This window comes from Rhizobium mesoamericanum STM3625, from assembly GCF_000312665.1.
Taxonomy (GTDB): domain Bacteria; phylum Pseudomonadota; class Alphaproteobacteria; order Rhizobiales; family Rhizobiaceae; genus Rhizobium; species Rhizobium mesoamericanum.
Genome location: NZ_HF536778.1, coordinates 414,063 through 470,912 on the forward strand (window position 1 = coordinate 414,063; position 56,850 = coordinate 470,912).

At 59.1% G+C, this 56,850-nt stretch carries 54 protein-coding genes and 5 pseudogenes; 17 read left to right on the forward strand and 42 right to left on the reverse strand.

The genetic code is table 11. From position 1 onward, the window contains the following. Nucleotides 1-392 precede the first annotated feature (392 nt). The 3 genes from BN77_RS35775 to BN77_RS33955 all read left to right on the forward strand — a co-directional run bounded on the left by BN77_RS35775 (nt 393) and on the right by BN77_RS33955 (nt 2,137). Entirely contained in the window at nt 393-620 is a 228-nt protein-coding gene (locus BN77_RS35775) for a thermonuclease family protein (protein ID WP_328285770.1), read from the forward strand. Between the two features lie 735 nt (nt 621-1,355). Beyond that, complete coding sequence (locus BN77_RS30590) at nt 1,356-1,613, forward strand: WGR domain-containing protein (RefSeq protein ID WP_037075330.1); 258 nt, start codon at nt 1,356-1,358, stop codon at nt 1,611-1,613. 206 nt (nt 1,614-1,819) lie between these two features. After that, nucleotides 1,820-2,137 carry a hypothetical protein gene (locus BN77_RS33955; RefSeq protein ID WP_007539635.1) on the forward strand — a complete coding sequence of 106 codons (318 nt, stop codon included), beginning with the start codon at nt 1,820-1,822 and terminating at the stop codon, nt 2,135-2,137. A gap of 297 nt (nt 2,138-2,434) precedes the next feature. Here BN77_RS33955 and BN77_RS30600 read toward each other — a convergent pair whose 3' ends face one another. After that, nucleotides 2,435-2,746: a DUF736 domain-containing protein gene (locus tag BN77_RS30600; RefSeq protein ID WP_007539638.1), complete on the reverse strand. Its 312-nt coding sequence runs from the start codon at nt 2,744-2,746 to the stop codon at nt 2,435-2,437. A 441-nt stretch (nt 2,747-3,187) separates the two neighbouring features. Between BN77_RS30600 and BN77_RS34565 the strand changes: the two genes are divergently transcribed. Next, nucleotides 3,188-3,364 (forward strand): hypothetical protein, encoded by a 177-nt coding sequence (locus tag BN77_RS34565; RefSeq protein WP_202902590.1) that lies wholly within the window; start codon nt 3,188-3,190, stop codon nt 3,362-3,364. A 7-nt stretch (nt 3,365-3,371) separates the two neighbouring features. On the opposite strand, the gene BN77_RS30605 is transcribed toward BN77_RS34565, so the two are convergent. The 6 genes from BN77_RS30605 to BN77_RS34355 form a co-directional block, all read right to left on the reverse strand. Continuing rightward, a complete protein-coding gene (locus BN77_RS30605) occupies nt 3,372-4,295 on the reverse strand; it encodes an ArdC family protein (protein WP_007539640.1) in 924 nt (307 codons plus the stop codon). A 302-nt stretch (nt 4,296-4,597) separates the two neighbouring features. After that, nucleotides 4,598-5,185 carry a hypothetical protein gene (locus BN77_RS30610; RefSeq protein ID WP_007539642.1) on the reverse strand — a complete coding sequence of 196 codons (588 nt, stop codon included), beginning with the start codon at nt 5,183-5,185 and terminating at the stop codon, nt 4,598-4,600. Nucleotides 5,186-5,740: 555 nt separating this feature from the next. After that, nucleotides 5,741-5,959: a hypothetical protein gene (locus tag BN77_RS35450; RefSeq protein WP_007539644.1), complete on the reverse strand. Its 219-nt coding sequence runs from the start codon at nt 5,957-5,959 to the stop codon at nt 5,741-5,743. Between the two features lie 53 nt (nt 5,960-6,012). After that, the gene (locus BN77_RS30620) at nt 6,013-6,249 is read right to left on the reverse strand and encodes a hypothetical protein (protein WP_051177341.1); all 237 of its coding nucleotides are present in this window, start codon (nt 6,247-6,249) and stop codon (nt 6,013-6,015) included. A gap of 62 nt (nt 6,250-6,311) precedes the next feature. Beyond that, nucleotides 6,312-7,493, reverse strand: a complete 1,182-nt coding sequence (locus BN77_RS30625) for a DUF3991 and toprim domain-containing protein (RefSeq protein WP_007539646.1) — start codon at nt 7,491-7,493, stop codon at nt 6,312-6,314. Nucleotides 7,494-7,630: 137 nt separating this feature from the next. Continuing rightward, nucleotides 7,631-7,801, reverse strand: coding sequence for a hypothetical protein (locus tag BN77_RS34355; protein WP_007539647.1), 171 nt, complete (start codon nt 7,799-7,801; stop codon nt 7,631-7,633). Between the two features lie 351 nt (nt 7,802-8,152). Here BN77_RS34355 and BN77_RS30640 point away from each other — a divergent pair, with 351 nt between their 5' ends. Both BN77_RS30640 and BN77_RS30645 read left to right on the forward strand, forming a co-directional pair. Then, nucleotides 8,153-8,452: a hypothetical protein gene (locus BN77_RS30640; RefSeq protein ID WP_007539648.1), complete on the forward strand. Its 300-nt coding sequence runs from the start codon at nt 8,153-8,155 to the stop codon at nt 8,450-8,452. 690 nt (nt 8,453-9,142) lie between these two features. Next, the gene (locus BN77_RS30645) at nt 9,143-9,346 is read left to right on the forward strand and encodes a cold-shock protein (RefSeq protein ID WP_007539649.1); all 204 of its coding nucleotides are present in this window, start codon (nt 9,143-9,145) and stop codon (nt 9,344-9,346) included. 264 nt (nt 9,347-9,610) lie between these two features. Here BN77_RS30645 and pmtA read toward each other — a convergent pair whose 3' ends face one another. The 8 genes from pmtA to BN77_RS30685 all read right to left on the reverse strand — a co-directional run bounded on the left by pmtA (nt 9,611) and on the right by BN77_RS30685 (nt 17,391). Next, nucleotides 9,611-10,201 carry a phospholipid N-methyltransferase PmtA gene (pmtA, locus tag BN77_RS30650; RefSeq protein ID WP_007539650.1) on the reverse strand — a complete coding sequence of 197 codons (591 nt, stop codon included), beginning with the start codon at nt 10,199-10,201 and terminating at the stop codon, nt 9,611-9,613. A gap of 231 nt (nt 10,202-10,432) precedes the next feature. Continuing rightward, nucleotides 10,433-11,128: an HAD family hydrolase gene (locus BN77_RS30655; protein ID WP_007539651.1), complete on the reverse strand. Its 696-nt coding sequence runs from the start codon at nt 11,126-11,128 to the stop codon at nt 10,433-10,435. After that, complete coding sequence (locus BN77_RS30660) at nt 11,125-11,934, reverse strand: phosphodiesterase (RefSeq protein WP_007539652.1); 810 nt, start codon at nt 11,932-11,934, stop codon at nt 11,125-11,127. Before BN77_RS30660 ends, BN77_RS30655 begins: the two co-directional genes overlap by 4 nt. Nucleotides 11,935-11,991: 57 nt before the next feature. Beyond that, nucleotides 11,992-13,248: an ABC transporter substrate-binding protein gene (locus tag BN77_RS30665; RefSeq protein WP_007539653.1), complete on the reverse strand. Its 1,257-nt coding sequence runs from the start codon at nt 13,246-13,248 to the stop codon at nt 11,992-11,994. A gap of 45 nt (nt 13,249-13,293) precedes the next feature. Next, nucleotides 13,294-14,127 carry a carbohydrate ABC transporter permease gene (locus BN77_RS30670; protein ID WP_007539654.1) on the reverse strand — a complete coding sequence of 278 codons (834 nt, stop codon included), beginning with the start codon at nt 14,125-14,127 and terminating at the stop codon, nt 13,294-13,296. Next, nucleotides 14,124-15,074 (reverse strand): carbohydrate ABC transporter permease, encoded by a 951-nt coding sequence (locus tag BN77_RS30675; protein ID WP_007539655.1) that lies wholly within the window; start codon nt 15,072-15,074, stop codon nt 14,124-14,126. The genes BN77_RS30670 and BN77_RS30675 overlap by 4 nt, the downstream gene beginning before the upstream one ends. Then, nucleotides 15,075-16,223: an ABC transporter ATP-binding protein gene (locus tag BN77_RS30680; protein ID WP_007539657.1), complete on the reverse strand. Its 1,149-nt coding sequence runs from the start codon at nt 16,221-16,223 to the stop codon at nt 15,075-15,077. Between the two features lie 346 nt (nt 16,224-16,569). Beyond that, nucleotides 16,570-17,391 carry a MurR/RpiR family transcriptional regulator gene (locus tag BN77_RS30685; RefSeq protein ID WP_007539659.1) on the reverse strand — a complete coding sequence of 274 codons (822 nt, stop codon included), beginning with the start codon at nt 17,389-17,391 and terminating at the stop codon, nt 16,570-16,572. 290 nt (nt 17,392-17,681) lie between these two features. Between BN77_RS30685 and BN77_RS33140 the strand changes: the two are divergent. After that, a pseudogene (locus BN77_RS33140) lies at nt 17,682-17,913 on the forward strand (IS110 family transposase); the annotation flags it as partial. A 247-nt stretch (nt 17,914-18,160) separates the two neighbouring features. Next, nucleotides 18,161-18,634: pseudogene (locus tag BN77_RS30690) on the forward strand (transposase); the annotation flags it as partial. A 117-nt stretch (nt 18,635-18,751) separates the two neighbouring features. On the opposite strand, the gene BN77_RS35455 reads toward BN77_RS30690, so the two are convergent. The 5 genes from BN77_RS35455 to glmS all read right to left on the reverse strand — a co-directional run bounded on the left by BN77_RS35455 (nt 18,752) and on the right by glmS (nt 25,891). Further along, entirely contained in the window at nt 18,752-18,997 is a 246-nt protein-coding gene (locus BN77_RS35455; RefSeq protein WP_081593648.1) for a type II toxin-antitoxin system RelE/ParE family toxin, read from the reverse strand. Next, nucleotides 18,946-22,116: an efflux RND transporter permease subunit gene (locus tag BN77_RS30700; protein ID WP_007539667.1), complete on the reverse strand. Its 3,171-nt coding sequence runs from the start codon at nt 22,114-22,116 to the stop codon at nt 18,946-18,948. The genes BN77_RS35455 and BN77_RS30700 overlap by 52 nt, the downstream gene beginning before the upstream one ends. Next, nucleotides 22,116-23,189 carry an efflux RND transporter periplasmic adaptor subunit gene (locus tag BN77_RS30705; RefSeq protein ID WP_007539669.1) on the reverse strand — a complete coding sequence of 358 codons (1,074 nt, stop codon included), beginning with the start codon at nt 23,187-23,189 and terminating at the stop codon, nt 22,116-22,118. Before BN77_RS30705 ends, BN77_RS30700 begins: the two co-directional genes overlap by 1 nt. A 273-nt stretch (nt 23,190-23,462) precedes the next feature. Continuing rightward, nucleotides 23,463-23,993, reverse strand: a complete 531-nt coding sequence (gene msuE, locus BN77_RS30710) for an FMN reductase (RefSeq protein ID WP_007539672.1) — start codon at nt 23,991-23,993, stop codon at nt 23,463-23,465. Between the two features lie 71 nt (nt 23,994-24,064). After that, the gene (gene glmS / locus BN77_RS30715; RefSeq protein ID WP_007539674.1) at nt 24,065-25,891 is read right to left on the reverse strand and encodes a glutamine--fructose-6-phosphate transaminase (isomerizing); all 1,827 of its coding nucleotides are present in this window, start codon (nt 25,889-25,891) and stop codon (nt 24,065-24,067) included. Nucleotides 25,892-26,336: 445 nt separating this feature from the next. Here glmS and BN77_RS30720 point away from each other — a divergent pair, with 445 nt between their 5' ends. The 4 genes and pseudogenes from BN77_RS30720 (at nt 26,337) to BN77_RS30725 (ending at nt 29,106) form a co-directional block, all read left to right on the forward strand. Next, nucleotides 26,337-27,056, forward strand: a complete 720-nt coding sequence (locus BN77_RS30720; RefSeq protein ID WP_007539676.1) for a hypothetical protein — start codon at nt 26,337-26,339, stop codon at nt 27,054-27,056. 291 nt (nt 27,057-27,347) lie between these two features. Next, nucleotides 27,348-27,613, forward strand: a pseudogene (locus tag BN77_RS33160) (transposase); the annotation flags it as partial. A gap of 684 nt (nt 27,614-28,297) precedes the next feature. Further along, nucleotides 28,298-28,438, forward strand: a complete 141-nt coding sequence (locus BN77_RS35785) for a hypothetical protein (RefSeq protein ID WP_328285769.1) — start codon at nt 28,298-28,300, stop codon at nt 28,436-28,438. Then, complete coding sequence (locus tag BN77_RS30725; RefSeq protein ID WP_007539680.1) at nt 28,435-29,106, forward strand: calcium-binding protein; 672 nt, start codon at nt 28,435-28,437, stop codon at nt 29,104-29,106. Before BN77_RS35785 ends, BN77_RS30725 begins: the two co-directional genes overlap by 4 nt. 536 nt (nt 29,107-29,642) lie before the next feature. Here BN77_RS30725 and BN77_RS30730 read toward each other — a convergent pair. The 20 genes from BN77_RS30730 to BN77_RS30820 all read right to left on the reverse strand — a co-directional run bounded on the left by BN77_RS30730 (nt 29,643) and on the right by BN77_RS30820 (nt 48,623). After that, entirely contained in the window at nt 29,643-29,846 is a 204-nt protein-coding gene (locus BN77_RS30730; protein ID WP_007539682.1) for a hypothetical protein, read from the reverse strand. A 407-nt stretch (nt 29,847-30,253) separates the two neighbouring features. After that, nucleotides 30,254-30,682: an MFS transporter gene (locus BN77_RS33170; RefSeq protein ID WP_341872177.1), complete on the reverse strand. Its 429-nt coding sequence runs from the start codon at nt 30,680-30,682 to the stop codon at nt 30,254-30,256. Next, nucleotides 30,612-31,676, reverse strand: coding sequence for an ABC transporter ATP-binding protein (locus BN77_RS30735; protein ID WP_007539684.1), 1,065 nt, complete (start codon nt 31,674-31,676; stop codon nt 30,612-30,614). Before BN77_RS30735 ends, BN77_RS33170 begins: the two co-directional genes overlap by 71 nt. A 3-nt stretch (nt 31,677-31,679) precedes the next feature. Beyond that, entirely contained in the window at nt 31,680-32,528 is an 849-nt protein-coding gene (locus BN77_RS30740) for a carbohydrate ABC transporter permease (RefSeq protein ID WP_007539685.1), read from the reverse strand. Beyond that, the gene (locus tag BN77_RS30745) at nt 32,525-33,427 is read right to left on the reverse strand and encodes a carbohydrate ABC transporter permease (RefSeq protein WP_007539688.1); all 903 of its coding nucleotides are present in this window, start codon (nt 33,425-33,427) and stop codon (nt 32,525-32,527) included. The genes BN77_RS30740 and BN77_RS30745 overlap by 4 nt, the downstream gene beginning before the upstream one ends. Nucleotides 33,428-33,447: 20 nt before the next feature. Beyond that, on the reverse strand, nt 33,448-34,737 hold the full coding sequence (locus BN77_RS30750) for an ABC transporter substrate-binding protein (RefSeq protein WP_007539690.1): 1,290 nt from the start codon (nt 34,735-34,737) through the stop codon (nt 33,448-33,450). A gap of 769 nt (nt 34,738-35,506) precedes the next feature. After that, nucleotides 35,507-36,298, reverse strand: coding sequence for an SDR family oxidoreductase (locus BN77_RS30755; RefSeq protein WP_244426298.1), 792 nt, complete (start codon nt 36,296-36,298; stop codon nt 35,507-35,509). Between the two features lie 94 nt (nt 36,299-36,392). Continuing rightward, nucleotides 36,393-37,196, reverse strand: coding sequence for a BtpA/SgcQ family protein (locus tag BN77_RS30760; protein WP_007539694.1), 804 nt, complete (start codon nt 37,194-37,196; stop codon nt 36,393-36,395). Between the two features lie 96 nt (nt 37,197-37,292). Beyond that, nucleotides 37,293-38,162, reverse strand: a complete 870-nt coding sequence (locus BN77_RS30765; protein WP_157224565.1) for an alpha/beta fold hydrolase — start codon at nt 38,160-38,162, stop codon at nt 37,293-37,295. A gap of 19 nt (nt 38,163-38,181) precedes the next feature. After that, complete coding sequence (locus BN77_RS30770; protein ID WP_007539698.1) at nt 38,182-39,291, reverse strand: Gfo/Idh/MocA family protein; 1,110 nt, start codon at nt 39,289-39,291, stop codon at nt 38,182-38,184. Continuing rightward, on the reverse strand, nt 39,284-40,105 hold the full coding sequence (locus tag BN77_RS30775; RefSeq protein ID WP_007539700.1) for a PIG-L deacetylase family protein: 822 nt from the start codon (nt 40,103-40,105) through the stop codon (nt 39,284-39,286). The genes BN77_RS30770 and BN77_RS30775 overlap by 8 nt, the downstream gene beginning before the upstream one ends. Continuing rightward, complete coding sequence (locus BN77_RS30780) at nt 40,105-40,947, reverse strand: sugar phosphate isomerase/epimerase family protein (protein WP_100248116.1); 843 nt, start codon at nt 40,945-40,947, stop codon at nt 40,105-40,107. The genes BN77_RS30775 and BN77_RS30780 overlap by 1 nt, the downstream gene beginning before the upstream one ends. Before the next feature lie 212 nt (nt 40,948-41,159). Next, nucleotides 41,160-42,152 (reverse strand): carbohydrate kinase family protein, encoded by a 993-nt coding sequence (locus tag BN77_RS30785; protein ID WP_007539704.1) that lies wholly within the window; start codon nt 42,150-42,152, stop codon nt 41,160-41,162. Next, nucleotides 42,149-43,204, reverse strand: coding sequence for a Gfo/Idh/MocA family protein (locus tag BN77_RS30790; RefSeq protein WP_007539707.1), 1,056 nt, complete (start codon nt 43,202-43,204; stop codon nt 42,149-42,151). The genes BN77_RS30785 and BN77_RS30790 overlap by 4 nt, the downstream gene beginning before the upstream one ends. A 263-nt stretch (nt 43,205-43,467) precedes the next feature. Beyond that, complete coding sequence (locus tag BN77_RS30795) at nt 43,468-44,232, reverse strand: DeoR/GlpR family DNA-binding transcription regulator (RefSeq protein ID WP_007539709.1); 765 nt, start codon at nt 44,230-44,232, stop codon at nt 43,468-43,470. A 270-nt stretch (nt 44,233-44,502) separates the two neighbouring features. After that, complete coding sequence (locus tag BN77_RS30800; RefSeq protein ID WP_007539712.1) at nt 44,503-45,168, reverse strand: DUF433 domain-containing protein; 666 nt, start codon at nt 45,166-45,168, stop codon at nt 44,503-44,505. Between the two features lie 152 nt (nt 45,169-45,320). Continuing rightward, on the reverse strand, nt 45,321-45,914 hold the full coding sequence (gene hxsA / locus BN77_RS30805; RefSeq protein WP_007539714.1) for a His-Xaa-Ser repeat protein HxsA: 594 nt from the start codon (nt 45,912-45,914) through the stop codon (nt 45,321-45,323). Next, the gene (gene hxsC / locus BN77_RS30810) at nt 45,911-46,996 is read right to left on the reverse strand and encodes a His-Xaa-Ser system radical SAM maturase HxsC (RefSeq protein ID WP_007539715.1); all 1,086 of its coding nucleotides are present in this window, start codon (nt 46,994-46,996) and stop codon (nt 45,911-45,913) included. Before hxsC ends, hxsA begins: the two co-directional genes overlap by 4 nt. Further along, nucleotides 46,993-48,399 carry a His-Xaa-Ser system radical SAM maturase HxsB gene (hxsB, locus tag BN77_RS30815; RefSeq protein ID WP_007539717.1) on the reverse strand — a complete coding sequence of 469 codons (1,407 nt, stop codon included), beginning with the start codon at nt 48,397-48,399 and terminating at the stop codon, nt 46,993-46,995. The genes hxsC and hxsB overlap by 4 nt, the downstream gene beginning before the upstream one ends. Further along, nucleotides 48,396-48,623 carry a hypothetical protein gene (locus BN77_RS30820; RefSeq protein WP_028747003.1) on the reverse strand — a complete coding sequence of 76 codons (228 nt, stop codon included), beginning with the start codon at nt 48,621-48,623 and terminating at the stop codon, nt 48,396-48,398. The genes hxsB and BN77_RS30820 overlap by 4 nt, the downstream gene beginning before the upstream one ends. A 201-nt stretch (nt 48,624-48,824) precedes the next feature. Here BN77_RS30820 and BN77_RS30825 point away from each other — a divergent pair, with 201 nt between their 5' ends. The 4 genes from BN77_RS30825 to BN77_RS30840 all read left to right on the forward strand — a co-directional run bounded on the left by BN77_RS30825 (nt 48,825) and on the right by BN77_RS30840 (nt 54,652). After that, on the forward strand, nt 48,825-49,367 hold the full coding sequence (locus BN77_RS30825; RefSeq protein WP_007539721.1) for a peptidoglycan-binding domain-containing protein: 543 nt from the start codon (nt 48,825-48,827) through the stop codon (nt 49,365-49,367). Nucleotides 49,368-49,478: 111 nt separating this feature from the next. After that, a complete protein-coding gene (locus tag BN77_RS30830; protein WP_007539723.1) occupies nt 49,479-50,747 on the forward strand; it encodes a metallophosphoesterase family protein in 1,269 nt (422 codons plus the stop codon). Beyond that, on the forward strand, nt 50,747-54,244 hold the full coding sequence (locus BN77_RS30835; protein ID WP_007539724.1) for an ATP-binding protein: 3,498 nt from the start codon (nt 50,747-50,749) through the stop codon (nt 54,242-54,244). The genes BN77_RS30830 and BN77_RS30835 overlap by 1 nt, the downstream gene beginning before the upstream one ends. Before the next feature lie 195 nt (nt 54,245-54,439). Further along, nucleotides 54,440-54,652, forward strand: coding sequence for a type IV toxin-antitoxin system AbiEi family antitoxin domain-containing protein (locus tag BN77_RS30840; RefSeq protein ID WP_028747001.1), 213 nt, complete (start codon nt 54,440-54,442; stop codon nt 54,650-54,652). A gap of 134 nt (nt 54,653-54,786) precedes the next feature. On the opposite strand, the gene BN77_RS33960 is transcribed toward BN77_RS30840, so the two are convergent. Together BN77_RS33960 and BN77_RS30845 are read right to left on the reverse strand one after the other, a co-directional pair. Further along, a complete protein-coding gene (locus tag BN77_RS33960; RefSeq protein WP_155951254.1) occupies nt 54,787-54,945 on the reverse strand; it encodes a hypothetical protein in 159 nt (52 codons plus the stop codon). Nucleotides 54,946-55,256: 311 nt separating this feature from the next. Continuing rightward, a pseudogene (locus tag BN77_RS30845) lies at nt 55,257-55,445 on the reverse strand (ISNCY family transposase); the annotation flags it as partial. Between the two features lie 791 nt (nt 55,446-56,236). Between BN77_RS30845 and BN77_RS35460 the strand changes: the two are divergent. Further along, a pseudogene (locus tag BN77_RS35460) lies at nt 56,237-56,542 on the forward strand (M16 family metallopeptidase); the annotation flags it as partial. Nucleotides 56,543-56,850 lie beyond the last annotated feature (308 nt).

Sequence of the window (56,850 nt, forward strand, 5' to 3'; positions counted from 1 at the left end):
GAGGCCGACCTGTTCATAAAGACAGATGAAACCGGGCTCGACGTAGATTGATGCAAACAGCAGAGGACGGGCACGTGGCGAAATCGAATGTGGTTCCGATGAGACCACGGCGCAAAAACAGCAGCGGGAACGATCGATATCGGCCGGAGCGAAAATTCCGAACGGGACAGAACGGCCCGCGCAAGTCGCTGATGGGTCATCTCAGCCATCATCATTGGAGCGGGTGGTTGGCTTACCTCCGGCGGCGCTGGTGATCTCTCCGGCGTGCTGGCTCTTGCCAAGATACCGACAACGGATACGTCGCAGGCCGTTTTTCGTTGTGCGGCGAGAGCGTGCGAATGAACTGCGTCGTCGACGGCGACACTTTCTGGTTTGGGGGGAGAAAAAACCGCATGGCGGATATCGACACGCCGGAACTCAGCCCTCCTCGCTGCGAGGGGGAGCGGATCAAGGGCGAGGCGGCGAAGGCACGCCTGCTCACGCTTTTGAACGCGGGCAAGTTCTCGCTGTCATCAGGTTTGCGGGACGAGAACGAGCATGGCCGAAAACTCCGGAACGTCACGCGGGAGGGACGATCGCTCGGCGACCACCTCATCGATGAAGGTCTTGCCCGGCGCTAGGACTGCGCAAGACTTTTATGGTGCGAGTAAGGAGCTGCGAGAGGATCGTCACCTGGATGGGCGGAGACCGTTTTCGGCCACCGTGAGCATCGCGAATAGGGCCGTACGCCGCAGGCGTCTCGCCCAAAGACTTTCGGCTTTGCACGTTCGATCGACCGAGGCCCGACATATATCGATGGATTGTCACATCAGCGCGTGTTCGTGACCCGCGATAATAGAAGCGCTCGACCAGCGCAGCACCCAGGACCGGCAGCAGCGCCAAAACCGCAAGATGGAAGATCCTATGGAGGCCGAAAAAAATGGACACGGCGATAGCAAAGATGGCGCCCAACAACGCGCCGATGACATAGGCAGATAGCCTTTCATGTGACATCCTCATGCTGTTTTCGAGATCCATAATCTTCTCGGAGGTGAAATCCGGGCGAAGAGAAAAACCTGCGCCAGCGCACGCCTGAAACAGTCGAAGCTCCCGGAAATAGACCTCTCTCATTGGATGTTCGAGATTCGGCGGCAGTCGCAGACGCTCATTGTGCCAAGCCCAGTCTTGAAGGGAAACCCCGCGCAGATCCTTTAAGTTCCTTATTGATGGTCGCCCGCCGCACGGACCGGCATCCAGGTAAATTCGCGCAAGCCCGTCGTGTCCGATGGCATGCCATCAGCGATATGAATCAATCCCTGCCGACCGATTCATAAGTCTCGTTGGACGCGATTCCGCTGATCGGCGATTCTGATCTCATGATCGCGCAACCCTACCATCTCTATGTCGAACGCGTTGACTCCGCCAGAAACATGGCGCGCTACTACGCCATGTCGATCGAGCCCAACCTGTTCGGGGATGTCTGCCTGCTCAGGAAGTGGGGCCGCATCGGGACAAAGGGTCAGATGATGGTCCACCATTTTGGGCGGGAAGAGGAAGCAGTTGAACTGTTTCTCGATCTGCTTCGACGGAAACGAAAACGCGGCTATCGTCCGCGCACCTCCGTGCCAACATGAGAATGGCCCGCCGAAACGGGCCATTATGCCTTATCGGCACCTGTTCCAGAGGAGCCGCGGAATGCGGCGGGGAAAATTCTGGCGGCGCCAGGTTACAGCCGAACGCGCGGGCTGCAATATCCCCGATGAGAGATGACAGCTCGTTGACAAGGAGAGTTGCAATTGATTGTGATCTCTTTCGTTGCTAACGGAGATCGGCCACTCTGTTGCAAAGAGGGGTCAAGGACCGCAACCGTGTCCGTCTGCCGGCGGGAGTGTCGAGGGATGAAATCCCTGACAGCCGGGAAGCCCGATCCGGCGCACCGGCTCCCCGTCCAGCTGCAAAAGAGCCGCCTCAAAAGGGGCGGCTCGGCATTGATCGCACCGTCCTGTTCGGCAAGCGTCACGACCAGATCAGCCTGGGCAAGTTCAAGCTCGCCCCCGATCTGGCGGCGCTCGGCGGCATCGCAGGCGTTCTTCAATTCGAGGCGAAGTTTTTCGATGTGCTGTCCGATCGTCATCATCTCATCTCCTTGAGTTCGTGAAAGACGAGACCGCTGGGCGGGAGGAGATGACGGGGTCAGGGAGCGCGGCAGCCACCGGCGGAGCAAGCGCATGGGGGAGCCGATTTTGTTGGAGCTGAGGTTCGAAGCGGAGGCAAAATTGGGGGAACCGCGCGTCCTCTGACGCCGGCATTTCTGCCCGGCACAATCGCTCCATCTGAGCAGACAATATTCCGGTTCCGTATCGCACCGAGAAAGCCGGCGGCAGGCTCGATGCCCGCCGCCGGCTTGTCTCTATTCAGTTCAGCCCCGCCTTGGCGGCGGGGCCCTGTCCGGGTCTCAGTCGCGGTGGGGGCGGGACCAGATCAACTGGTAGCCGTCCTCGCCCTCGACCTCGGTCAGCGTCGCGTAGATCGGAGCGGGGAAGCTCGGGTCATCGAGCTTGACCGAGAGATAGTCCCGATCCGTCTCGGCGGAGCGCTTCTGCCAGGCCGCACCCAGCTCGACGTTGCCTGCGTAGATGCGGAAGTGCGGGCCCTTGTCGGAGTGATTGTCGATGCGAGCGATGCGGGCCTTGACGTTGAGGGCAAGGGTGCGGATCGAGCCGTTGAAGCCGGTTTCGGAAGTGGTGAAGGTGCCGATGGTTGCCATTGTCGTATTCCTTTGCTGTTTCGGGCCGCGCCCATCGCGGCCTCGATGGCTGTCGCAAGATCGGGGACGATCGGACCGCACCTGAAAGGCCAAAATGAAATGGAGGGCGGCCACGAGAAATTTTGTTGTTCCGCGAGGAATGGGCGCGCAGCGCTCAGGGGAATAAAGTTTCGGAGGGCCGTTGCGGTAAGACGATCGAGGCAAAGCCGGTCTTCGATCAGACATGCCTCATCGAGCCCGCGACGGTCGTGGCCTGGCGCAGTGGTCGAAGGAATATGGCAATGGCGGTTCGTCCCTCGACTGCTCCCGAACGCTGCAACGATCGCTCCGCGGTCCTGTCCACGTGCGAAACCGAAACCTCGCAGAACCAACGAGCAGGGGGCGTTGCATTGCCCGCTCCGCGCTGTCGTCGCGCCTCGCAAGCCGTCGCCTGGAGGATCCATGCATCAGCAGACAAAGCCCTTTATCGTCGAAATCAAGCCGTCCCGGAAGCTCAAGCCGATAGACCGGGAAAACTCGATCTGCGGCAAACTGCACCTTGCGACGGATCGTGACACGCCCACCGCGACCGACGGCCGAGAGTTGTCGGCCGCCGGCGAGGCCGACGACCGGCGCTGACAAGTCGTTACGCAGCGAGCCGCTTGTCGGCCGCGTCCGGCTGCAGCGAATGCAGGAAAGTCACGGCCCGCTGCGCATGCGCCGCCGCCTGGAAGATCGCCCGTCTGTCATCGGCCAGGACCTTGAGCCAGGAATCGAGGTAGGACGCGTGATCGGGGCGGGGCTCGAGCTCGGGAACAATCCCGAGATCGGCGCACAGGAAGCAGCTGCCGAGCTCGGCGATCAGTTCCTCGCGGGCTCGTTCAGATTTGTCCTTGGCATAGCGGCTGAGGTCGCGACCGAGGCGATGGGCCGGCGCCGTCCAATGCGTGACCTCATGACTCAAGGTCGCGTAGTAGCTTGCCGCATCCTTGAAGCTCTCAAATGGTGGCATCTGGACGACATCGGCGGCTGGCGCAAAGAAGGCCTGGTTGCCGCCATGACGAATTGAAGCACCGGTGTTGCGGAAGAACCGATCCGCGTGCCCGATGCGCTCGACAGGATCCGGAACGGACACCGGCCGGTGATGATACTGATCGGGGAGTCCCTCGATCTGTTCGACGTTGAAGACGCTGTATGCCTTTAAGAAGGGGATTTCCCGCTCGACCTCGCCGCCGTTCCCGTCGGTTTCGGACTTAGTGAAACGGCTGGCGAAGACGACGGTCGTGCCCGTCTCGCCTTTGCGGACCGCGGCGCCCAATTCGAGGGACTGCTTGAACGTCATCCACGTGGATGACGCGTAACCTCGCGCGACACCCTCCGACCACAAAAGCAGCACGTTGACGCCAGAATAGGGTTGCCCATTGTAACGCAGCGGCCGGGTAATGCGACCTGCCGCGTTCGCTGAATTCCATGGTTTCATCCAAGGCCGCACGCCCTTTGCCAGGTCTTCGATGATCTTGTCGGTGATCCGGCTGTAGAGATCGACCCGCTGATTTTCTGTGTTGCTCATATTCAAACTTCCCCGTTTCAAGGCCGCGCCCCTCGCGGCCCGCTACGAAGGGCGAAAGCAGGAGCAGGTTAGCCGGCGGATGCACCGGAACGGCCGCAACGCAGTGGAGGACGGCGAAGGCGTTGCGTCCGTCGGCGGCTCCTGCAGACCCTACGAAGGAACGGGCCACGACGGGCGTGCCATCGACTTCATTTCCTTTTTCTTGCTGGCGGGGTCAGCGACACGAAACAGGCCGGTCCCGCCACGGAAGCGGCCGGCTCGAGTTGATGGAAAGGCGGGGCCGAAGCCCCCGCCGAAAGTGGTCAGTCGAAGGCGGAGATCTGCGTTTCGGTAGCCTTGCGGTAGAGCGCGTGGCCGGGCTGTTCGACGGGACGGTCGAACGGTTTCCAGGTCTCGCCGATCACCTGGACATAGGCGGCGACGGCGCCTTCGGCCGCCATTCTGAGCGCATGGACCTGTATGCCCATGTCGGCGGCGAATTCGCGCTTGCGCTGAGCGGCGCTGTCAAAGCCGACGGGGCCGTCCAGGTCCTCGTCGCGGGCATCGTTGGCGGCTTTGGCCGTGGCATCGCGCCCCTCGGTGACCGCGCGGCTGTAGAACTGGCCGGCGCCGTGGGCCGAGCCGACGTAGGCACCGACGATCCGCTGCAGGTGGATCTGCATGGCCTTGTCGCCAAGGCCGTCGCCGAGCGCATCGGCTGTCTCCGTGACCAGCCGCTCGTGCAAGTCGCGGATGCCGTCGCTGTCGATGACGGCGGTTCCGAAACTCTCGGTGATCTTAAGTGCCTGGCTGACGTCGGGGCAGGTGAGCCGGACCATTTCGATGGTTGCGCCCTTGCGCAGTTGCACGACGCGTGTGGATTGGCGGGAGGAGGGTGTAGGCTTGGCCATGTCGTTTCCTTTCGAAGTCGTCCGGAGCGGCTCCGGCCCATGCCGGCTTGCCCTTCGGTGCGGTCACCTCGAACCGGCGGAAAGACGGGCGCTTCAGGGTCCGGCCCCACCTGGACGAGCGGAGCCGGTTTGCTTGCGACGAGGGCAAGCTGCCCTCGACGGAGCACGCGAGCCTGCTCCGAGAACGACGGCGGGGTCCGGCCGCGCCGCGGCGCGACAGCGGCCTTGAAGCGCACGGACGCCGGTTCAGACCTCAGCAAAACCGAAGGGCGATCCGGCGTGGGGAGGAAGATGACGTCCTCGAATGAACGAACAGGCGTTTCCGGGGAACCCTGGCTTCCCCACGCGCTGCACATGAACGCTCGGCCTATCGCTTGGTCAGCTTAGGCAAGCGATAGGATTGCAGCCAGCCGGACCGTGCGAGTTGCGAAGGCCGCGCAGCAGACCGCTGCCGTCATGAGGCGGGCCCGCCCCAACCAGGCGTTGTTGAGGATTGATTTCCAGCGTCGACGATGCCTGCGGCGTAGGCCGGAAGCGCCGCTTGCTGCTCCGCCGTCAGGGCGGGCAATGCTTCACGGCGACAACCGGCAACACGCGTATTTGGCCGCCATCCGGCTCCGCTTCCCTGGCCGCAATCAGGCGCCTGAGCTCAGCCGGGCCGGCGCTCAGAAAGGCTTGGCCTTCGAAATGGTGAAATTGCCGCCAGAACGCGGTTCGCTCGGCCGGCGATCCTCCGATGCCGGCTCTCCGCTCCAGGTCGCCGATGGTGCTCATGGCAACGCCCTCCACGCAGTTGCGACGACGCGGCCATCCAATTCGGCTCGCGCTCAAAGTGCGGCGATTGTCGCGTCCTGCCGAGCAAGATTCCGCGTAAGCGCATCGACTTCCGGCTGTCGCTCGGCCGTCAGACTGCCAGATTGGTGCGGTAGCGTTCGAGGAAGGCGCCGTCCAAGCAGGGGAATGAGCGCGGTTAGCCGGTCGATGAGATCGAGCTGGTGCTGCGTCTTTCGCCGTGCCGCTTCCATTCTGGCAAGCTCGCCGAGCTGTCGTTCGGAATTGGCCATTACGCCGCCCTCCCGCGCCAACCGGCGAAGCTGGAGGGGCCGTCTAGGCGGCATGCTTCGTCTCATTGATGACGAAACCGACGGAATATTCTTGGCTCGGCACAAGGAAGCGGCGCGTCTACGTGGTCGCCGCGCTTGCCGCCGACCGCCGCGATCACCTGGGTCATGCCGCCGACATCGCGGCCGGCGGGGTCCAGGGCCGGCTCACGGGCAAAGCCTCCGTTGACGCGGCCGGAGCGCATGCGGCACGCCTCCTCTTCTTTCCTCCCACCCTCGCTTTTCCTGTTCTCATTCCTTCGCTTCGCGCGAGCCTTCAGGGCCTCGTTCCAGTCTTCTTGCGGTGGGCGGAGCCGCATCCAATCGCAGCCGGCCCCATGGGCAAGCGCGCGCAATCGCTCGGCAAACAGATCGCCTTGGGGATTGGCGTCGGTGGCGGCGACAAGCTGAACGGTGGGGCGTGAAGCCAGCGCGCCAAGGGCTGCGGCCGTGATCGGAGACCAGCCGCCGCCGGTGCTGAGATAAAGTGTACCATCACGTAACCCCTCGATTGCCGCCAGGCTCATGGCGTCGATCGCAGCTTCCGTCACGGCCAAGCGCATTGCAGCGTCAGGGCCGAGGCGGAACAGAACCTTCGCTCCCCCGCTGGCAAAGCCACGATATTGCGGACCGCGCGCCTCCCAGCCTGTGATGTCGCCCGCATGGTTCGTATGAGCGGCCCATAGGCTGCCCTGCGGCCCTTCCCGGAGGAGTTCGCGTTTGATCGCCGTGCGGAGCAGGGATGTTGGAAGGCAGCGCTCGTCGTGCAGGTAGCGCCATGTCAATGAGCCAGGCCACGGGCGGCGGCGTGCTCGCCAACGATCGGTAAGGGAAAGGTCGGATTTGTCTGCAGCGCTTAGAGATTTCCATTCGGGCGCGGAAATTTCGAACCCCACCAGAGCCGCGACCTTTTCGATGGCCTCGTGAAAGCTGGCGCGATCCAGGTGCTCGACGAGCCCGAAGACATCACCCTTCGCCTCGCTGAGCGGGTCGAACCATCCGCGCCCTTGATGTGTGACGATGACGATCTCACTGCTGCGTCGAAATTTTACCGCCCGGCGGGTGCTTTCCTTGACATCAATGGCAAATCCGGCCTGTTCCAGCACAGCTGCGCAGCTTACGGCATCGCGTAGCGCCTCTATCTCTCTTCTCTCCATCCTTCCTCCGATCGCGAAAGCGATCGCCTCCTGCTCGTCGGTTCTATTCATCGGCCACTTCACCGGGCGTGAAGAGCAAAGGCCGCAAGGGCGCGGCTTGCAATTTGGTGAATCATGCAAGGTCGGCCGCGGCGGAGCCTCCCTTGCGGCCTGCCGCACGCAAGCGGCACGCCTAAGGTGCCGCCGGCTCAATGCCACGGCGTGTATTCATGGACGATCTCAAGATCGTCGTCGGCGTCGTTTTCGTCAGACGGCGGGATGCCGTATTTGCCGTCGACCGAGAAGAGGGTGATCGGAACCACAAGGTCGCGGGAGAGCTGGAATGCGTGGAACTGGGCGAGTGAGAGGTCGTGCGACATGTGAGAGGCCCCTTCGGAGCGGGCCAATTCCCGCTCGATGGCTCCTCAGAAGGCCCGGGGGGCGCGATCACCGCGACGCGAAGCAGAAGCGGCCGAAGCTTGCGCACGGACTCCTTGCGGGTTGATCGTGGAAGATCCGGAACCGGGCCAGGACGCCATCAAATGAGAGCGGGATTGGACTGCGCCGATGGATTGCGCCAAATGCATCCTGATCTTGCGATCTCGATAGCTCCAGCCGGCAAGGTCCTGAAAACAGATCGCGGGCGGCCGGCGTGACATTAGCCGATTTCAACTGGCGAAGAATCTTGGTATCTCACCGGGTAGGTGGCAGGGCGGCATAGGGAAGTGACAATGGATTCACGCAGGGACATAGCCGAACGGGTCATCGCGCGTTGGAAGGCGCGAGGGATCCGGATCGATGAAGACCCCGGTTTCATGGAACTGGTCGCACTTTGGACGGCAGGGACGATCGAGTCCGATGAAATGCGCCGCCGGTATGCCGCGCTCCTGCGCGAGCGGTCCCTGTCCAGATCAAGCCCACTTGACCTGCACCCCTCCGGCGAAGAGCCGGATGTCGATCATCAATCCATTGCCATTCCAGACGACGAACCGGATGAGCGGGAAGGCTTCGTTCAGCCGGCGCAATGGTGACTTTAACAGGGCACAGAGCGAGTCCTTCGCCCGCCTGTCAACCGGCGCTTCCTCGCGCGGGAATGCCGAGAATAAAGAGAGATGCCAGGTGCAGGCCTGAAGTCGCAACCCCGCACCGTCATCAACCGGCGAAAGGTCGCGGCAGCGCGCCTCGCGCGGCGAAGGGCTGCCTGGTGTTTACCCTCGCGTATTTTCCCACCGGCTGCCGACACCAGGATCAGCCATTGAGCAACGCACGAATTGCGCTGCCGCGTTCCGCCGCCTGCCAAAGGCCTTCCCAGCCTCGTGCGCCTCCCAGTAATACCGTGATTGAAGAGATCTTGGCCTCAGGCGAAACTGTCGGAGTTCGGCGGCGCCATCTCTGCGGGGACTGGGGACCCACGTGACAGCTGTGCCCCCGGGATCACGCACGGGGTGCGGCTGCCGACCCGGCAGATAGACCGGGAAATCTCTATGCGGTAACAGACGAGGACGTTTCAAAACGGGAGCCATAGAACAGCAGCACGGCAATGATCATCGACTGCCAAGAGATTTGAATCCATCGCGAGGTTCTTCCCGAATCCTTGGGACGAACCAATTTTGCCGCGACAGTGACGAATAAGATGAGGGCAACCGATTGCGAAGAAAACTCCGTCGCCTTAAAGATTCCGGAAGCGGCAATCAGCCGTGAAAGCGTCGAGGATTTTGTTCATGGCCACTGGTATGGTTAAATTTTTCAATGGAGACAAAGGATTTGGCTTCATCACCCCGGATAATGGGGGGGCTGACGTATTTGTGCACGTGTCTGCCTTGCAGGCTGGAAGCTCTCTCAGCGAGGGACAGAAGGTGAGCTACGAGGTGGGCCAGGATCGCAAAACCGGCAAGTCGAAAGCTGAAAACGTACGGCTTATTTGATTTCCGCGATCATGGGATCGGCCGCCTCGGCCGCAGCAAAGCCTCCGTTGCTGCGGCCGCTCGCAAGCGGAACGCCGTAGCCATGGCCGCCGGCTCAATGCAGAAGCGTGTATTCACGGACGATCTCAAGATCGTCGACGTCGATTTCGTCGGAAGGTAACGCCGAGAGCTTCCCGAAAGCAACTTGACGGTCAGCGGTAAGTCAACAGCGCCACGTCGCTCCATCGACGAAGCACCTATGTCGTTCTTGACCGATGAGAGAGCTCATCGCCTTTTTCTGTACGTCCAGAGCTGCGCCGGTGGAATGTTGCGCATCATGAAAGCCAGGTGGCGGACTTCGTAACCGGCGGGAAGCGCGACGACCGGAGACAGCAACCCATAGGTGATCTGAACAACGGGCCTTCCGTTCGGCACACGTTCCAGGAGGTCGAGGATCAGTGACAGGCGCTTGTCTGGAGGCAAGTGCAGGAGAGGTACAGCGGAAATGACGCAGTCGAACTTTGCGCCCCGCTCAGGACCCAGAACAAGATCGAGCGCGAAGGCGTCTCCGCATCGAACGTCGACTTCGGGAAACTCCTGCCTGAGATGCCGGCAAAACTCCGGCGAGTATTCAACGGAAACCAGATCCTTCGGCCGAACGCCCAGCGCCAGGATCTGTTTTGTGATGACGCCGGTTCCCGGGCCAAGTTCAAGCACCGGAAGCCCCGAGGATGAATCAATGACGCTCGCCATCTTCCGGGCGGTCACGACGGAGGTCGGCGTTATGGCGCCGACGGCTGTTCGGTCGCGCTTCCAGCCTTTCAGGAATTCTATCTCATCCTTGAACTTCGATCCCACCCGCTGTCGCACGCCCATTCTTCGCCTCCGCTTCGATGCCCACGATGATTGCCGCCACAAACATCGCTTAAACGCGACAAAGGCAAGCCCCCAAGCGCCATTTTCCGTCCGCCTATTGTATTTTGCGCATAAAAAGATGCCTTTGAGAACCTGGGGGGCCCGGGAGGCGCTGCCATGCGGTTGGTTTTCGGCGTGAGGAATCAGAGCGACTTTTTTTGCTCTATTCGCGCGAAGTTGGGGATTGACAATCTAGCCGGCGCCTCGAAGCCGGACCTGATCTGTGCACAGCAAAGCTTTGAGCTGCGCGGCAGAACGCGTAACTACCGAGGCCCCGACGGAAAGGAGCCGCTCATCGTGATCGTTGAGGCAATGGCCGCCGGCTGTGAAGCCGATAACCGTCATCCCGGCCGCGACACCGGCCTGGACGCCGGCGATGCTGTCTTCCACGACAACCGTACGGGCAGGATCGGCCCCCATCCGGTCGGCCGCGAACAGAAAAAGATCAGGTGCGGGTTTGCCCTTCGATACCATGACGGTGCTGAAGACATGCGGTTCGAGCAACGGCCAAAGGCCGGTCCTCTCAAGACCGAGACGCAGTTTTTCAGGCGCGCTGCTGGAGGCGACACAACGCGGCACTGCAATTTGGCCAAGAAGCTCGGCGATGCCGTCGATCGCCTCCAACTCGGTCAGATACTTCTCCTTGATCTTTGCGGCGACCACTTCTTCGAAATCGGGAGGCAGAGGCCTTCCCCACTCCTCCTCGACCATGCGTCGCATCGTGGCGGCAGACAGCCCGGTATATCGGCGGACAACGTCTTCGTAAGAGGTCGGAAAACCAATGCGCGCCAGTTCATCGGCGTCGATCTGGGTAGCGAGCTTTTCGCTGTCGATGAGGACACCGTCACAGTCGAAGATGACAAGGTCGAATGGTTTGGTCAGGCTCATTGGAAACCCTCCGGCATGAATTCCTCGGGGCTGATTGCGACCACGACCCTGCTGCTGACCTCGAACTGATTGATCAGGACGCTGTCGTCGCGAACTAAGGCGACATTAAAGGCCGGCGCATCGTTGACGAAGCGCGCATCGCGCCGCTCGAGATGCGGAATGATCTGGTGCGCAACGCCCCGGCTCGCGCTAAACGGTACGCCTTGCCAGGTGCCGCCAACGTCGACATGGACATGGCCGCAGAAGATGTGGCGGACCGAACCTGTCTTGACGAGCGGCCCCACGGCGTTTCTTGGAACCAGGGTGATGTGCGGCGCAAAATGCGGCAGCCCGATCGATTGCAGCGGGTGATGGCAAAACAAATAGCTTGGCCGAATTGGCTCTTCAGCAAGGCGCTCTAGAAGCCATTCGAACCGGCCGCAGCCGAGCGAGCCATGACCGTGGTCGGTCACCAGCGTGTCGAGGAAAATCAAGCGGCCAGCCGGCAGATCCAGGACCGATTGGACGAAGCCTGTTGCGTCGATTGCGGCGTCGGGGAAAACCCGACGGAAATTAGCCCGATGATCGTGGTTCCCGAGCAAGAGGCGATGCGGCACCCGGAGGTCCTGCAGGATGTCGCGCAGAAGCTGGTAGGCGGCGGCGTCGCCTTCATCGGTCAGATCGCCGGTGATGACGCAGAGATCAGCATCCGCATGCTCGTTGTTAATGGTCGCGATCACAGTGCGGAGACGGGCGGCGGGATCGAAACCGTAAAGGGTCTTGCCCGGAGCCACCAGATGCAGGTCGGTGAGGTGGATGAGTTTCATTGATTGATCCATGAAAGCGAACGCCGAAGCGGGTCCGGCGCTCTTGATAGGAGTGGGTTAGTTGGTCTTCGGGAGAAGCGCGCGAACACTCGCTGCCATATCGGCTAGAGCTGCATCCGGCTCCATGCTGCCAAGCGCGATTGCGGACATGTCGTCGCGAATGACCTGCGAGATCTCGACACCGTTTTCGCCGGGCCAGGAGAACCACGGACGGGCGCGCGGCGTCTGCAGGACGCTTGTGTACCAGTTCGGGTGCTGCTTGTAGAAGTCGGCAAGGTGATCCTTGTCGAGCGCACCGGTATTCGTCGGCATATAACCGGTGTTCGGAACGACGATGCTCTGGCCGTCCGCGCTGGTGGCAAACTTCACATATTCCCAGGCTGCGGCACGCTTGGCTTCGTCCTTGGACAGGATGACCGCGACCATGCCGCCCGTCGGCATCGTTGCGGCCTCGGAGCCCAGCGGCTGTTTTGCCGTCGTCAGCTTGAAGCGCGTGCCGATTTCTTTTTCGAGGCCGCTGACGCTGCCAGCCGATGCGAAGAAGAAGCCGAGCTTGCCTGAGGTGAAGAGCTGACGGGCTGCACGGCTGTCTATCGCCGGCTGCGTGCCTTCCGTATGGAAGCGCTTGAAGAGCTTGGCGGCAGACTGACCGGCCGGACCGTCGAAAGCGATGTCGGTTTCCTTGTCGTTCATCATCTGGCCACCGAAATTGCGCACCAGGTTCTGTGTCGTCCAGTCGTCCGAACCGAGATCGTAGAACATGCCCGATGTCCCGTCGCCGAGCGCTCCGATCTTGCCGGCTAGCGCCACGAAACCGTCCCAGTCAGTCGGAATCTTTTCAGGATCGCCGCCGGCCCGCTTGATAAGGTCGGCATTGAAATAGACGACCGGCGTCGACATAGCGAACGGCAGGCCGTAGAGCTTGCCATCTATCTTGGCGAGCGACAGAACCTGATCGGTATAGCCCTTGTCGGTCAGGTGATCCTTGGCAACCAGATCGTCAATCGGCTCGATCAGGCCGCGGGCGACGAGCGGGCGCAGCACGTTGAAGCCGACATAATGGACATCAGGCAACTGGCCGGCCATGCTTTGGCGGATGAGCGCCTGGACGGCTTCGTCGTAGCTCGGGGCCGCTGCCCTGAACCCGATCTTGATATCGGGATACTTCGCTTCGAAGCTCTTGGCGACGGCTGCGTGAATAGGCTCGTGCTCGGCCCAGGCGTAATAGACGTCGAGCTTGGTTTCCGCGTGGGCGGGGGCGGTCAGGCCTGCCATGGCAAGGCCAGCCGCGATCATCATGGCAATCGTTTTCACGATGCTCTCCTGTCGTTCGTGGTTGGGTTGGGTTGTTGAGGATGCCTAGTGTCGGCCGACCACCAGACCCCTGATGAAATGCCTCTGCATTGAGAGGAAGAGGGCGGCCAGGGGCGCTGTGACGATCACGCCCCCGGCCATCAGCGCACCGACCTGACCGCCGCCGTCGCCTGCTTGCCGGAAATAGGCAATGCCAAGCGAGGGCATCATCATGTCGGGATTGGTTGTCACCACCAGCGGCCAGTAGAGGTCGTTCCAATGGGCCACGATGGAGAAAATAGAGAAAGCGGCGACTGCTGGCCATGCGGCGGGCACCATGATGCGCCAGGCGATCGAGAGCTCGCTGAAACCGTCAAGCCGGGCCGCATCAAGCACTTCGTCAGGGAAGGTGACGAAAAACTGTCGAAACAGGAAGATCGCGAAGACCGAGATGATCCAGGGCAGAATGAGCGCTGGGTAGGTGTCGAGCAGCCCCGATTTCGCGAGCGCAACGTAGATCGGAATTGTCGGGATCTGCACTGGCACGAGAAGCCCGAGCAGCACTGCGCCGAGCAGGAGCGGCCTGCCTGGAAAGGACAGCTTGGCGAGCGCATAGCCGCACGGGATCGCCACGGCAATTTGCAGGGTCAGGATCGCGAGACAGACCACAAATCCATTGGCCATGAAGCGCAAGAGCGGGATTGCGGTGAGTGCTGCGCCGTAATTCTGCGCGGTGCCGGCCAGTGTCGGCACAGGCAGAAGACCGCCATTGAAGATTTCGCTCTCCGGTGTACCTGAGGCCAGCACCATCCAGATGAATGGGAAAACCATGATGATTGCGCCCGAGAGCAGAACGGCGTGTGAGGCAATGCGCGATACGGGAGATTTCGCAAGGATCATGGCGTTCCCCTCAAGTTCTTCGTACCGGACGCCCTAGGGTCCGACAGGCGCATCTGGATCAGAGACAGCATCGTCACGAACACGAAGAAAGACACGGCGATCGCCGATGCATAGCCGACGCGGAAGAACCGGAAGCCCTCTTCGTAGAATGTATAAAGGACGACCATTGTCGACTTCATCGGTCCGCCCTGGGTGAGCACAGCAACTGTCTCAAACACCGAGAACGCGCGGATGACTGTCATGACGGTGACGAACAGCGTCACCGGAGCAAGCATCGGCCAGGTTACGAGCCGGAAGCGCTTGAAACCACCGTCTGCACCGTCGATCGCAGCCGCCTCGTAGAGCTCTTCTGGAATTGTGGAAAGTCCGGCCAGGAAGAGGATCATGTTGAAGCCGACCAGCTGCCAAATGCCGATGCAGGCAAGGGCATAGACCGCCATGGACGGGTCGGAGAGAAACCGTATAGGCGAGGCGCCGAGCAGGTGAAGGAACGCGTTGGCGGCGCCAAGACTAGGATGGAGGATCGCCTCCCAGGCGGTCGCGAGCGCCACAAGGGTTGCGGCGACCGGGAGGAAATAGGCCGTTCTGTAAAAAGCGGAAAAGGTGCACCGTGAAATCAGCAAGGCAACAAGCAGACCCCACCCGATCGATATTGGGACCACCACAAGGACATAGAGCGCCGTATTGCGGAGGCTGTTCGAGAAACCTGGGTCGGTCAGCATTCGACCATAATTGCCAAGACCGACAAAGCGGATACCGACCAGGCCCAAAGATGCGTCGGTAAACGAAAGGAACAGAACCAGGATCGCTGGGCCGATCAAAAGGGCAAGCAGGAGCAGCGAGGCTGGCAACGCAAGAACCAGCCCGGCACGGGCTTGCGCGCGGTCCGACTTGTAGATTGACCGCTCAGGGGCTGCTGCGAGAGAAACATCGTCGAGCACAGCCATCTAAGCAGCCTCGCGTTCGACACGTTCTCGCCGAGACCGACTTTCGGGGAAGAACCAGGCATTCTCCGCGTCTATCGTCAGAGCGAGGTGCTCACCAGGATGGACCGAGCGCGCTTGATCCGCCGACACTCGAACGACGAATTCGGCGCCCGCCTCAGCCTCGACAAAAAGGTTTGCGTCCGTTCCGGAATGTTCGATACGCGAAAGGCAGACGCGGAGGGTACCGGGCACATCATGCGCAGCAATGCTTGCGTGCTCGGGGCGAAACGCCAAGGTGCCGGGGCCGGTGGAGCCGATCGCGTCACGGAGTGCTATTTTGCCACCCCCGATGGCGACCATCCCGCCCACTGTGGCGGAAACACGGACCTCATTCAGGAAAGGCTGCGCGAGAAAACGGGCGACCTCAAGATCGACCGGATCACGATAGAGATCGGCTGGCTTGGCGATCTGACGAACGTGCCCCCGGAACATCACCGCGACCCGGTCAGATATTGCTGCTGCCTCAGCCTGATCGTGAGTGACGAACACCGTCGTCGCTCCCATTTTCTTGTGGAGTCGGGCGATTTCACCTCGTGTGTGAATTCGCAGCGCCGCATCCAGGTTTGCCAAGGGCTCATCCATGAGGAATATCCTCGGTGCACGGACCATCGCCCGTCCTAGTGCCACACGCTGACGCTGGCCGCCCGAAAGCGCCGGTGGACGCCTGTCGAGAAGGGCATCGAGTTTTAGAATCGCCGAGGTTTCACGAACCCGCTCGTCGATCGAGCGATAGCGTCCGGCGGCACCTGGCAGGGCAGCACCAAGGATCGGCAACCGCTCCAAGCTGCTTAGTTCGCGCATTACCAATGGCGCGGCGATATTGTCGTACACGCTAAGGTGCGGATAGAGCGCATAGCTTTGAAAAACAAATGCCAAGTCTCGGTCCTTTGCCGCGACGTCGTCGAGCTTTTTTTCGCCCGCGAACACATGGCCCTGGTCCGCTCGCTCGAGCCCGGCAATTATACGTAGAAGCGTAGATTTACCGCAGCCTGAAGGCCCAAGAAGGGTCACAAATTCGCCGGCGGCAACGCTGATCGACACGTCGCGCAGAACATTTACTTCGCCGAATTTCTTGCTGATTTTGTCTATGTGAAGTTCCAAAGCTGCCATTCCCTATCCACATGGTTAGCAGTTTTCTTAATGGTGCTTTATTTCACATTGATGACATCATGGAGTTTTATTTCATTTTTTGCAACTGGTTATTTGGAAGAGTTTTGGGGGAAGAGCGTCCGCCCTCCGGAAAAGCTCGTGGTGGTTCCACATGGATAATGTTGTAGGTGTTCGACTGCGGTGCAGCATGCTGAACGCCAGCGTAAGTGCACGTTCTCGAAAGAAAGCGTGCGGCTTACGGGCCACGCCAAGGGGCTTCTTACGGTCGCCATTCTGCCATCCTCGAGAAGAAGCGGACGCCATCGTTCTATTGGCGCTTTATTTCACCAATGTGACATATGGAGTTTTATTTCATTGGCCGGTTCAGGTGCTTGTCGAGCGCAAGCATCAGACATTCGATGACGAAAATCTTGCCAGCCACTGGCGTCAGCGTTCCGCCGAAAGGATTGTCATGCAGGCCTGAGGCTTGAAGGCTATAATGCGCGGCCTTGCTCAGAGGGCTTTGCGTTCGGTTGGTAACCGCGACGGTCGTTGCGCCAGTGGCGCGCGCACCTTTGAGGAACTGGACGGTTTCGACGGTCAAGCCCGAGACTGAGAATGCCACCGCAACGCAACCTTCGCCAAGCCCATTAGCAACTTCATGCGCCATATGCGAGTTCCGGAAGGCGAGCGCAGTCAAGCCCACGCGAAGCAGACGATATGCCAGCATCTCCGCGACAAAACCGGACATTCCCGCACCATAGATGTCGATGCGGCGGGCGGTCGCAAGCGCTTCGGCGATCCTGTCCAAGCTCGTAAGATCGACATGGCTGTGGGCGACCTCCAGGTTCTCGATCAGTGTTCGCTGCAGTTTGTCGATTGCGGGATCAGCACCTGAAGAACTGACAACGGCGAGTTGGGGTCGGCCGACTTCCGCTGCAAGCGCAAGCTTGAAGTCGCGAAACCCGGTAAACCCGATCTGACGGCAAAGCCGCAGGATACTAGCTTCGCCACTGCCCGCAAATTCGCCAAGTTCTGCCACGGACTGGCGCAGCACTTTCTCCGGGTTTTCCAGGATGTACTTCGCGATCCGAGCGAGTGCGTTTGGAAGCTGATCGATCTCCTCGTGCAACCGCGATAGGATCGTCTGCCGATCCCTGTTGCGCTTCTCGTCCCCAATGCTTACCAACCCGCGGCTCCATCTAGTTCGTGTCTTCGGGCGACGACAAACCGGCCCCGAACTTAGCCTTAGAACGCTACCGGATTCAAGATGCGGGCGATGTCACGTCGTTTCGCGAACGCGCTGACTAGGGCCTTGCCGGTGAACTCAGGCAACTGCGCCGGATCACGGCTTTCCACTGGGCCATGGCGCGGAGCCGATGAATGTAGGTGGAAAGCGGTGGTTCTTGTAGCTGATGGACGATGCGTTCATCTCAACCGAATTATCCGCCAACCGTTAAGGTGCCGACAACGTGACGTCGCCGCGGCGACCGTCATTTACGTGGGCTTCTCTACGTAGCTGCGTCAGTCATTCTGACACGTATCTCAAAGGAGAGTTACCTGCGGACATAGGGGCTTCAGCTCCGGGAACGCAGGCTTCAAAAGAGCCGCCGTGGCTGTGGCGCGCAAACTTGCGGTGATCATGCACACAATGCTGAAGACTGGTGAGTTTTTGATCCGAATGCGGGAGCCGCAACCTAAATCCGCATAGCGTTCAACGTCTGAAAATCCGAATCGTCCCTGCCGGGACGTGAGCCAAGCCATTCCATTGATGGGATTGCCTCGCTGTCTCAGCTGAATGAGTCGGAAGGCTCGTTCCGCGAAGCTCCATCATGCGGCGGCTAATGTCGACCGCGAAACACCATCACCCGGCAGCGTCTAATGATAAAACGAGGTCATGTCTTTCAACGGCCTCAAACATCAACGGGAGAAGCGCAGCATGAAACATATTGTGCACTGAATGTATCGGTCTTGAAGCCGGACCATCGTTGCAATGGCTTCAGAGGACTTGCCAAGGCAAGATTGCCGGTGATCCGGATCCAGGCCAAAGTATTTTTGAAAGCCAACCGAATAAGACGGACCGCAGGAAAAAGCCATCCCATCGCGAATGACATTCGCGGATTGTTGCGCAACTTCAGTCTGAAAGTCGGATTGGTCGGCAAGATCAAATTCGAGGAGCGGATCAATGAGCTGGTCGAACACAGGCCTGATCTACACGAAATCATGCAGCCATTGTTGGCTGCACGCAAAATGCTGCGCGACGAATTTACCAAGTTGCACAAGAAGGTTTTGGATTTGGTCGCGAGGATGAAGTTTGTCGCCGATTGACGACGATCCATGGTGTCGGCCCCGTGGTCGCTCTCAACTATACGGCAACCATCGATATTCCTGGTCGGTTTACACATTCAAAGGCGGTCGGTTCTGTGCTCGGGCGCCACCAGCGGCGGGGTAGGGGAGGGGCAGGCATTGAGGAAATGATGTCGCCCGCGATCTATGGATGAGGTTTTGATTTGCACTGAGAAGCTGGTTCTCGGCGGAAATTCGGGGTTTCATTTCTCGCCGGCCCAGTCTTCATGTCCATGGCGTATTAGGATCACGAAAATTGCTCCGTCCTCCTCGACACGGTAGACGATAAGATGGGCCTTGAACGGATGAATTCTGAACACATGCCATTCGCGGGTTGGCGGCAATGTGGGATTGATCGACAAAGAAAAGCATACGTCAAAAACGCCTGCAGTCCCGATCAAGGTGTGGGTTCGATGACCTTGTGCTGAGATGAAGCCATTTCTAGGGATTTCCCCGCATCGCCGCCGAGATCGCCTGGCAAATTACTGAACTCCGTCTCTCGCCCGCAGGTCGCGTGGCGTCGAAGCGCTCGGCGACTGAACGATTTGAGCAAATTTTGCAGGTCATCGACGAAGGTGAAGATGACCGGGATAATGATGAGGCTGAGCAGCGTTGATATCATCACGCCGCCGATCACCACGATCGCCATCGGCTGCCGGAAACTCGAATCTCCGCCCATCAGGCTGAGCGCAGCCGGCAGCATGCCCGCGGCCATGGCAAGGGTGGTCATGACGATCGGTCGCGCGCGCTTATGGCAGGCATCGAGGAGCGCCTCGAACCGGGACATGCCTCGGCGACGTGACATGATCGCGTATTCGATGAGAAGGATGGAGTTCTTCGTTACCACGCCCATCAGCATGAGAAGGCCTATGACGGCAGGCATCGAGAAGCTGGTCCCCGTCACCACCAGCGGCACCAGCGCGCCGCCGAGCGAGAGCGGCAGGGCCATCAGAAGCGTGAGCGGCTGCAGGAAATCTTGGAACAGCAGGACGAGCACCGCATAGATGCAGAACACACCGATTGCCATCGCAAGCGCGAAGCTCTGGAACAGCTCGGAGCTGCGCTGAAGCTCGCCGTGTTCCACCAGCGTAACGCCCGGCGGCAGATGCTGGAGAGCCGGCAGCGCCTTCGCCTCGCGGTTGACGTCGCCCAGAATGCGGCCGTTGAGTTCGACGGAAACGGTGACATTGCGCATGCGGTCGATACGGTCGATTTCCGAAGGACTGCCGCCGATGCGGATATCGGCAATCGATCCGAGATCGACATTGCCGTTGGTGCCGGCCACGCGCATGTTCTTAATGTCGTCGAGATTGGTGCGCGCCTCTGGCGAGAAGCGAACGACGATCGGTATCTGCCGCTGCGGCAGGTTGAGCTTCGGCAAGTCGGAAGAATATTCTCCGTTCGTCGCCACACGCACGGCGCTGGCGATCGCATTCGACGTCACGCCAAGCGCTGCTGCGCGGGCAAAATCGGGCGTGATCTGGATTTCCGGCGCTTGCCTCGCCGCCGTCGATGTCACGGCGCCGATGCCCTGTAGCGTCCGAAGCTGCTCCTCGAGCGCCGTGCTGGCGCAATCGAGCGCATTGGCATCGTCGCTGGCCAGAGTGAACTCGAGCTTGGTACCGTAGCCGATACCGACCGCCACACGCACTCCGGGGAGGACGGAAAGCGCCTGCCGAATATCGTTTTCGATCTCCGACTGCTTGCGGTCGCGCCCATCAATCGGCGTCAGCGTGGCGACGATCGCGGCAGACCCGACACTGCTCCTTGCGACCGTCGCACCACCGCCTGAGGATGCCGAGCCGACAGCAGCAAACACATGCGTCACGTCGGGAAACTCACTGAGAATATCTGCGGCCTTCCTGGTTACGGCGTCGGTTTGCTCGACAGTGGCGCCGGGCTGCAGGGTGAGCGTGATCTGCGTCCGCGAGTCGTCAGCGGCCGGCAGGTATCCCGTTCTTAAGAGAGGGATAACGGAAAGCGAAAGCGCAACGACGACGGCAGTCACGGCCACTGTTGTCTTCCTGTGATTGAGGGCAGCCTTGGCCATCGCCATATAGGCGCGCATAAATCGGCCATCCTTCTGCTCCGACGGATGAGCCTTCATGAAATAGGCGGCCATCATGGGGGTGAGCAGACGGGCAACGACAAGCGAGGCAACGACGGCAACAGCGGCGGTGATGCCGAACTGACGAAATAGGAGGCCTGGTATGCCGCTCATGAACGCCGTCGGTAGGAAGACCGCGACCAGCGTGAAGGTGGTGGCGATGACGGCGAGCCCGAGTTCGTTGGCGGCTTCCATTGCAGCATCGAGGGGCCGCTTGCCCATCTGCAGGTGGCGGGCGATGTTCTCGATCTCGACGATCGCGTCGTCGACGAGAATTCCGACCACCAGCGACAGCGCCAGCAAGGTGACGACGTTCAGGCTAAAGCCGGCGAGATACATGAACAGGAAGGTCGGGATGACCGACAAGGGCAGTGCCACAGCAGACAGGATCGTCGCGCGCCAGTCCCGAAGGAAGAGCCAGACGACCACAATCGCCAGGATGGCCCCCTCATACAACATGTGCATCGAGCCGTCATAATTGCCGAGAATTGATCCGATCAGGCTGTAGACTGCATGGATCTGCACATTCGAATGCGCCGCTGCAAAATTTTTCATTGCCGTGTCAACGTCAGCCGAAACACTGCTATCGGAAAACCCGTTCGAACGCTTGATTTCGACGGCGATCACCGGCTTACCGTCGAGATAGGCCATCGAGGAGCGCTCGGCGAAGCTGTCCTCGACCGAGGCGATGTCGTCGAGCCGGGCCTGCTGCCCGTTAGCGAGCGGTATAGTGAGCTCCCTCAGGGCCTCGACCGACTCTACGGCGCCGAGCGTGCGCAATGTCTGACGCGTGCCGCCGATCTCGCCGAGCCCGCCGGACTTGTCGCCTTGCACGGCCTTCAACTGCGCTGATACGGTCGCGGCGGTGACGCCGAACGACGACATCGTCGAAGGATCGAGATCGACGTGGATCTCGCGATCGATCCCGCCGATGCGGTTGACCTGGCCGACGCCCGGGACCGATAGCAGCGCCTTGGTCAGATCGTTATCGACAAACCAGGACAGTTCGGTCTCGTTGAGAGCGGTCGAGCGGACGGCATAGGTGACAACTGCGGAGCTTTGGACGGTGGCCTTCGTAACGATCGGCGTCGCCATCTGTGCCGGGAGATCGGCCTTGACGCTATCAACGGCATTGCGGACCTCATTGAGGGCCGTTTCGCTGTCTTTCTGCAGCTTGAAGGATACCTTGGTCGAGACGGTGCCATCGGTAATCGTTGTGAGAATATGATCGAGATGGCTCAAGGAGGTGAGGCTATTCTCGATGGTGCGGGCAACCTCCGTCTCGAGCTGCGTCGGCGCAGCCCCATCGAGCGTGGCGGTAACGCTGATGGTCGGAAGGTCCATGTCCGGAAAGTACTGAACCGCCAGCTGTTTGAATGCCCAAAGCCCGCCAAATCCAAACATCACAAACAGCAATATCGCTGGTATGGGATTGCGGATCGAGAAGGCGGAGAAATTCATCAGTTTTTCTCCGCAATTTTCACGAGGTCATTGTCCGACAGAAATGCACCGCCCGACGTGACGACCTTTGCCGACCGGTCGATGCCGGAGATGATTTCGACCTCGCCATCGTTGCGGCGGCCGGTTTCCACGCGGACCCGTCGCACCCGCTTGTCCTCGCCGGCGGTGAAGACGTAGCTGATGCCATCCCGGAACACGATCGCCGTCTCGGGGACGGTGAGCGCCGGTGTGGTCTGCAGCTCGATATTGCCAGTGACATAAAGGCCGGTGCGCGGACGAACCTCGGACGGAAGCGCAACATAGACGATCGCACGGCTGGTGTCGGTGCTGACCGAGGGGCCGACCAGCCGCACCTTGCCGGAAATGGCGTGACCGTCCGGTCCGTTGATCGCAACGCTCAAACCCTCCGAAATCCGCGGCAGATAACGCGCCGATACTTCCGCCTGCCATTCGACACGCTGCTGGCGCACCATGCGGAAGAGCTCGGTGCCGGTGGAGACTACTTCGCCGAGATCGCCCGAACGCGAGGTTATGAGGCCATCGTCGGCGGCGGTGATGGTCGTCTGCGCAAACTTGATCTTTTCGCTGTCGAGCGCGGCCTCCTCGGATGCCAGGTTTGCCGTCGCCGTCTGCTCGTCGGCGAAATATTCGGTGATCTTCTCGTCGGAAAGAGCGCCGGATGAACGAAGCTGGCGTGCACGATCCGCATTTGCCTTGGCCTTTGTCAGCTTTGCCTTGGCGATGACGACAGCCGCCTCCTGTTTGCGAAGGTCTGCCAGCACGCTGTCCTGCGAAAGCCGGGCCAGCGTCTGCCCTTTCGTGACCACCGAGCCGACATCGACCAGGACGTCGGTGATGCGCAGGCCGCTCGTTTCGGACGCAATGATTGCTTCCTGCCACGGTTTCAGCCAGCCGCTCGCGGGAACGGTTTCCAGCCAGTCCCGTATTGCCGGCGCCGTCAGAGAAACGGTCAGAGCAGGCGCGGCCGCCTGTTCAGCCATGCTATTAGCGGAGGGAAACTGGAGTGCTGCACAGACAAGAACGGCAGCGAATAGAATACACGGTTTTCTCAAATGGCAATTCCTCGCAGTTCACGGGTGTCCGCGCTCAACCGTGGCGTCAAAAATGTCGGCTGTTGTGGTGCAAAGTTGAAATGCCTGACGGTCTCGAAGGTGACAAAACTCAACTATTCAAAACATCTTAGCGGGACACCAGTGATGTCGGGCTATTGCGCCATCCAAGGCAGCAGTTTTTCGTCGGCTGCGAGGCGGTGAATACGGCTAAATCGCATCGTAAGGTTCGCGTGGGACAATAGTGCCTGTTGCGCCGCCGTTTGCTGAGTCTGCTCATCCTATTGCGTATGCTGCTTCCTCGACAGCCCGGCCTACACGCATGCGGATGGTCTCGGAAATCACCTCTCCGTGGGCGAAGTCATTACGCGTGGCATAGATTGCGGTCGGCATCGCAAGCGCTTCAAAGAACCCGAACAGAGGACGCAACTGATGCTCGACGACAAGCGAATGACGCTCGCCCCCGCCCGTCGCAGCGATGATGATAGGCTTGCCCCTCAGCGATGTTGGATCGAGCAAATCGAAATAGTGCTTGAATAGGCCGGTGTAACTGCCCTTGTAGGTGGGTGAGCCTACGACCAGGACGTCTGCCTCTAGCATCTGGTCTACGACCCCGCGCGCTTTAGCGCTGAGGTCGTCTATCCGTTTGGCTTTCAACAGTGAAGGTCCAAGGTCATCGACATCGAAGGACTGCGCCACCGCTTGCGTTTTGATTGCCAATTGCCCGACGATATGGTCGACGAATGTGCGCGTCGTGGACGGTCGTGTTATGTTGCCCGAGAAGCCAATTATCTTCGTTTGCGGCATGTCGATCTCCAAATGCTCAGCAGATATAAGTCATCTACACTCTGTCATTCGTCCCTTACGGAAACCACGGCCTATTCGACGGTGACTGATTTCGCCAGGTTGCGCGGCTGATCGACGTCAGTGCCCGCAAACACGGCGGTATGATAGGCGAGCAATTGGATCGGCAGCGAGAAGATCATCGGCGCTATGATCTCGTCCACATTTGGAAGAACGATTGTTTGCATCGTGTCGAGCTTCAAGGCGCTAGCGCCCTTCTCATCGGTGATCAAGATGATCCGTCCGCCGCGGGCCGCAACCTCCTGCATGTTGGAAACGGTCTTATCGAAAAAGCGGTCGTGCGGTGCGATCACGACAACCGGCATGTTCTCGTCGATGAGAGCAATCGGACCGTGTTTCAGTTCGCCGGCAGCATAACCTTGCGCGTGAATATAGGAAATCTCCTTTAATTTCAGGGCGCCTTCCATGGCCAAAGGGAAGCTCGTGCCGCGGCCAAGATAGAGTACGGCGCGGCACTTTGCCAATTCACGCGACAGAAGCTCGATCCTTGGTCGGATGCTGTTGAGCACCTGCCCCATGACGCGCGGCACCTCGGCAAGCCGGCCGACCAGTGTCTGTTCCTCCTTCTCCGTAAGGGTGCCACGCGCCCTGCCAGCAGCAACCGCGAGCGCAGCCAAAACGGCGAGCTGGCATGTAAAGGCCTTCGTAGACGCAACGCCAATCTCAGGACCGGCGAAGATCGGGAACACAGTGTCGGACTCCCGTGCTATCGTCGATTCGGGCGCGTTGACGACTGCACCGGTCTTCAAGCCGTGCTCCTTGCAATAGCGTAGGCAAGCAAGTGTATCGGCCGTCTCGCCCGATTGTGAGATGAAGAGAGCTGCCACCTGTGGCGAGAACGGGATTTCGCGGTACCGAAATTCTGACGCGACATCGATTTCGACCGGCAGACGTGCGTAGTGCTCGAACCAGTATTTGCCGATCAGCCCGGCAAAGTACGCAGTGCCGCAGGCGGAGATCGCCAAGCTTTGCACGTTGGCGAAGACCGTGTCGCGCCAAACCGCGACTACCTTATTGTCGCTGAAGTTGATGTAATGGCTGAGGGTATCGGAGATGGCCTCCGGCTGGTCGTAAATTTCCTTCTCCATGAAATGGCGATAGTTGCCCTTGTCGATCATAGGGGCCGTCACCAGCGAGATCTGCCGCGGTCGGGTGGTGACCTCGCCGTCGATATCGAAGATACGGACGCCAGTCTTGTCGATGACCGCCCAATCTCCGTCGATCAGGTAGGTGATCTCGTTGGTTAAGGGCGCCAGCGCAATCGCGTCCGACCCGAGGAACATTTCGCCGCTTCCGTGACCGATCGCGAGCGGCGGGCCATTACGGGCAGCCATGATAGTCGAAGGGTCTTCCTCGAAAAGCAGAGCCAGCGAGTAAGCGCCTCGGACGCGCTTCAGCATCGCATGCATAGCTTCGCGCCGGCCCATGCCGTCCCGGCGAAGTCTTGCCACGAGATGCGCGATGACCTCCGTGTCGGTGTCGGTTTGGAACTCGGCGCCGGCCGCGGTCAGCTCATCCTTCAATTCGGTGAAATTCTCGATTATCCCATTGTGGACGACCGCGATGCCGTCGCTAAAATGGGGGTGGGCATTGCGTTCCGTCGGCGCGCCATGGGTTGCCCAGCGCGTATGGGCAATGCCGATTGTGCCCGCCAGAGGCTGTTCTTTCAGCTTTGCCTCAAGATTGAAGAGCTTGCCCTCACAGCGCCGGCGATGGAGCGCTCCACCGTCGATCGTCGCGACGCCCGCCGAATCGTAGCCACGATATTCAAGGCGTTTCAATGCGTCTATCAGCCGGTCCGAAACCGGATGATGGCCGACAATACCCACAATCCCGCACATACACTCTCCGCGTTTTCGCATATCGGCCACAACGCGCTCACCTAGTCCCGTCAGTCTGGAGTGAGCGAAGCTACAATCAGTCTTTGATCGCCATGACAGCTAAAATTCCGTCGGAACTTCGTGGCAAAACCGTCATGTTGTCGCGCTAAGTAAAATTCAACGCGTTCTAACGGCACTCGACTTATTGGAAAAATCGATTCTTTGGATCGCACCCATTTACGTCATGGATTGTCATGGCACCAGTGATGGCTGCTGAGGCATTATGACGGACGTTACTCCTGCCTTTGGAAACCGGCCGGTTTATGTCCGAGGCGGCCCCCATCATCCTAGCGTCCGCTCACACCGCGTTCTAGGAGTCCCCTTCGAGCGGGGCTTGTGGGAAAGCCTCCCTGGCAATAAAAATCGTCTCAACGCTCATCAAACTCGCCACAAAGGATGACTTTTCGTGTCAATTTACTGTTGGAAGTTTATACGGGTTATCGCATTTGCACCTGCTGCTGCGATCATGCTGGCCGCGCATAGCATATCGGCGCAGGATTCGTTCACCACGGTGCAATGGCCTAACACGCCAACGGCACGGATTGAGGCACTTGCGATTCTGCAGACCTTGAATGCAAATCTCCTGAGTAATGCTAGCGCCACTTTGACGCTCGATCGCTGGTGTGCCGGACACAAGCTCGCACCGCTAGGTTCTAAGATCGTTGCACAGCGGGTTCGCGGCCGAGACAAGCCCGTCGATAGCCGCATCCGAGAACTTCTGGCGGTCGGCCCCGACGAGCCCATCGCCTACCGACATGTCCGCCTCGTTTGCGGCAATCGCGTCCTTTCTGAGGCCGACAATTGGTATGTTCCGGCAAGGCTGACAATGGACATGAATAAAGCGTTGAATACGAGCGACGTCGCCTTTGGCAGAGCCGTCCAATCTCTTAATTTCACCCGCACAAATCTATCTTCCAATTTGCTGTGGTCCCCTCTTCCAGAAGGATGGGACGTAGAAAAGGAGCTACCGACACCCGCAACGGGATCATCTCTTGTACTACCGCCCTTTCTTCTCGAACATCATGCAGTGCTGAAGCTTCAGGACGGCACTCCGTTCAGTGCGCTGGTCGAAAGCTATACGAGCAATGTACTGGACTTCCCTGCTCCACCTCTGCTTGCCCACTAGCTGCCCATTAGCGCTACGACCAAAAGCGCAGCGCCCGGGACGGTATTTTCGATCGACCGTAAGACAGCGTCGCCGTTGCCGAAGCTCGTCGGGGGCGTTTGTACCCGGCGAGCTTGCAGGGGTCGGTCCTATTCGGTGTTGTCGATGGGCGCTTGACGTTGGTTCGCTCCTTCTCGGTCTTCGTAAAAGGACCGTTCTTGAACCTTGCGGCGACCTCACTCTCATCAACCTGGCGACCCAAAGCCAGCCGCCGTTCGACGCGTCCATAATAGCGCCGAGACTGAACGAGTTGGTGAAAGCAAACGGGGCGGGCGGGTATCTTGTTGCGGTGACGCGATGATGCGATCCCTGCTGTACGAAGCAGCGCAAGTCCTGCTTGTAACCATTAAGAAATTGTCGTGGCTAAAAAGCGTGGGCGATGAATATCGCCAAACGCCGCGGTAGGCAAAAGGCGGTTGTAGCCTTGGCCCGACGGCTTGCGGTGATCATGCATTGCATTGTGGAGTGACGGAACCGAATTCTGCTGGACACAGGAGAGGCTGCCTGTTGCTGCGTAGTTAGCAATCAGGGTAACGAGAAAAAGGAGACAAGAAGATTTCGCCGCCGGTGGAAAGATGTCCTTCGCAGGACGACGGATGGTGAGTTCGCGTGGTTGTTTAGTACGGTCGTTTTTTGCGATCAGGTCGCCGATTAAATTGTTCCGCCTCATTCTTCTGGTCCCATAGTGTGAGGGCCGCACAGTGGATCCCGGAGAGAAGCGCGATACTGCGAAGACATCAATAACCGTAGCTACGGACAGTCAGAAGGTGTTTGACCTCACCACGCCGAACAGAGAAGACAACCCCATCAATACAGTCCCCGATGTCCCAGTGACGGACGGTGATTTGCCGTAACCTTGTCAGTCGACCAGTGGGTGCCCGGCCGCACACTTAACGGCCTCGGAAAGACAGTAACCGGGCGTGGAGCAAAAGACGCTTAACAATCATTCGCATTCAAAGAGCCAATTCACGACCTGACCACAAATCGTGCCAACGTGACAAACCCGATTTGAGAACCAGCCGTAGAATCGGATCGAGCTTTTTAATCGGCACCACGGGAGGCCAACGTTGTTCTTGATGTGCGCTTAATCATCCGTTCCGTCGATGCTTTGTATTCAAACAGAGAATTTCACAGAGTGGGTGGTCGCGGTTATAGGGAGTCCCGTAATAACCAAACCTAGTAACATTAGGAGCTTTAGAAGCATGTATTTGGGAACAGAATCCAATGATATCATCGAGGGCAGCAATGGTAACGATATGATCGTTGGCAAAGGTGGCGATGACAAGATCTACGCTCGTGCGGGCGCCGACCGCGTGTTCAGTGGAGGGGGGACGACCATGTGATCGGTGGTCCGGGCGGCGATCAAATCCATGGCGATGACGGTAACGACATTCTCTCCGGCGACAATGGGCACGACCAGCCGCGCATCATTAGTCACGACGACGACTATATCGATGGTGGAAGAGGCAATGACACACTCTTCGTGGGGGACGGTAGGGATTCGTTGGCAGGAGGCGAAGGCTCCGACACGTTCGTTTTCCAGTTCCACAATCCGACGCCGGGCACTCCAGAGCCGGGGCTTTATTTTGGGCCAATCCCGGAACCGGTATCGACGATCCTGGATTTTAACCCGGCTCAAGATACTTTCGCTTTCGATGTGAAGGGATTGGGCAACGATAATAGTGGTGCGAACTTTATCAATCACGCCGACCTTCAGGCGGGTTCCACCGTTGATACCTTCTATGAGGGCAAGGCCTCGGGTGCGAGCGGTGAACACGTCGTGGTAATCACAGACCAGAGTTTCGCCAGCGGGTCTGACGCAACGAGCGCTATATCCGGAGAGAGCGCCGGCGACATCATCGTCTACCACAACGCCGATACCAGGACCGTCGATTTAGCGTATGTTACTTCGCCTAATCACGTGGATGTCTTCGCCCACTTGTCGGAAGTAGGTAGCGTCTCAGACCTGGCTAACATGCACCTTACCCCCTCCGACTTCACCTTTGTCTGATCGCAGGATGCTTGGGCGGGTTCGCGCGCCAAGCCTCCAGTTGCTGCGTCGCTTCCGCTTGTTCAGGTTCCCGCGTCGGGAAACCGCGGTTAGGCCGCGAAAATCCTTTGCATGATCCGGTGTTCGACGGTCGGCCTATCGCCTTGTGCCGGGTTGACGCTGCGCCTCCAGCTCGTATCCGCTTCAGCAGCCGACGCACCTGTCGCAGCGTCAATGACTGCGACAGGGTACGGGCTTCCTTGCGGCACATGGCACCATTGAGGTTCTCGTAATCGTCCAGCGGCCGGTGCATAGGCGATGTCACGTTGCCGTGGGGAGGCGGTCGCGTTTGATCAAAGCGGGGCGGGCCAGTAGCCATGCGTCATCGCCGGGGCTGCCAGCAAGTGGCTCCGGCCGCAACTGAGAATCCCAGGCGGTCACGGCAATACTGTGAGTTGCCTCGAACGAACGTTTGATTAGCCTCCGAACGTTGGCAGGTTCAAGCCTCTTGCAGGTGATGCAGGAGCCTTAGCAGGTTAGGAGCTGCATCATTATGCTTACTCCGATTGAGCGTGTTCGATCTTGAGAATGGCTTCCTCGATCGACGCCACGCCGAGCAGCACCAATGCATCGGCCAAACAACGCTCTATGTCACCGATACTTCGGCCCTCGATTATGGCAACCTCTTCAAGCGTGCGGCCCTGTTTCAGCCACCGAAGCGAGTTCATTTGCAGGGGGCAAAGGGGCAATGTGTTCGCCATCATCCTCTCCAAGCAATTTATAAGAATTCATGGAGGTCTCGCGCCGCTACCACGTGGCCTCGCTCTCGACCGCGGCTGCGCATGTTCATGACTTTCGCTATGGCGCGCGAAGCGTTGGGATGAAGAATGGCCACTAGAGATTTACCCCGTGGCCGGCGAGGAGGATGGGCGCTAAGCCGAGCTGCGGCACGACCGGTATAGAAAGCCGAGAGGGAAACGGCCGTCGTCGAGCAGGGATCGACAACAGCCGAGTGAACCTAATGGCAGGCGTTGATGCCCCTCCCAGGCCAGGAGCCACGTTGGACTTTCGGCTATTCTCCGGGGTCCGAATGGCGGTGAGATTTCGTTTCCGGCTGGTTCCATTATAGAACCGTTGATGCTGCTCGATAGCTGGCATCATCGCAAGATCACCTCACGAACGCGAAAGGCGCGTTAGCTCCGATCCGTCGGGCGCCTGTCATGCCCACAATCACACGATTGATTTCCGGAGGCTTGTCACTGATATGCAAAGCGGAGATAAGCTGGATGACCTCCTGATCGGACGGTGAGCGACGATGATGCAGACGCAGGAAATCCATCGACGTTGGCGTGCGGAACGTTTCCGTCCAACGGGAAGCCTTTCGAAGATCTCGCCGGGGTGGCCAGTCGTGCGTGCGGCACGATCCGATGCGGCAACCGGTTGCCTGCGTATACATAGGGCAGAACCGGTGGCCTCCTGTTAACGAGGAAACGCAGACACCACCGCCATCTATAACTAACGGACCTTCAAAGTCGAACACCTGTTTCCTTGTCGAATACATGCACATGCGGCGCCTGAATATCGATTTTGACTGCATCACCTGTTTTAGCCTGGAGGAAGCCCGGCACGCTTGCAGTGAACTTGCCAGCCGCTGTATCGATGTTTACATGGGTCGCCGGCCCGACCGGCTGAAGCATATGCACCCGGCCTTCAAGTCCGGTTTCACCGAGGCGAACGTGCTCCGGCCGAACGCCGAACTCCACTGGTCTGCCGACCTTGAAATTGCGTGGAGCAACGTTCACCGGAAGCGTCTGCTCGCCGGCACGAATGAACATAGATCCGTTTGCTTCGGCTAAAACCCCATCGAGGAGCTCGATCTGCGGGCTCCCGATAAACGAAGCGACGTAACGGGTGGCCGGTCGTGCATAGATTTCCTCGGGGGTGCCAAACTGCTCAACGCGCCCGCGATACATGACGGCGATCCTGTCCGATATCGACATCGCCTCTTCCTGGTCATGGGTCACGAAAATCGAAGTCACGTTCTGCTGCACATGTAGTTGCTTGACTTCCGTGCGCATCTTTACTCGGAGCGAAGCATCAAGGTTCGAGAATGGCTCATCGAACAAGAAGATACGCGGCTCTCGAATGAGGGCGCGGCCGATCGCTACTCTTTGTTGCTGCCCCCCGGAGAGCTGCGCTGGAAATCTCTCAAGTACATGGTCGAGTTCCAGAGAGGCTGCAAGTTTCTGGACCTTCTCCCGGATCACTGATGCGGCGACGCCGCGCATCTTCAGCGTAAACCCGATATTCTGCGCAACTGTCATATGCGGATAGAGCGCATAGTTCTGGAACACCATCGCCACGTCGCGCTCGACCGGCGACAAGTCATTGACACGTCTTCCGCCAATCAGAATGTCACCGGAGGTGCTGTCTTCAAGGCCCGCGACCATGTTGAGGGTGGTGGTTTTGCCGCAACCGGACGAGCCCAGAAGCGTGATGAATTCGCCTGCCTTTATATCAAGATCGATATTGTGGCAGACTTGGAAGCTACCGAAGCGTTTGGAAACCTCTTTCAACCTTACGTCAGTCACTGTCTATCCTTTCATCATGCCGTCGGCGAAACCGCGGATGATCTGGTCCCGGAAGATTGTTGCGATCACGATGACGGGCGCGACGCTGATCACGGCAGCCGCCATCATCTGCCCGAACACTGTTTGATATTGTCCCGCAAACTGGGCGATCGCGAGCGGCACTGTTTGCGCGCTCTGTCGTGTCAGTATCAAAGCGAAGAAGAATTCGTTCCACGCCTCAATGAACGCGAACACGGCGGCTGCTCCCATAGGGGGGATCGAAATCGGCAAGATGATGTACCAGAACGTTCGCAGTACACCCGCGCCGTCGACGGCTGCTGCCTTTTCGATCCCGACGGGAATGCTGAGGAAAAATCCGCGCAAAATCCAGATGACGATCGGGAGGTTGAACGACAGATAAACGACGCCCAAGGTCAGCACGCTGTCGATCAGGCCCAAATAGCTGATGATCAGAAACAGCGGTATTGCAATCGCGATCCCCGGCAGCATCTGTGTTGCAAGAATGATAAACCCGAGCGCATTCGAAAAGGGAACGGACAGGCGAGCGAGCGCGTAGGCTGCCGGTGCTCCCAAAGCCAGGGCGAGTGCCGTGGAGAACAGCGAGACGATGAGCGAGTTTACCACGCCACGCCCGAGCGCAGCTGCAGATGCCGCCACGGTGACGAAGTTGTCGACCGTAAAGTTGGATGGCGAAAGATCCGGTGGCTGGGCGATCAACGCACTTTGTTCCAGCAGGCTCGACACAATAAGCCATACGATCGGTGCAATTGACCAGACAACAAACACCGTCAACCCGAAATAGACAGCGACCCTTTTGACTGGCCCGCCGTTGCGATAGGCCTGAAAGCTCATTTTGCACCTGCCGTGGGCTTGGGTTTGAGGAGCCACAGATAGCCAATGGCAAGCATGAACGTCAGGATGAAGATGACGTTCGCGATTGCCGCGCCGTAGCCGATATCAAGGAAATTGAACGTGACCCGGTAGGCCAGGAAATTCAGAAGCACTGTTCCGTCAGCGGGGCCCCCACGCGTGAGAACGAAAATGATGTCAAATACCCGTAGCGACCAGATCGTCTGGAGGATCACTGCAATCCCGATAGCGTCCTTGATGGCTGGCAGTGTGATATAGCGAAAGCTTTGGAAGCTGTTTGCGCCATCCATGTACGCTGCCTTGTGCAGGGCGACAGGCACCCGCTGGAGACCCGCCAGCATCAGGAGTGTGACAAAAGGTATAGACTTCCATACGTCGACGAGAAGCAGGAAATTCAATGCACTGAACGGCGTCCCCAGCCAGACCTGGTAGCCATCAATCAGCCCAAGTGTCTTTAGCAGGGCATTCAAAACCCCGTAGTTGGAGTTGAGAATCCACTTCCACAGCACGGCGTTGGCCACCGGGGCGATTGCCCAAGGGACAACAAGCAATATCTTTAGAAACCCACTTCTGCCCTGTGGCTGGTTCAAAAGCAGCGCAACGCCCAAACCGATCCCGACAACGAGGATGACCTCCATTGCGGAAAAGTAAAGCGTGTTTAATGCGGCGTGCTGCAGACCTTGGTCAGAAAACATCTGCCTAAAGTTCGCCAGTCCAACCCAGACCTGATCGAGTTTGCCGGCTCTGAGCTTGACGTCATGGAGCGCGAGCAATGCCGACCTTACGATCGGATAACCAAGGATCCCGGCTATGACGATTAGTGCAGGCGCGATAAGAACAACGCCGACCATCTGTCGGCGTTTCTCGAATGTTGTGGCCATCTATATCACCTCTGGGGACATCATCCGCGACGTTTGACGATCGCCGTCACCAGATCGTGCGCTTCAGCAATGGCCTCCATAGCCGTCTTCTGTCCTTGCAGCGCCTTCTGAACTTCAGTGCCAATCGCCTGCGTTACCTCGGTAAAGTCTGGCGTGACAAAACTCTCATAGGGGTGTTGCGCCTGCTCAAGCACCACCTTTGCGATCGGCAGTGCCGCCTGGACCTCCGGATCACCCAGGACAGACAGTCGAGACGGCAACCACCCGGTATCGAGTGCCTGACGCTTCTGAATTTCTTTTGACATAAAGAACTCAACCAGCTTTCGGGCCTTGTCAGGATGTTGGCTGGCATTGCTAATCGTCCAGGCGTCCGTGCCGTCGATCGAGGCGGAACCTGCAGGGCCCGCAGGAAGTATCGTAGCGCCCATCTTTCCGACGATGTTCGACTGTTTGGGATCCTGCGCCGTCGCCCACATAAATGGCCAGTTCATCATCATCGACGCGCGACCGGATGAGAAGACGTTGGTGGCGTCATTGATCCCGGCGTAGGAGATCGAACCCGGCTCGGTTCCGGCCGCCTTCAGATCGAGCATCATCTGGAGAGCATCGACGCCGGCATCACCTTTAAAGACCGGCATGCCGTCTTCGCCGTACATCGTACCGCCAGCCTGCTGCAGAAATGCCATCCAGTAGCTCGCGGCCCCGCCGATGCCGGCCGCCTCCGCATAGTTCGAGACGTAGCCAAAACGTCCGTCGCGGGTCAACTCTTTCGTAAATCGCTTGAAGTCGTCCCAATTTTTTGGGGGCTCCTTGATACCCGCCTGTTCAAGATGCTCTTTGTTATAGAAGAGATTGAGCAGCGAGAGCGTGAAGACGGTTCCATAGCGCTTGCCCTTCCACGTGACCGTCTTAAAACTGGACTCCGGAAGGTCGGCGATCAATTCGGCCGGGAGATCGTCGACGAAAGGATAGAGGAAGCTTTCGAACTCGGGGACCCACGCGCACATGTACATGATATCCCAAGGTGCGGATCCCGATGCGAAGGCAGTTGCCATGCGGTCATGAAGTTGCGGCCACGCCAGCATCTCATAGTTTACGGACGTCGCATTTGCCGCTTTCCACGCTTCGAATGCCGCCTCAGCAAACTTCGCCGCTCCGGGAGGAGCGGGATCTGGCGGTAGCGGGCCGAACACAGACAGTTCGGCGTCTTGCGCCTGCGCGTAGCGGCCGAAAAGACTACTGGCCGTCGCCGCAGCAACAGCGGCTCCGGTAGTCTTCAGAAGGTGACGACGAGAAATGATCGATTGCATTGGTTGAACCCCTTTTCTTGTTGAATTTCGGGCCGGGAAGAGAATCTTTTGGTGAAGAGAATCTTTTGGTATTGAGCGCGCCCTAAGGCTGACTGAACACCTTACGCGCAGGCAGTGACAGCCCACAGACTCTCCTGGACAGTTTCATGCTCCGCTCCACCATCACTGGCCTCCCCAGTTGCCAACATATGATATGCACGTTCGCGTGCAGTCAAGTCTAAAAATGCGCGATATCGTGCGATGCAACTTTATAGGATCTTATCTACGCGCGCACTCGCACAAATGGATTGATGGATGTAGGACCTTCATGCTTGGCGTTACTGCGAGCGCGTGGACCTAGATCAGACTAGGGACATTTAGCCGAAATGCCGTAGGTCGCGTAACGTCCGATATACTTTGATAAGCTCCGCTCGCGGGAAGCAAACACCGGGTCAACGATTCTCGTATGCCGGCTGGCCATCGCCGTGAGTTTGGCCCCTCGAACGCCTCTCGTCGGGGAATAGTTATGCCAGCGGCGAACAAGATTGCCAGGCGATCCAAAAGAGGATGATGTGCCGATCTGCTGCAGGTTGTCATAACTGTTGCACGAGATCGTGCAGCCGGTCTCAACATGCACCATACTCGAAAGACAAGGTATTCGTTTCCGCGCCCTGAGCGCACGCGGTGCGTGATCCGCCCCCCAACTGCCCCCCGAGGAAGACGTCTTGTCGTTTGCGGTGATTAGCTGGAGGGCTAATATTCGTACAGCACACATTCGACGTGGCGAATGTCAGATCGGCTGGTTGCTCGGGAGCAGCACCATGTCGCGAATGGTGACGTGTCGAGGGCGCGACAACATGAACGTAATCGCGTCAGCGACGTCTTCTGCTCGCACGCCTTCACCCAGTCGGACCTTTTCTGCTATTTGTTCTTCGTCCGTGTAGCCCGTAAGTTTTGTCAAAACGATACCTGGAGCAACAGCCCCCACACGAATGTTTTGCTGCCCAACTTGCCGGCGCAGGCCGTGTATGAAAGCCTGAATGGCGTGCTTCGACGCACTGTAAACTGGCTCGTGGTGGATCGCCGTATGTCCTGAAACGGAGCTAAGTGCGACAATATCACCGGCCTGTTGTGCCACCATGCTTGGGAGCACGCGGCGGATTGTCCGAAAGACGCTGTTGACGTTCAGTCCGATAAGTCTGTCCCATATTTCGGGATCATCGTCCGGTACATAGCCCTGATGGAACATCCCGGCGCTGGCCACTAAAACATCAATTCGGCCAAAAGTCCTAAGGTGATCGTCGACCACCTTTTCGACCATTCCGTCTTCACACAGGTCGGCGGCCACGATCGAGGCCCGGCCCGAAAACTCTTCAACGAGCTTCGAATACTCAGTGTCCAGGCGAGCGGTCAGGGCAAGCTGAGCGCCCTGCGCAGCCAATGCACGCGCTGTCGCCAGTCCGATGCCGGAGCTTGCTCCAGTGATCAGAGCGACTTTGTCTTTCAAGGGGTAAACCATCTCAATCCTCCAGAATGATGGAACTTGTGGTCGGCAACATGCAAAAGAGCGAGCCCCCTGCATGTCACCGCTAAGCGTCGACCCAGGTTCGCTCACCCGATCAAGGGGAGAGCGTAGGGACCCAAGCCCGGGGTGCATTCAAACCGGGGACCGGGGCCTAATGTCGAATTGACTTCACCTTATCCATGAACGCCTTCACACGGGCCGGATCGACGGCGTTTTCGAACACACCATCAATCTTGAACGTGGATCCTACAACCGCGCCATCGGAGACCGATAGCTGGCGCTCCACGTTCTCGAGCCTGCAACCGGTGTTGCACAGCACGACGGTACCGGGAACTGCGGCTTTGACGCTCGACAAGATCTGCGTATCGGTTTCGGCGCCAGCGGTCAGACCTGAGACACAAAGCGCGTCCGGACGATTGTTGAACACCGTGGACTTTGCAATATCGACGATGTTTCGGTTGCCGAGATAGGAGGCGGCCTCGGGAACAATGTTGTAAAGCAACTTCAAGTCCGGGGCGAGACGCATCTTGTGGCGTATGGTATCGCCGACATTGGTATTCCAAAGGCCGAAATCACTCGCATAGACGCCGCTGATGATTTCGCGGATGAACAGTGCACCGGTCGCGGCGGCCAGATCGATCGAGGCGATGGGGTCCCAAAGGACGTTGACGCCAAACGGGATCGTGATCGATGGCATCACCTCGCCAATCACACGCGCCATGGCGGCAGTGGTCTCCGGGCGCACTTTCGTCAGATAGGGAAGGCTGAATTCGTTTGAGAACATGACCGCATCGACGCCACCGTCCTGAAGGTGCGTAAGGTCGGCAAGAGCTTTGTCGATAACCATTTTCATGCCCCCGGCCGTATCGTAGGCCGGATCGCCAGGCAGTGCCTGGAGGTGGCACATGGCGATGATTGGTTTATCAACGTGGAAGATTTCTTTGAGCCATTGCATCGGATTTTCCTCTTTGTGTTGCTGATTGATGGTCTTCAGTAAAATGACGAGTCGTGTCTGCCGAACGGGCCGCCCCCGCAGGAATTCAGTTCAACGCTAATTTCTCGTCAGGGCCGCGGTGCTGTCGCGCCTGTCTGGCGTTGGCTCTTCGATCTCGCCAAGAAACCCTAGGATGAGCTCGGCTGTCCGCTCGGCGTAGCTGGGTTTGGCGTGAACGTCGTCTTTCCGCGGCGCCTTTTCAAACCGGGAGCCAGGGATCAACCGATGGAGTTTCTCGGCGAGCGTGAAGGGATGGATGTCGTCCGCGTCGACGCCGATGACGAGCGTCGGAACCTTGATGGCCGCAAGTTGCTCGGTAGACAATTCCACACCGTCTCCTGCGATGTCCGACAGCAGTTTCCCAAGCCATTCAGGCTGGTGTTCTCCGAGGTAATCGGTCAACGTGCTGTAGTTGTCTGGGCTTGATCGCCTTATCCGAGCCGCAAGATCGCTCGAAACAAAGATCTCGAGAGCCTTCTTGCGCGGGTATCTCCGCAGCAATTCGCCGACTGCCCGGATCGGCTCGAGATTGTCAGGAGATTTGTCCAGAAACCATGCGGGGCGCACCAGGATCAGGCCGTGCACACGCGAAGGGTTCCGGATCGCAAGCGCAAGCGCAAGCGCCGCGCCCATCGAGATGCCGCCCACAACAAAGCCGTGCGGGAACCGCCCAGCTGAGTATGCTTCCATGTCCTGATAGAAGGCCTCTATCGAAAAGGCCCGCGGCTGCGGGCAGGACGAGCCACCATGCCCGGCGCATTCGATCGTGGTCAGAGCGAACCGTTCATCGTCGGGGAAAATGCGCGCTACCTGGTGCGCGTCACCGCCGAGGCCGTGCTGGAACAACACGGGGAGCCCATGATTGCCGCGACTGACGACATTCAGGGATGCACCGCTGAGAGATCGGATGAAACTATCGTTCGTCAAGTCGGGCAACCTTCTCTGCCTAGAGGTCGATGTGACGCCGGGTGCGGATACTCTCGTCGGCGGCAAGAACGACCCGGAGACTGTCCACCGCAGCTGTGAGGTCCGGCGTGTCGATCGCGCCTGTTCGGATGGCGCCGAGAAACGCGCGCTGCTCAAGTTCGCAAAGTGCGTCATGATCAGGCTCGTCGGCCATCCTGATGATTTCGTCGGCGTGTTTCAGGGAATTGTCCGGATTGAGCGCAGAATGGTGGATCCGCAGCGCGCTCGTTTTCACATGGTTCAGGATGTCCGAAGACGCGGTCGTCGATGCCCCTTCATTGGCGGCGTCACCCTGTTCACTCATCGTGATACTGACCGCACCTTTTGGCCCGACGATGTCTTTCACGAAGTAGGCCACTTCGCTCATCATCGGGCCCCAGCCGACCTCGTACCAGCCGATCGAGCCATCATCGAAGGCCACCTGCAACTGACCATAATTGTACTGGTCCTCGGCGATCTCATCTGTGAGCCGCGCGCCGATGCCATGGACGCGAACGGGCTTGGCTCCCGTCAGTTCGCACATAACGTCGATATAGTGCACGCCGCAGTCGACCAGCGGGGGCAGGGACTTCATCAGGTTTTTATGCCAGGTCCAGGAATGCCCAATTGATTGCTGATTGATGTTCATCCGCATGACCAGCGGTTTGCCGAGTTCTTTGCCGCGCCTAATGAGCTCGCGCCACGAGGGATGGACGCGCAGAATGTAGCCGATATAGAGAGTGCGCTGTGTTTCCTTGGCGACGGCGACCATGTGTTCACCCTCTTGAACACTCCGCGCCATCGGCTTTTCCACGAAGACATGGGCTCCGGCCCGCATTGCCTTGATCGCGAAATCGGCATGGGTGTCGGGATAAGTACTGATGATGACCGCGTCTGGCTTAAGCCCTTTCAGGGCCTCGTCGAAATCATTGAAGCGATCGACGGATGACAAGGCAGGTGGCACTTCCATGGAAAGCACCGAGCGGCTGCAAATGCCGACCAGTTCAAAGCCGTCGATGCGAGTGATAGCCGCAGCGTGCGAAATGCCCATATGGCCAAGCCCGACCGCGAGAACGCGAAGTGCGCTTTCATTGTCACGATCGTCAGGCATCAAACCCTCCTTCAAAAGGTGCTGGGTATCCTGGTGTCCACAGTCTCTCCCTGCCGGAGCGCGCTTCGTATCGCTCGGCATGTCGTCGCATCGCTTCGACGAGACCAGCATCGTTGCCGAAGATTTCGGAGATCTGGCTCGGATAGAGCAGCGCGGCCTCGATCCGAGCCGCAAGCTCCACGTCGATGAATTCAGGGACTGACTGTTGCCAACCCGAGAGCTCGAGGCCGCGTTCGACTGTTATCGGGTGTTCGGCCGGGAATTCCCCGAGCAGATAAGGGAATTCCTCGTAAAGCCTGAGCGTCTGACGGCCGAGGCAGACATCTTTGGCCGCCGCAACCACCATGAGATGATCTGCATGACGGCCGATACCAATCGGCGCATAAACAATGTCGGGACGTTCCTCAGCGATGATCTGGCCAAGCCTGGCTTTGGCCGCCTCGACATGTTTTTGGTCGGCGAGCTTCAGTCCGGCAAATAGCTGCGGAATATCGCTGTATATCGGCTGCCCATTGTCATCCGTGCGGTAGATCGCATCCGGAAACCCCTCATGACGGCACCGCGCTCGAAGGAAATTTGCGGCCTGCCGATCCTCCTGCCGGCGGATCGCGTAGGGACGGTCGCCGCGGTTCCAGACGCCATGAAACCGGCGCGCGAGTGGCGTAAGCGCGCCAATGGCGTCGGCGGTGATGAAGGTCGAGGTAATGACGTCGTCGCCACCGCTCGTCAGCTTTCTGATAAGCCCGGCACAGCTGAATGGCGCATCGTCGAGATGCGGCGACAGAAAGAGGTGACGCGTGGCGCCCTTTCCCATCAGCGGACCGGCTCCTTTGACGGAAGAAGATCGGAGAGAAATGCGGCGGTCGACGCGGCTTCGCTCTCATCGAAACCATGGGCGATGACTGGACCCGAGAAGCCGCCTCGGACAAACAGGTTGAGGAGCCTGGGAAAGTCGATGAAGCCTGTCCCGGGCGCGCAAGGCCTGCCGTCGATGCGCATATCCTGTGCATGAATGATAGACGTCGAATCTGCCAGGAGATCGTAGGCCCGAAGCAGGGTGTCGGACGCATAATCGCGTTTGCTCCATTCAACGAGGTTGAAAGGGTCGAACACGATCTTGACGCGGTTGCTCCCAACTTCGTCGAGGAGGCGCCGCGCACTCGTCGGCGAGGAAATGACATTCGATGGCTCAGGTTCAACACCAAGGACAACATCGTGCGCCTCGGCAATTTCGATCAGCCGGTCGAGTTCGCCGCGGAACGCGCTCCAAGCTTCTTCACCGGCGTTGTCGGGATGAATTTTCCATTTGTCCATGGCATGGCGGGTCCCGGTGCAAAGGGTGATCGTCGAGTAGCCAAGTGCTTTGCTTGCTTCGGCGAGCACGCGGAAACCCTGTCTTCCTTCTTCGACAACCTTCGGGTTGGGGGCGATCATATTGTAGGTGCCAGAGATAACCGGAATGGTCACGTTGCTCGCGGCGAAGTCACGCCGCACGGTTTCGAGGTGACCATCGTCCACGACCGACGGCAAGGTATCGAGGCCTATGCTCGCCATGTTGAACTGCGTGCACTCATAGCCGGCAAGCGCGATTGCATCGGCAAGACTGGCGCTTGTCTTGCGATCGAAGGTTTTGGCGAAGATTCCAAGGTGGATCAATTTGTCAGTCCATTTTCTAAAGGTGCCCGTAGGCGTCGTCCGATGCGATGAGCGGCAGCCGATAACCATGCTTGGTGAGTCAAGGCGGTGTTCAAGTTTCGGGTCACCCTGCTAGGTTCAATATTTCGATGTTTGCGAAGAGGGATGGCGAGCCGGGTGACGCGCCATCCCCCCGGGAGGGCGAGCTGCTGGTACAGCCCGCGTTAGGGATCCTACAACAGCGCAGAATTCTTGACCTGGTTCCCATCATGACCGGGCGGCTCATCAAGCCTCTCAAGATCCTGAGGTGTGAGATAGCGCCGCATTGCCGGCTGCTTCAAGACCGCTGAGGCAATCGCGGTCCCAAGTCGAGCTGACCCGGCCCAGTCTCGTCCGCGGGATAATCCGAGCGCAAAGCCTGCGTTGAAACTGTCTCCCGCGCCAGTCGTATCCGGCCCCTCAATCGGAACACACCGGATCTCGACGGCGGCAGCGTTGGTGCTTGCGGAAACCAGGCAGCCTTTCGCGCCCATCTTCACGACCACCGCTCCGGCGAAGCTTTGCCGCATTTCCTCCAACGCCTCGATCACGTCCTCGTGCCCGGTTAGGGCCAGTAGCTCCGCCTCGTTTGGCAGAAAGCAGTGGCACTCCTGGATCACAGCAAGGAGCATGTCGCGGACGGATCCTGACCAGCCGGCCTGGTCGGAGCCAGGGTCGAACAATACGATGCTGCCATTCTGACGCGCTTGCCTGGCGAGCTCGGCTACGTCGGGCTGAAGGGCCGGGGTCGTGAAGAAGCCGGTCAGAAGCGTGATCGGCGCTGTCATCGCATCATCTGAGAGATCCCTCTTCGAGAAGGTCTCCATATGACCCCGCGACGTAAGAAAAGACCGCTCCCTGTCAGCTGCCTCCAGCGCCACCGTGATGCTAGTCGGCTGCTCGACCGACGTGATGTCGGAAGTTTGCACCCCAACCGCGGCGAGCATCGAACGGATAACCGCACCGATCGGATCATTACCTAATGATCCGAACAGTCGAACTGGCGCTCCGGCTGCCGCAAGCACCATCCCGGTTATGCCGCCGCTGCCCCCGGGTCGGAAGCTGACGTCCTCGACGAACCGCTCTTCGCCGGGGGGAGGCAAGGCTGCCACCGGCCGCATTACCAGGTCGGCTTGAACATTCCCGATCACGGCAATCGCCTTGGAGGAGCTGCCCATGGCGATCATGCCGACTTGCGATGATCAGGCTCGGCACGAGCGGCGAGCAAATTGACGGACTCCACGATTTCGAGCGCCTTTAGGCCATCAAGCGCTGTCGGCTGAACCGGCTGGCCGTTGAGGAGTGCTGCCGCAAAGGCTTCCACCTGCAGCTTGTAGGCGTCCGTATCGCCGAAGATCGGTTCCTCGTAGCTGGAGTTCTCGGCTCGGAAAATGCGAACCTTGCTGGCTGCGCGTGAGAAGGGAAAAGGGATCTCGGCGCTGATATGTCCCTTGCTGCCGTAGACCTGGAAGCCTTCAGTCCATTCGGCATGAACACTTGCCGTTACTTCGAAAGATGCAGCAGCACCGGCCTCCGTTGTTGCAATGCCGTGCCAGGAGTGATCGGCGCCGTCGACCGCCATAGTTGCTGCCGACACTGTAAAGTCGCCGAGAAGGAAGCGCATCAGATCGAAAGTATGGATCCCATGAGTCGCCAGAAGATGTGTCTTCCGGTTGGCAGCTTTGAGCGCCGTCTCGCGGCTTCGCACGTCTTGATCGACCAGCATGGCCGGAAACAAGGTTGCCTCGACGGGTGGACGCAGCTCCGACATCACGCGATACCAGCAACGCGCACTCAAGATCCGGCCAATGTCGCCTGCGGCGATGACTTGCCGTGCGCGAGCAATGCCCGGATCAAACCGCTTCATGCTGCCGACCTGCAACTGGAGGCCGGTTTTGCCGAGAACGTCGATCAATGTTTCCGCTTCCGACGCGGTTACGGCGACCGGCTTTTCGACAAGAACATGCTTGCCGGCCTGGAGGGCGGCGATGGAGACCGGCACGTGGAACCGGTCAGGGATAGCAATCAGCACGGCGTCGAGGTCGGCGTTCAGAAAATCCTGCTGCTCGGTATAGGCGGGAACGCCAAGCCGCATACCCGCGCCCTTGGCAAGCAGTGCACTTGGATCGAATACCGCTGCCAGCTCGACATTGCTTGCCTTTTGGACTGCAGGAAAATGCGCCGCCTGGGCAATACGGCCGCAACCAACCACGCCCAGTTTCAACTTGTCTTTTGTCACTTCGCCTCTCCGGAACGATTGATCGAAATCTCGTTGCTACTATCAAGCATGCACGATAGTGTGCAGTCAAGCAATAAATGCACGATAGTGTGCACTATCTAGCAACGATAAGCCTCTGCTCAAACCCGGAGGATATCGCAAAGTAATCGCAGCTCCGAAGCTAGGGGAGGGGGAGAAGCGTGTCTGCGAAATAAGCAATCCCCGCAAACCGCTTTCCCAACGCAAGTGCGGCGGCTCGGTTGCCCTGGAGGCCCAGCGACGTATTACAGTTCGACGATTTGGAGCTTTTTGCCGAAGGCCTTGCGCTGTTCCGCGTCGATCCGACTGTCGGTAATAATTTGCGAAAGCTCGTCTATACCGCAGACCCGGGCAAGGGACCGTTTTCCGAGCTTTGAGCTATCGGCAACAAGCACGGCGCAATCGGCTGCGCGGATCATTGCCTGCTTCACCGGCACCTCGATGACGTTGACATTGCTCAAGCCAAGCTCTGCCTCCACGGCTTCGGCACCGATGAAAGCGATGTCGACGTGAATTTTACTGATGTAGTCGACCGTGTTGGGGCCGACGAGCGTATAGACTGTATCGACCTGTACGCCGCCCGTGACGTGCAAGTTGATGTTGCTGCATTCCGAGAGCAACATTGCGATCTGAAGATCGTTTGTGATCACGGTCAGGTTCTGCCTGGATTTGAGGCTATTTGCCACGTGCCATGTGGTCGAGCCGCTATCGACGAGGACAGTCTGACCATCCTTCACCAGGCCCGCAGCGTATTGTCCGAGCTGCCCTTTGACCGATGAGCGAAATTTTCGTCTTGGTTCATAAGGATAGTCAAACCCTTCCTTAGTCTCGATTGGCAGGAAACCGCCCTGGGTACGGATGATAAGTCCCTCGGCTTCAAGACGAGCGAGATCACGCCGGATCGTCGAGCTATCGACCCCAAATTCGTCCTCGATGATCTTCGAAGGAACGTAACCCGTCTTTTGAGCGCGCTCCACCATTTGGCGACGTCTCTCGGCCCCATTTGTCATTTTAGTCCTCGGACGCACATTGCACGTTTTCGTGTATCACACCCTCTTTGCTTAGCGGTGCGTCGTCAAGTGCGCAATCGAGAAGGTTAGGGCTTGCCACACAACGCTTGTAAAGACGGTCTATTCGCGCTGCCCGGCTAAGATTTAGTTTCCCTCGCACGCTGCTACGCTTTCGGCAAGGCGTACCGGAGTTTCGTTCAAACGGCATGGCTCGTTTCACCATAACCTTTTTCCAACGCCATCTTGGCCAGTTCAGGACTGAGGCACTCATCAATCAGGAACTTCATCTCGCCTACCGCGGTGGGGAACGCAACGATCCGTGAGGATGACCGATCCTTCGTGAAGGTCGCTGAAGACACGCGGACGTCCACGCAAAGGATTGGCTTCCGCGTAGATCGTCGCGAGCCTGATCTTTTCTGCATCGAGGTTAGGCCACGTTTCGAGAATGCGTTCCGTCGAAGCGCCTGCCGCTGTGGACGCGGCAACATCATAGACAGGAATGCGGGTGCCACGAATGACCGGCGTCCCACCAAGGATGTCGGGCGATGATGCCATGGCTTCTCGCGCCGCGGCGAGGTCGTCCAGCCGTTCGCGCGCGCCCCTCATAAAGGGCATGAGATCGATCGTCAGAAACTCGTGGTGCACGGTCCAGTCTTCACGCAGTAGGGCGGACCACGGAAGGCTGCGAGCGCTTGCGAGCCGGGCCTCTGCCGTCCGGATGGTAAACAAGCGTTCTTCCGAGGTAAGGTGGCGGGCGCTTTCGAAGTAAAGCGCGATGAGCGAGCAGGCTCCGGCCAGGACATGACGACCGCTGTCTAGCGAAACGAACGCGCCCGGCAAGATGTGTTCGTCGATGACGCGATTGACGTCGCGCAGGCTCACGCGCGAGACAACGGCAGCCTCGCTCACCTTTAGCATTTCCGCCACTGCGGGCATGTGAGCCTCCATTTTATAGTAACGGAGGCTCATCGAAGGCGCCACCCTAGCCTGAATAGAGGCCGGCCTGATCGGGATCTACAAGCAGTTTCACGAGGGCGAACCGCTTGCTAACATGGCGTTCGGACTCGTCAGCATGGCCGGGTCCGGGGCTACTGCACCGCGATGCCGAACGCATCCAATACCTCGGCCGTTATCGTGCCGGTCACCTTGAGATTATTGTCCTGCTGCATCTGGCTCAGGGCGGCGCGCGTCTCTTTGTCGACGACTCCGGTCAGTGCGCCGGCATAGTAGCCATAAGCCGTCAGTCCCGATTGCACCTGAATTACGACCTGTCGGAACTTGTTCGAGTTTCCCGGAAGCGTCTTGACGGGTGCCGCCTGCCGCGGCGCGACAGGAGCGGGGTCCGGAACCGGTGATTGCACAGGCGGTGCCGAATAGGTCGGGGCGGCATAGAGTGGTGCGGGAGCTGGCGAGGGATCGCTGTAGGATGGGCTCGCGTAGGACGTACTCGGCAGATAGCCGCCACCGCTGCCCGATCTGTGGCTGGAATGCGAGCTGTGGGAGCTATGGCTCGAATGGGACCGGTGTCCGGCGAGCGAATACAGATGCCGAATCTTGAGCCGCTCGAGGATCGAATGAGGGTCGGGCTTCTTGACGATCGGGTCGAGCGGCATGGCGTCGGTCTTTGCCGGCAGGAAACCTGCTGCGAGCAGCGACGGAATGAGAAATACGCGTCGTTTCATATCGGTCCCAGCCCCCTGAACCCTTTCTTGTGGTCATACCATTCGAAGAAGCCTCCGCATCGCTGCCTCGACGAGCAGTCTGCGCAGAAGGGTTCTTGCTTGTTCTTCCAGTCGGAGATCGACGCCGGCGCCAGGTGGCGGTAGCGGGCCGGAACCGAGCACAGCGGAAAGTTATAGAGCTGGACTGGAACATCTCGCGCCGTGGCGATGTTGATGGCGCGCGCGACATTGCCAAAGTCCGTGGAGGTGTCCTTGAAGCTCGAATCCCAGTTCATCCGGCCAAAGCCGATGTTTTCAAGCTGCATGATAGCCCAGCGCTCGAGGAAGGGCAGGGCAGTGCCGACGAACCCAGCCAGTGCCGGCAGCTCGTCGTAATTCTGCTGCATGACGACGGTTCGAAGCTCGATGGCGGCCCCGGATTCGAACAGGATGGAGAAGGATTTGGGCAGCCGGTCGAAGGCGCCTGTTTTCTTGACGATGGCATCGTGGCCGTCGGCATTTGCGGCATAAAGAGGAATTCCCCACAGGATCCGTTCGACGCCGATCTCCTGCAAAGTGTCGATGTCTTCTTCTCCGAAGTGCTGGCCGTTCGTAAGGATATGAAACATCAGGTCGGGCCGCGTCTTCGACAGCGACAACAACATGTCGAAGAGCTTCCTCTTGTGAAGGAGAGGCTCGCCTCCCGACAGGCCGATGTAGGCGTTCGACGGCGCTAGGGACGCGGCGGTCTCCAGTTCGGAAAACAGATCGACATGCTGCTTCTTGGGAGGCTGCGAACACATGAGGCACAACTGGTCGCACTGTTCGGTGACCAGGAACGTGTTGTGCTGCGAATCCGCTCTGAGCAGGCGCCGGGCGCTTGCTTGTCCTGGCACGATCATGATCACGTCGTTGTCGAGCTTGAGATCACTCGCCGCATGGAGCGCCAGAGAGAAGCCCTGGAAATCGTATTCCCGCCGCGATCCCTCCATGCCGATCAGGACGGCGTCGTTCGGACCTGGACCGCTTGCCGCGTCCCGTAGCCTGACCACAAGAGGTTCCACGAGAGGAAACGGATCGACCTTGATGCGGAGCTCGATCATTGGTGAACCTTCGTCAGTTCAGGGTCCATTTCATCAAGACCGGACCAGAGGGCGATCGATCTTCGTACCTTTGGATCGTCGGAATAGAGCAGTTCGAAAGCCAGATCGAAGAGCGCCGTGTGCCTCTGGCAGAAATCGGTAAGGTGACGGGGCAGGTCGATCCGCCCGTATCTGGAAAGGTCGTCGATGAGGTCGACGCCGCAGTAGGCCTGATAGGGACAGTGCACGCAGTCCGGATCGAAGAGGTTGAGCGCTTCCGCGTTCAGGGCGTCGACAACCGTGCAGTCCATTCCCGTATGAACGTCGCCCATGCGCAGGTCGATCTGCCCCAGCCGGGTTATCATGCGTGCCTCGTCGGTCGGATAGAACGAACCGTCGTGGTCGACCACCACGTAGTCTCTCCCAACAATGTTGGGGTTTCGGAGGTCCACGTGGCCATCATGGCCGCCACGCACGATGCGCCGCAGACAGTGGGAGAAATAGAACTCCTCCATCGGGCGCTCCGACGTCGCGTTATATTCGACGAGGGTCATGACGAAGCGGCGCACATAGGCGTTCCAGACGGCGCTGATGTCTCGCGTCCGGAAGCGTTTCCGGGCAAAGCCCTGATGATTGACGGGTCGCAGGTATATCGATCGGAAGCCGAAGCAGGCGTAGGTGTCGATGACTTCGCGGGGATCGGGGAGGGCATCGAGATCGAAGGTCGGCAGCGCCGAGACGCGATCCGGCCCGTCGTTCGTCGCGCGGGCAAGGTTCCGGAGAAACTGCTCTGTTGCGGCGGCGGCCGAAGTCCTGTGGCGTTCGTGAAGCGCGCGGGTGGGATCGAGCGACGTGCTGACGAAGGTATCTTCCGACGACAGGAAGTCCCAGGCCGCCTCGCTAACGTCCTGGAGATTGGTGCAGACGACGAACTGCGCCTTGTCGAACCGCTGCCGCGCGAAGTCGCGGACCTCCTGCAAGACATCCAGGCGAAGGAGAGGCTCGCCGCCTTGGAATTCGATCTTGATCGCCTTCGTCGACAGCCCGTCGAGCCAGCGAAGGACGGCCTGGAGCGTCGCCGCGTCCCAATCGTGACCGGGCGCGTTTTCGTTGACGCGGCTGACCTGGCAGTAGGCACAAGCGAGATTGCAGCGAAGCGTCGGCACGAGGATGACGTAGTCGAGGTCGGCAGGGGCGTGAAGACGCTTCGCCCATCGATAGCTGAACGCGTTGTACGCGAGGTCGCTGACGTTATCGAAGGCGTGCCCATTCGTTTTGAGGAAGGCCCGGTCCTCGGCAGTCATGTCGCCATGGACGTAGCGTTCGAGGAACGCTCCGTTCGACCGGAAGAACCCGCCGGCGTCGTTGCAGAAGATGAATTCCTGCTCGCCCACCGGCCGGAACTTCAGCGGCATCACGTTCATCGCAGCAGTCTTTCGATCACCGCCCGGCGAAGCGTGTCGGTCTCGCGATGGATCTTTTGGCGATAGAGCGTATACCGGAATTCGGCAATCAGTCCCGTATCGGAATTGCTCAGTGCAACGCCTTCCTCGGTGGTCGCGATTTCCACGTCAGGATGCAGATAAGAGAAGCGTGCGATGGCTTCGTCGAGATAGGGCCGGAAGATCGGCGCAATGTCTATTGTCACGAATATCAGCCCGAACGAGCAACCAGGAGCTACTGATATAGCTGGGTTGCGATGATTCCAAAATATTATCGCTGAAGTTGATCCAAATTTATTTTGACTTTGCTTCGAGGGAATAGGAAAGCTGGGCCGAAAGACGCCAAGCGCAAGAACCATCGCAGTGGCGACTGTATAGGGACGCGTCTTGATTGGGGCGGCGGCAGGATGATTTTTCAGGCAAGCTACGCGGCGGTACTGGCCGCGTGCATCTTCTGCACGATGTCTGCAGGCGCGGCACTCGCGGAAATCCGACCGGTCCGCGATGTTCAGAAGGCGCTTGCCGAGCAAGGATACGACGCCGGCACGCCCGACGGTATCTGGGGAACGAAGTCTGTCGCAGCGTTGAAGGGATTTCAACGCGCCCACGGGCTCGCGCCATCGGGCGTAGTGACCCAGGATTCGCTGAAGGCGCTCTTTTCGTTCTCGGTGGCTGAGACGGAGCCCACCGTCACTCCGCGGGCAACCGCCGCCGCACCTGCGGCCTCGTCAGTCGCGCTTCAGTCCGATGTCTCGTCGGCTGAGCCTGCAACTTCGTCGCAGCAGACACCGCGGACGCCCAACGAAACCGCGTCGAAGGAACCTTCGAGCAAGAGAGCGGACCATTCAGGCTATGTCGTCGTCATTGTGCTCCTCGTCATAGGATTCGTGTTCGCCCGACGCAGGACTAGGAAAGCACCCCGAGCAGGCCGCCGCATGCGGTCGTCCTGATCTGGCTTCCGGTGAGCAGCGATCCTGTGGAAAAAGAACAAATCATGAATTGATGCTGGCGTTCTTTATCCTCCTGTTTTATCCATCGGACAGACTGGAAGAGGACCGACCTTGGTTTTTCGATTCGTCCACACGGCAGATGTTCATCTAGATTCACCCCTGAAGACGCTTGCGTTGCGGAACGCCGACCTTTCGGAGCTGATCGGGCTCGCGACCCGGCGAGCCTTCGTCCGGGTGATAGACCTATGTCTCGAAGAGAAGGTCGATGCGCTTGTGCTGGCAGGTGACCTCTACGACGGCGACCAGACTTCGATGAAGACGGCCCGCTTCCTGGCGGAGCAGCTTCGACGCCTGCACGAGGCGGGAATAAAGACCTTTATCATCCGAGGAAATCACGACGCCCTGTCGAGGATCACTGCTGAACTGGTCATGCCCGATACGGTGAAGGTGTTCGGCCAGACCGCGGAGACGGTCGTCATGGAGCGGGGCGACGGTCATTTCCCGGTGGCTGTCCACGGTTTAAGCTTCGCGAAGCCGCACGCTCCGGAAAGTCTGCTTCGGCACTATACCCTCCCAGTGCCGGATGCCTTCAACATCGGTGTCATGCATACGAGTCTTGGGGGTTCCGTCGGACACGATCTCTACGCGCCATGTGGCGTTGCCGATCTACAGCAGAGCGGATTTCACTACTGGGCGCTGGGGCATATCCATAGACGGTCAGTCGTTGAGAACGGTTCATCGGCAATCGTGATGCCGGGCATGCCGCAAGGGCGCGACGTCAACGAGGACGGCCCGAAAAGCGTTTCTCTCGTTACGGTCAACGATGACCGGTCGATCGTCATAGAGGAGAGGCAGACAAGCGTGGCGCAGTTCGAGAGACTGTCGATCGACGTCTCCGGCGCCGCCGATTGGAAGGCGATGGTCGGCGACTTGTCCTCCCACCTCGACGCCCTGCGATCGTCCGTGACGGCGGACCACCTGGTAGCCCGCATTCAGCTCAGAGGTGTGAACGAGCTCGCATGGCGCATCAGAAGGGATCTTGATCTTCTGCATACCGAACTAGAATCGCGCGGCTCCATTAGCGGGAACGTCTGGATCGACAAGGTGCAGACGTCCTGCACCGCGCCAGAACGTCCGGGCGCCGGATCGGGCGCCTTGGACGAACTCTCCATGATCATCGAAAGCGAAGTCGGCGCATCTCCGGAATATCAGCAGGAGGTTCGGGCGATCGCGGAAGAACTTCGCGGCCAGCTTCCCGCCGAACTTCGGGACATCTTCGGCACGGATGAGAAAGCGTTCACAGAAAGCCTTGCGCTCTTCGCCCGCGAGGGCTCGGTCAACGTGATGGCCCGTCTTCGTAGTGGCGGCGAGGTAGATTGATGCGGATCAACCGTCTCGACCTTACTCGCTACGGCAAGTTTACGGACAGCGTCATCGATTTCGGGGAGCCGGGTCGAGGGACGCCGGACCTTCATGTCATCTACGGGCCAAACGAAGCCGGCAAGTCGACCACGTTCGACGCCATCCTGGACCTGATTTTCGGGATCGGTACGTCAAGCAAGTACGGATTCCTGCATCCTTATCCAACCATGAGGATCGGCGCCAACATCGAAATTGCGGGAGAAAGTCGCGAGTTCGTCCGGATCAAGCGGCCGCAGAACAGTCTGCTCGATTCCGATGGCCGTTCGCTGCCCGACGCCCTGATCAGAACCGATCTTGGCGGCATCGACCGCGACGCCTTCACAACGATGTTCTCGCTTGACGAAAAGACGTTGGAAAAGGGCGGGGAGGGAATCCTGGCCAGCAAGGGGGACCTCGGCGAGCTGCTGTTCTCCGCTAGCGCCGGCCTTTCGGACCTGAGCCGGCAATTGTCGTCTATCCGCGGAGAGGCAGACGTCTTCTACCGCTACCGCGCCCGCAGCGGCGCGCTCGCCGACTTCAAGACAGAGTTGACCACCCTTAAGGAGCAGCGCGCAGCGCTCGACCTTCGGGTAAGTGATTTTCAGCGCTTGTCGTCCGAGCGCGCGCATCTCTCGCGGCTTCATGAAGACGCGTTGGAGCAGCGAGCAGCGACCCAGAGGCGGATGGACGATGTAAGGCGGATACTCGCTGCGCTTTCTCCTATGGCCAGGCTCTCGACCTTGAAGGGAGAGTTCTCCCAGACGGAAGAGGTCCCGGTGCCGCCGTCATCCTGGTGCGGCGAGCTCCCCGGACTTCGAAGCAGCGAAATCGAATACCGTGTGAAGCTTGAGCAGATCGCCCGCTCGATCGCAGAGATCGAGCGTGAGGCGGAGAAACTGGCTCCAGACCCGGTGGCATTGGAGCTTTCGGCACGCGTGGCCGAACTGTCGGATCTTCAGCCGCGGTACATTACCGCCGAGAATGACATTCCCAAGCTCTCTGCCAGAGCTGCCGAGCTTTCAATCGAGAGCATACTGGTTCAGTTGGGGCGGCCGGGCGATGCTTCCCCCGTTCGCCTTATCCTCGATGCGCCGACGGTTGGTACACTTCGGGCGTTGATGGAAGGCAAGTCGGGCGTCGACGCCCGCCTGACCAGCGCAAAGGACGAGTGTGCGAAGGTAGAGCGAGCGATAGCTGTTCTAAGCGCCAGCAACTCCACCACCGACCTATCGCCCGATAAGGTCAAGACGTACGAACAACTGGCCGCCACCGTGAAGACCATACCGCGGTCTGACGAGGAGGTCGCACTTCGATCGTTGTCGCGGCGTCGCGACGCCGCTTCGGTCGCCTTGGCCGAAACGCTGTCGCGCCTCCTGCCGTGGCGCGGATCCATCGGAGACCTGTCTTCGATGGCATGTCCCTCGTCGGTTAAGCTTGAGCAGTGGAAGACGTCGTTCAAGCTAGCGACGGAGCAGGCCCGGAGGGCCCGCGCCGATCTTGACCGTCTTGAACCGGAAGGCCGCAGACTGGACGCCGAGATAGATGCTGTGCGCAGTCTGGTTAGTGCGATCGACGAGATGCACTCCACCGACAGTCGAGCTTTGCGTGATGAAGCATGGGCCACCCACCGCAAGACGATGGACGACGCGACGGCCGACGCCTTCGAAGAAGCGATGAAGTCGGACGACCACCTTGTGTCCCAGCGGCTCCTTCACTTCTCGGAAATCGGCAAGCTCAACCAGCTCCTTCAGCGCAATGCCGCGGTTCGCACGGACGTGGAGACCGCGCGCCACGCGCAACGGGAGGCACTGGACCGGCAAGAAGAAATCCGGTCCGAGATTACTGCGAGGCTGGACCCGCTTGTCGCGGGATCCAGTTTGGAGGCGGACCCGTTTGAGCTCGAGGACTGGCTGCGAAAGAGAGAGGACGTTCTCAAGGCGAGGGACGAACTGGCCGATGTCGACCGGGAAATCGCCGACGTCCGCGATCGTGTCGGTCGGTCAAGACGGCTACTGATCGAGGCAATGGACGCGGCGAACGTGGGATACCATCCTGACGCCGACATAGCAGCGCTCGTCGCGGCCGCAGAAGACGCCGTGAACGATTTCAATTCGGCCTTCAGTCAGGCGACGCAGATGCGGCGATTGCAAGCCGAGTGCGTCGATCGCGAGCAGGCGCTTGCCGATGCGTCTTTCGCAGCCGAGGCGTGGCAGTCGGAATGGAAGCTCATCTGCGAGAGTTCCTGGCTGGGCGAACTCGACGTGATCCCAGGCACCGGTGCGATGAGCGAAATTCTCTCCACGTTAGAAAAGCTGGCATCTGCGATCGAGAGCAGGGACGGCCTGATCGACCGGGTCCAGAAGATGGAGAAGGACAGGGCGCTGTTCGAGGCGAGGGCCTTGGACTTGTGCGAGAAGCTTGGCATTCCGACGGAGGGATCTCCACGCGAACTCGCGCACCGCATATTCGAGCGCGTCAGACTCGCCGGCCTGAACCAGGAACGTCGGGAAGAACTGGGCGGGGAGCTTGAAGACGCTCGCAAGGAAGAATCGGATCTAAAGGCCGCGACGGAAGTGCTCGACGCACGGCTTTTGGAAATGTTTGCCTTTTTTGGCGTGACGACACTCGGCGAAGTCGAGGCGCAAATGGAAATCGCCGAACGGCGTCAGGAGCTTTCGCGGTCGATTTCCGGTCTCGAGCAGGAATTGCTGCAAATCAGCGGTGTTGCGGACATGTCTGCTTTACGGCAGCTTGTCGCCTCAGTGGACAAGCAAGACCTGGAAGGTGAACTTGCCCGCCTGACGCCCGTGCTTACGGGTCAGGATCAGCGATGCAGCGAAGTCTTTCATCAGAGGTCGAAAGTCCAGGACGCGCTGGACGCGATCGGCGGCGACGCGCGGGTCGCGCAGCTTGAAGAGAAACGCCGGACCATTCTTCTCGACATCGAGGAATCCGCGCGCCGGTACATGGAACTGCGAGCCGGCGTCGCTGCCGCCGAGCAAGCCCTTCGCCTGTACAGGGAAAGGCATCGCAGCGGCATGATGGCGCGCGCGTCGGCAGCGTTCAACATGATCAGTCGCGGCGCCTACAGCGGCGTCGCCGCGCAGCCCGGCCAGGACGGCGAGGTGCTGATCGCAGTCTCCTCCAGCGGTGGATCGAATGCCGCAAACGAACTCTCCAAGGGGGCTCGCTTCCAGTTGTACTTGGCGCTCCGCGTTGCAGGCTACCACGAGTTTCTGGGAAGCCGTCCGCCTGTTCCATTCGTGGCCGACGACATAATGGAGTCCTTCGACGATTTCCGTGCTGAAGAGACCTTCCGGCTGTTCGCCGAGATGGCGCAGCGCGGACAGGTTGTCTATCTGACGCACCATAGGCATCTCATCGAGATCGCGCGCTCAGTTTGTCCCGGTGTCCGATTGCACGATCTGGAGGCGATCGCCACCGCTGGAAAGCTGACTGCGGTCGCAGCCGAGTAGAATCTCCGTGACGTGTCCCGATATCAGGTCATTTGGCTGAGTATCAGGGCGCCGTTCGCCTTCCCGGTTACCGTCCAATCACCATGATCTTGTCACCTTTCATGATCGCCCCGATGACGCGGTCGTCGGCCAGCCGGCTCCGCCTTCAGCAAGCCGACATAGTAGGGCTGCTGTTCGTGGTGCATCAGCGCGTCGATGTACCAGGACGCCACGCATCAGGCCGTTATGGAATTCCAGATCGTCACGCCCAAACGCATGTCGAAGATCAAGGCAGGCCGTAATCTGATCGTCTTCTACTACCGCAAAGACATTGCAGCAGTGGAGGCGGGCATCGAGGACCGCAAAACGGATACTGGCAGAATGAAAATATCATCTCCGGCCCTCACGGCGCTTGACCTCCTACGCTGACGGGCGCGGCGCCATAGACGGAGCTCGACCGACACGAGACGCGCGCCCCGGATTCACACCGGCGCCGAAGGAGCGCGACGATCGCTGGCACGTGATTGTGCGCCGCTCGCCGGAGATCGACGAATGATCCCCGCTCAGAACATTGTTGCGTGGGGAGCATCGTTCCATGGGCGGATCAGCGTCAGGTCGAGCAGGATCTCATCATCTGCCGCGCACTCATCGATATCTTCGATGACGATCTCCTGTCCGCCGAGCTGCGTTTTCGCGGCGGCACGGCGCCTAATAAGCTGCATTTCCAGGAGCTCGCGAAGGAGGCCGGGCGCTGCGAAACCCCTGCCATCTTAGTGCCCGACCTTTGCTCCAAGTCGGGAGCAAAGTGGATGAGGCAACGTTCAAACCTCGGGGAGCATCGTTACGTGCGGCAATACGTGATATCGCGGTAGGGACGCCCATTACTGAGCGCCCCCCGCACAGATCCACGCGGGCGGGTTTCCCGCACGTGGCTCTTACCTCGGGTGATTGACGGCGAAGCGTACATTTGGCCATGGATCAAGGATGCAAGGCTTGGGTAGGTAGTCGGTGGCTAACTGCTCGATCCGTTTCCACGTGACGTCGGCCCTCTGACTCCGCCGCTGTGGCGCCGCAGCAGCCGCATCGCGTGCTTGCGGTGAAAGCCCGTGATGACGACGAATTCATCCAGAATTCTCGCCTTCTCCGTTCGCGTCGAAGCACGATAGCGCTCCGAAACCGCCGCCGTCAGTTCTTTCCTCGTCGCCATGCTCAGCTGTCCCATAGTCGCCCCTGTTCATACCCCTCGGTAGGGAGCAATTTATGTGAGGCAACGGTTGAATATTCGGGAACAGTTTCGACGAGGCAATGCGTACATCTTTGCCTGTTACGGGCGCCATGTAGACGTAGGACGCCTTACCTGCGGTGCTCCTGTCATGCTTTCCTACACCGAAGGTGGCTTGTTCGCTTCGGAACGCTTCGGGAGTTGCCGAGGATAAATCGTCTTCGTGTGGTGTGGTCGCTTACAACACCAACAAAAGCTCTTTTGCCACGAGGCGCGAAGTTCGGGCCAGCCCCACACACTCTGTCGGGAATGTCGCGGTCCGGACAAACGGGATCTGACCGCTGCAGTACTGTTGCCTTCTAACCAAGTCAAAGAGCTCAAACGAGGGAACAAGCTCTCTTGGCCCAAGAGTTGCTTCTTTCATGCAAAATCGAGAGCACCGACGCGCAAAATAGCTACGCGGGATACTACTGCAGAGCCACGGGCGGAATTGATGCGCGGCGCCGTGGGGAGGCACGCGCAAGGTAGAGGAAGACCATCGCAAGCGCCCCTTCAGCTGGGATAAAACGGAGACGAAGCGAGGGGTCGGCCACCTGAAAAGGCTCTACCCAACTGGCCCGCACACATGACGTCGTTTTATATCGCCGTTCTTTCAAGCGCTAAGAGGCCACTTTAGAGAGCTAACAGAGGACAATCCCATCGGTAGGGTCAGGCATTTTATGAAACAGAAAACAAGCTCCATCATGATAGCGCTTGGGACTAGCCTGGCTCTGTTGCTGGTCTGGGACGCAATGGCCTTTAAGGACAGGATACAAGACTCCGCGATGTCCGATTTTGTTCTTCAGAACGGTATTGAGGTGGTCGTCATCCCTGATCACAGGATCCCGATCGTCACCCAGATGGTCTGGTATAGAGCGGGAGCGGCGGACGGCCCTTCGGTAAAGTCCGGCATCGCTCACTTTCTGGAGCATCTAATGTTCAAGGGCACAAAGACGCACAAGGCCGAGGAGTTCGACAAGGCGGTCGCCGAAACCGGGGGCGAGGAAAACGCCTTCACCTCATTTGACTACACCGCCTTCTACCAGACGGTAGTCCCTCTTTTACAGGTCGGAGAGGGCACGGAGCAGAGCCTGGCCGCAATTACGGCTGCTGATTTAAGGGCAATTTACCAGCGGATTTCGCACGTGCGAAACTCAAAATCGCCGTAACCGGGGCCATTGACGCAACGACCCTGAGGGGTGACTTAGATCGCGTGTTCGAGGGACTGCCCAGCCAGCCATCGCTCAACGAAGCTAGAAGGATAGCGCCCAAGCTCGCCCAGCAAATAGATGTCCACTATGATCTTACAAAGACTGAACTCCGCCTCGCTTACCCGGGAATACCTATACCGATCCGCAGTATTACG

Excerpts from the sequence above, each read along its gene's own strand:
- BN77_RS30605 (WP_007539640.1), bottom strand. The coding sequence starts at position 4,295 with ATGAGCAACACAGAAAATCAGCGGGTCGATCTCTACAGCCGGATCACC.
- BN77_RS30755 (WP_244426298.1), bottom strand. The coding sequence starts at position 36,298 with ATGCAGGGGGCTCGCTCTTTTGCATGTTGCCGACCACAAGTTCCATCA.
- hxsC (WP_007539715.1), bottom strand. The coding sequence starts at position 46,996 with ATGATCGAGCTCCGCATCAAGGTCGATCCGTTTCCTCTCGTGGAACCT.
- hxsB (WP_007539717.1), bottom strand. The coding sequence starts at position 48,399 with ATGAACGTGATGCCGCTGAAGTTCCGGCCGGTGGGCGAGCAGGAATTC.
- BN77_RS30770 (WP_007539698.1), bottom strand. The coding sequence starts at position 39,291 with ATGCCTGACGATCGTGACAATGAAAGCGCACTTCGCGTTCTCGCGGTC.
- BN77_RS33170 (WP_341872177.1), bottom strand. The coding sequence starts at position 30,682 with ATGCAGTCAAAATCGATATTCAGGCGCCGCATGTGCATGTATTCGACA.
- BN77_RS30750 (WP_007539690.1), bottom strand. The coding sequence starts at position 34,737 with ATGCAATCGATCATTTCTCGTCGTCACCTTCTGAAGACTACCGGAGCC.
- BN77_RS30645 (WP_007539649.1), top strand. The coding sequence starts at position 9,143 with ATGGCCACTGGTATGGTTAAATTTTTCAATGGAGACAAAGGATTTGGC.
- BN77_RS30800 (WP_007539712.1), bottom strand. The coding sequence starts at position 45,168 with ATGCCCGCAGTGGCGGAAATGCTAAAGGTGAGCGAGGCTGCCGTTGTC.
- BN77_RS35775 (WP_328285770.1), top strand. The coding sequence starts at position 393 with ATGGCGGATATCGACACGCCGGAACTCAGCCCTCCTCGCTGCGAGGGG.
- BN77_RS30700 (WP_007539667.1), bottom strand. The coding sequence starts at position 22,116 with ATGAATTTCTCCGCCTTCTCGATCCGCAATCCCATACCAGCGATATTG.
- BN77_RS30745 (WP_007539688.1), bottom strand. The coding sequence starts at position 33,427 with ATGGCCACAACATTCGAGAAACGCCGACAGATGGTCGGCGTTGTTCTT.
- BN77_RS30655 (WP_007539651.1), bottom strand. The coding sequence starts at position 11,128 with ATGAGCCTGACCAAACCATTCGACCTTGTCATCTTCGACTGTGACGGT.
- pmtA (WP_007539650.1), bottom strand. The coding sequence starts at position 10,201 with ATGGGCGTGCGACAGCGGGTGGGATCGAAGTTCAAGGATGAGATAGAA.
- BN77_RS30670 (WP_007539654.1), bottom strand. The coding sequence starts at position 14,127 with ATGATCCTTGCGAAATCTCCCGTATCGCGCATTGCCTCACACGCCGTT.
- BN77_RS30680 (WP_007539657.1), bottom strand. The coding sequence starts at position 16,223 with ATGGCAGCTTTGGAACTTCACATAGACAAAATCAGCAAGAAATTCGGC.
- BN77_RS30620 (WP_051177341.1), bottom strand. The coding sequence starts at position 6,249 with ATGGCCAATTCCGAACGACAGCTCGGCGAGCTTGCCAGAATGGAAGCG.
- BN77_RS30760 (WP_007539694.1), bottom strand. The coding sequence starts at position 37,196 with ATGCAATGGCTCAAAGAAATCTTCCACGTTGATAAACCAATCATCGCC.
- hxsA (WP_007539714.1), bottom strand. The coding sequence starts at position 45,914 with ATGAAACGACGCGTATTTCTCATTCCGTCGCTGCTCGCAGCAGGTTTC.
- BN77_RS30600 (WP_007539638.1), bottom strand. The coding sequence starts at position 2,746 with ATGGCAACCATCGGCACCTTCACCACTTCCGAAACCGGCTTCAACGGC.
- BN77_RS30660 (WP_007539652.1), bottom strand. The coding sequence starts at position 11,934 with ATGAAACTCATCCACCTCACCGACCTGCATCTGGTGGCTCCGGGCAAG.
- BN77_RS30740 (WP_007539685.1), bottom strand. The coding sequence starts at position 32,528 with ATGAGCTTTCAGGCCTATCGCAACGGCGGGCCAGTCAAAAGGGTCGCT.
- BN77_RS30785 (WP_007539704.1), bottom strand. The coding sequence starts at position 42,152 with ATGATCGCCATGGGCAGCTCCTCCAAGGCGATTGCCGTGATCGGGAAT.
- BN77_RS33960 (WP_155951254.1), bottom strand. The coding sequence starts at position 54,945 with ATGCAGCTTATTAGGCGCCGTGCCGCCGCGAAAACGCAGCTCGGCGGA.
- BN77_RS35785 (WP_328285769.1), top strand. The coding sequence starts at position 28,298 with ATGTATTTGGGAACAGAATCCAATGATATCATCGAGGGCAGCAATGGT.
- BN77_RS30640 (WP_007539648.1), top strand. The coding sequence starts at position 8,153 with ATGGATTCACGCAGGGACATAGCCGAACGGGTCATCGCGCGTTGGAAG.
- BN77_RS30590 (WP_037075330.1), top strand. The coding sequence starts at position 1,356 with ATGATCGCGCAACCCTACCATCTCTATGTCGAACGCGTTGACTCCGCC.
- BN77_RS30840 (WP_028747001.1), top strand. The coding sequence starts at position 54,440 with ATGTACCAGGACGCCACGCATCAGGCCGTTATGGAATTCCAGATCGTC.
- BN77_RS30675 (WP_007539655.1), bottom strand. The coding sequence starts at position 15,074 with ATGGCTGTGCTCGACGATGTTTCTCTCGCAGCAGCCCCTGAGCGGTCA.
- BN77_RS30730 (WP_007539682.1), bottom strand. The coding sequence starts at position 29,846 with ATGGCGAACACATTGCCCCTTTGCCCCCTGCAAATGAACTCGCTTCGG.
- BN77_RS30825 (WP_007539721.1), top strand. The coding sequence starts at position 48,825 with ATGATTTTTCAGGCAAGCTACGCGGCGGTACTGGCCGCGTGCATCTTC.
- BN77_RS30610 (WP_007539642.1), bottom strand. The coding sequence starts at position 5,185 with ATGGCCAAGCCTACACCCTCCTCCCGCCAATCCACACGCGTCGTGCAA.
- msuE (WP_007539672.1), bottom strand. The coding sequence starts at position 23,993 with ATGCCGCAAACGAAGATAATTGGCTTCTCGGGCAACATAACACGACCG.
- BN77_RS30835 (WP_007539724.1), top strand. The coding sequence starts at position 50,747 with ATGCGGATCAACCGTCTCGACCTTACTCGCTACGGCAAGTTTACGGAC.
- BN77_RS35450 (WP_007539644.1), bottom strand. The coding sequence starts at position 5,959 with ATGAGCACCATCGGCGACCTGGAGCGGAGAGCCGGCATCGGAGGATCG.
- BN77_RS34565 (WP_202902590.1), top strand. The coding sequence starts at position 3,188 with ATGCATCAGCAGACAAAGCCCTTTATCGTCGAAATCAAGCCGTCCCGG.
- BN77_RS30625 (WP_007539646.1), bottom strand. The coding sequence starts at position 7,493 with ATGAATAGAACCGACGAGCAGGAGGCGATCGCTTTCGCGATCGGAGGA.
- BN77_RS30795 (WP_007539709.1), bottom strand. The coding sequence starts at position 44,232 with ATGACAAATGGGGCCGAGAGACGTCGCCAAATGGTGGAGCGCGCTCAA.
- BN77_RS34355 (WP_007539647.1), bottom strand. The coding sequence starts at position 7,801 with ATGTCGCACGACCTCTCACTCGCCCAGTTCCACGCATTCCAGCTCTCC.
- BN77_RS30775 (WP_007539700.1), bottom strand. The coding sequence starts at position 40,105 with ATGGGAAAGGGCGCCACGCGTCACCTCTTTCTGTCGCCGCATCTCGAC.
- glmS (WP_007539674.1), bottom strand. The coding sequence starts at position 25,891 with ATGTGCGGGATTGTGGGTATTGTCGGCCATCATCCGGTTTCGGACCGG.